This is a genomic window from Anthropogastromicrobium aceti, from assembly GCF_020687335.1.
GTDB lineage: Bacteria > Bacillota > Clostridia > Lachnospirales > Lachnospiraceae > Anthropogastromicrobium > Anthropogastromicrobium aceti.
Genome location: NZ_JAJEQN010000012.1, coordinates 1 through 54778, shown reverse-complemented (window position 1 = coordinate 54778; position 54778 = coordinate 1). Strand labels below are relative to the sequence as shown.

Sequence of the window (54778 nt, the reverse complement as noted above, 5' to 3'; positions counted from 1 at the left end):
TTGATTGTTCTGAAAAATCTGTAACTGGTCTTGGGCTGTCAGTAGAATGTGACTTTTCTGCATGTTGCCTGTTGGAGTTCTCCTGGAATACCAGCAGAAGATGATTTTCTTCATAAAGAGTTCCGAGATTTCTTCCGGTGATGTATTTTTGACGATTAGGATGCAGATAGCTGTATCTGCCACGACTGACTTTAAATGTAATATTATATTTTTCAGACAGTAATCTGGAAAATTCTTCCTGTGATGTCGCCTGTGAAGCAACCGTATCAATCGCGTCACGAAGATACTGCTTCTCCGTTTGAAATGTTGTCTGTCTTGGAGTAAGTCCTTTCTTTTTCAGTTCTGCATTGTGTTCATCGAGCTTTTTTTGACCTCTGCGTTTTGTCCAGTATTCTTTTTCGGATATTTTCTTTTCTGCGGGTGTCAGAAGATCTATCTGGCTTAGTCCATTGGAACGGCACATATCCATAACTTTTTGCTTTAAGTAGATTCTGTATCTGTCAGAAAGATGATGTTTATAGCCGGCTTTTGAATCCCGGTCAAATTCCATATAGGGCTGTGGCTCTGTATCATATTTTCGCACACTGTTGATTACAATATGCACATGAATATTTCCACTGCCATTATGACCATCAGTGTGGGTGCAGACAAGAGCCTGGTGTCCGGGAAAATTTTCTCTGGCATATTCCACGCCAAGTTTCTGTGCCTGTTCCCCTGTCAATCCATGTTCATCCTGGTCCTTTGGATCGAAGCTGATGATATAATGATGCGATTTGATTTCATTGAAAGACTGGTTCTTATGGAAATAAGCATTTGTTTCCTGACATTCCGCTGCAAAGGTAAACGGATCGCAGTTTACACCATCAAGATAGTATTCTTCACGAATGATCATATGACCATTTTCATCAAGGACCGGTTTCTGCGTATATTCATCATGTTGAAAAATTAAGTAGCGTTCAGCTTCTCCATAGTCTGAATTTTTACTTGCGATATGTTTCAGTATTGCCACGAAAATCACCTGCCATTTTCATTACTTTATATTTCATTTCATATAAATCCCGAAGTCGTTTATTTATTTCACCACGCATTTCCTGTGAAAGAACCCCACCCTGATTAAAATAGTTTGCAATCTGATTGAGGTTGCTGCCTATCTTTCCGAATTCTGCAAGCAGTTCCTTTATTTCAGGAACATCAGCAACAATTTCGATTTTGGTGTGTACCTGTCCTTTTAAAACTTGTGTTCTCACATAAGCGGCCAGAGACATATTGGCTTGTCTGGCTGCAGTTTCAATAATTGAATATTCGAGATCTGTGAATCGAATAGTAATACGATGATTACGATACTTTTCAGTTTCTTTTTTGGGTCTTGCCATCTATTTTTATCCTTTCCGCTAATATCGTTGGATTCCTTATAAATTTCACAGTTCATAGTGAAAGCCAAGTAATAAAAGCTTATTACGCTGTGACCATGCGAATGGGAACCAATAGAACAATTTTTGATTGTGTTGAGGGTATGGGGAGCAAAATCCCCATCAAGTTGCCTGTTGACAAAATCCGGGAACCGGGTTTCTGGCAGCCAAGGCGAAACTTGCTCTGAAAGAGAAAACCTCTTAATATATAGCCGATTTAGAATAGTAACTAGGAAAGAACATTAAACATTAAACAAAAAAGGCGACCGATTTTTGATATCCCTAGTGAGAGAAATCAGAAATAATAGAAAGTAACGAATTTCAAAATTTATTTGATAAATCAAAAAAATTGATTGACAGTGCCAGAAGTAATATGGGACAAATACCTCATTCATCAACTCCTTTACTTCATCTATGTCCTCTTGATAAATGTTTCCGGTGCTGTTTACCCTCTTTGCAATCTGGTTTAAATTGGAGCTGATACGTCCCAACTCCGTATTATAATTTCGCAGGTAACTGTAATCAACATCATACACATATCCATATAAGATCAGCTTGCACAGGAACGCAGACATACTCTTCATGCCGGATGCTTTGAATTTGGTATTGAGGATGTACTGCTCATCATCGCTGAGATAAAATTACACTGGATTAGTGCGGTTTCACTTTGCCATTTCTGCCACTTCCTTTCTGATTTAGGGTACAAAAAAACTGCTGTAAAATGTTCGATTTTTACAACAGTTCGTTTCAGGTTTTATTCAGTTTTGGGTATAACTATCCACAACAAATTGTAGCAAAAGCGGCAGGAAAGGTCAAGGTATTCCACGGGAAAATCGAAGAAAAAATAAAAGAGGGTTAGGGATACTTCCCTATGGAAATTGATCCGAACAGACGATAAGAGAGTGTGGGGAATTTCGCCTGTGTCATGACACAGGCAATGCTTGCTAAGGTTGTTTTTGGCACACCCTCCGGGAGTGCCGGATGTTTAAAATGTATAAAACTATAGAATTGAGATACATTTACATAGTAGCCCTAACTCACAATTCATATCTTGCTATTGTTCGGTTATCCGAGTATAATCATGCTGAAACCATATTTAGAAGGGATAGATGAAGCTATGGAATATATGTCTGCACCGCAGGCAGCGGAAAAATGGGGTATTTCAGAAAGGCGAGTACAGATACTTTGTAAAGAAAACCGAATACCGGGTGCATCTAAACTTGGGTATATGTGGTTGATACCAAAGGACGCTGAAAAGCCTGTTGATGGACGGCTAAAAAGAACATAAGGAAAATCTTAATAATTTCTCATGCAATCCATTGTGAATATAGTGGTTATATTTGTTATACTTAATCGGATATGAGAAAAAGGAGTTAAAAATATGTCTGAAAAGATACTGATTATAGATGATGAACAGGATATTGCAGACTTGTTGGAAGTCTACTTAAAAAACGAAAACTATATCGTGTATAAGTTTTACTGCGCAACGGATGCCATGTCGTGTATTGAAAGCGGCGACATTGATCTTGCCATTCTGGATATTATGCTCCCGGATATGAACGGTTTTTCACTTTGCCAGCTTATCCGAAAGAAATACACTTATCCAATCATAATGCTAACGGCTAAAATTGAGGAAACGGATAAAATAACGGGGCTGACATTGGGAGCGGACGATTATGTGACAAAACCTTTTCGCCCACTTGAAGTAGTTGCCAGAGTGAAAGCACAGTTAAGACGTTACAAGAAATATTCGCCCGGTATCATCACAGAAAAAGTTCCATCGGAACTTTCCTATAACAAATTGTGCCTGAATGTGCAGACCCATGAATGTCTGTTAGACGGTGAGCCGGTTTCTCTGACACCGACAGAATTTTCTATCCTCCAGGTCCTTTTGGAAAGTGCCGGGAATGTTGTAAGTATTGAGGAACTGTTTCATGCGGTTTGGAAAGATGAATACTACTCTAAAAACAGCAGCACAATTACTGTGCATATCCGGCACCTGCGCGAGAAACTGAACGATACTTCCGATACTCCGCAGTATATTAAAACGATTTGGGGTGTTGGCTACAAAATTTAATCGAAAGGAGAACGCTATGAAGAGAAAATCAAATTGTTTGGCAACTATTTTATTCTTAATTTATCTGGCACTTCTGGTTTGGATCATACTGTTCAAACTACAGTTTTCAATCAGTGATCTGGATAAAGTAAGAAGTATAAACCTTATTCCTTTTCACTATGACAAAGAAGTTGGCGCAGCATTTCACTTAACAGAGGTACTCGAAAACTTCTTGATTTTTGTTCCTATGGGCATTTATCTTCAAATGCTTCTGCCAAGAACAAAATTATATGTGAAGTTCATGCTGATTGCTGGAACAAGTTTTTTATTGGAAACTATGCAGTATATCTTAGCAGTCGGACGTTCTGATATTACTGATGTACTCACAAATACGGCAGGTGGTCTTTTGGGGCTTGCTGTATATTCGATGGCAGCCCGGTTAATCGGAAATAGAATAAAAGCAAACAGACTGTTTTCCATTCTGGCAGGCATAGTAAGTGTTGTCGTGATTGGCCTACTTGGCCTTCTTCTGTTTGCTAATCGGTAGGAGGTGTATTCTCATGTCGAAGAAAGAAATGACAACAGAAAAGCGCCTTAAAGTGCGCTTATACTTATCATTGCTGGTTTATACCGTTGTTGGATATGGTTTGACCCTTATCTTGGACTACATCTTTTCAAAATTTGACAACGATATTTTTGCATGGATCTACTGGAGGCTTGGTCCGCTGTTTATTCTGTATCTGGTGATAGGCTTTGTATGTATCTTCAATTACTATTGGAAAAAGCCGTGGGACTATCTGGATGAAGTAATTGACGCAACCCAAACGGTCTATGAGCAGAACAGTCATACAGTATCGTTGTCTGATCCTCTGAAAGAACTGGAGGAACAGCTCAATCAGATCAAAATGTCTGTTCTGTTAAGCAAGCAGGCTGCAAAGCAGGCTGAAGAAAAGAAAAATGAAATTGTCATGTATCTGGCACATGATATACGCACACCTTTAACAACAGTGATCGGTTATTTGAGCCTACTCCATGAAGCCTCTGATATGCCTGAGCAGCAAAAGGAAAAGTATGTCAAGATCGCGTTAGACAAAGCAGAGCGCCTTGAAAGACTTATCAATGAGCTTTTTGAAATTACCAAGTACAATGCACATACGGTCATTATCAAAAAAGAAAATGTAGATTTGCATTGTCTGATTGCGCAGGTAATAGATGAAATATACCCGACACTCTCTGCAAATGGCAACACGGCGGTATTTACTGCGGAGGACAACTTATCTGTGAACGCTGATCCCGAAAAGCTGGCGAGAGTTTTCAGTAACCTTTTACGAAATGCCGCGTCATATAGTTACCCGCAGACAGAAATCACTATATCCGCCAAACGGTTAGAGCATGATATTCAGATTACTTTTGAAAATCGTGGGGAAACAATCCCGGAGGAACAGCTTAACAGTATATTTGAGAAATTCAATCGCTTGGATGATGCCCGGCTTTCTAATACAGGTGGTGCGGGACTTGGTCTTTCTATTGCGGAAGAAATTATACATTTACATGGTGGAAAGATTACTGCATCCAGTCAAAACGAAACTATAGACTTTGTGATTACATTACCCCTTTCCGCTTAGGAAAATAAGACTGTGATCTTAGGAATTACTTAGGAATTTAAGCGTGTGATTTTTGAGATTGAAAAGCCTTTGTTCGGTACAATGATTATCGAACAAAGGCTTTTTATTGTTCAGCCGAAGCAAAAGAAAGGAGTGTAAGCATGGAACTGAAAATAGAGCATTTAAGCAAGCAGTTCAAAGACAAAACAGCAGTAAATGATGTCAATCTGACATTGACTCCCGGCGTTTGGGGACTTTTGGGGGCGAATGGTGCAGGGAAAACCACGCTCATGCGCATGATTGCTGATATTATGACACCAACCAGCGGAGCAGTTTACTATGACGGAAAAAACATTCGAGAGTTAGGTGAAGTCTACCGAAGCAAGTTTGGCTTTCTGCCGCAGGATTTTGGGTATCACCGGGATTTTACGGTCAAAGATTATTTGGAGTATATAGCTGCGCTGAAAGATATTCCCACAAGGGCAACTACCAAAAAGATCAATCATTTGTTGGACATTCTTTCGCTCTCCGATGTGAAAAAGAAAAAAATCTCCAATCTGTCAGGTGGCATGAAGCGTCGTGTTGGTATTGCGCAGGCTATGTTGAACGACCCGGAGATACTTGTCATGGACGAACCGACAGCAGGACTCGATCCCGGAGAGCGCGTGCGTCTGCGGAATTTCATTTCCGAGTTTTCGCATGATCGAATCGTGTTGATTTCCACCCATATCGTATCTGACATAGAATATATTTCTACGCGCAACGCAATTATGAAAGCCGGAGAAATTGTTGATGTCGGAACTACCGCAGAACTTGTCAAGCAGATTGAGGGCAAGGTTTGGAATTGCACAATTCCGGCCTCAAAGCTGCCGGAATGTGAAATGCGGCTGCACATTATCAATCAGCGAGGCGAAGATCACAATCAGGTTTCTATTCGTTATCTGTCCGAACACTCGGAAATTGATGGATCTGTTACAACGGAACCACGATTGGAAGACCTGTATCTGTGGTTGTTTCCGCAGACAGACTTGGAAAAGGAGGACAGATAATATGCGACTCTTTAGACTTGAAATAAAACGTATTTTGAAGTCACGGCGCACCCTGATTTTACTTGCAATCGCACTTTTGCTTTCCGTAGCCATGGCATACCTGCCTATTTCATTTGAGGGTATTAACCGTCCAAACAAAGATGGCACGGTTACAGAATTAAACGGCTTGGCAGCGATCAAGTACAAACAAGATTTATATAAAACATCCGCTGGTGAAGTGACCCCGGATAGGATCAAATCGGCTTTGGAAACTTATCAAAGCTGCGTTCGAGAATATGGGCCAGTCGAGGAAGAGGGCTTTCCTCTGGCTGTATATATTGAAAAAATCGTCCCGTTCCGTCACTTGCTGATGGGTCTGTCCGAAGCGTTTGCTGATCCATTAACAGGCATTGGTGCTGATTTAATGGATATTGACCCGAATGACATTGACGGAGCATATTATGAAAAGTGCGCAGAACATTTACAGGATGTCATGCGGAATGAACAAAGAGAAAACGAAACCGCACAACAGAAAGCTCTTGAAAAATATTCAGAACTTGATACGCCATTTTATCTTCATTCTGGAATTTCTAAAGATGCATTTGATTATATTGAGCTTTATATTTTGCTCCTTGCTATTTTGTGTGTGGCAATCGCAGCTCCTACTTTTGCCGGAGAATATCAAACGGGCGGTGACAGCATCCTGCGAACCACCAAATACGGGCGTAAACAATTAGCAATTACCAAAATTCTGGCGGCATTTACACTTTTCGTTGTTACTTTCCTTGTCGGGATCACGGTACACATTCTGATTTTAGATGCAGCGTTCGGGACGGATTGCTTAAAAACATCGTTTCAGATGCGATACTCTATCATTAACCTGCCAAACATCAATCTGGGGCAGTTGCAGATAATTCTCGCAGCAACGGGCTTGCTTTCTGTATTAGCAACGGTTAGCTGTACGTTGTTCCTGTCTGCAAAATGTAAAGACACATTGACAGTTTTGCTGATCTCTATTGTAGTTCTTCTCATGCCGCTTTTTGCTTATGTGGCGATGGGAGCAACATGGCTCTCTACCATATTTCCATCTGCCGGAATTGGTATGCAGAACAATTTCCTTTATCAGCTTGCAGATTTCAATTATCTGAATATCGGTGGAATGAGTTTCTGGACACCGCATGTTATTTTGCTTTCGGCAGGAATTGAATTATTTGTGTTTACATTCTTGGCGATTCATTCCTATTGCAGACATCAGGTAGCATAAAAGAAGTTCAAAATAGAATGAATTGGTTATCTGCCGCGCGACGGCAAAAGAAAAAAAGCCGTCGTACAGCAGACATATTTTAATTTGTCTATAAAACGAACGATTAGATATTCTTTAAGGGGTATCGTTTACTTTGATTGATAAGATTGCAATATTGCTGATTATAGCCGGTATAGGACAATTGGTTATTAGAAAAAATGCAAAACAGAGGGGTTGTATAAAAAATAAGAACCTTATAGATGGAAAGTAATTTGCAATAGTTCCAAGCATAATGGGAGGTGATTTTTTGGGAAGATGCTGATTTTATCATTTAGGGATGATGAGGAACATATTATTAATCACATTTTATCCTATATAAATAGAGAAACAGAGATTTTGCATCAGGGAGATGTTCTAAACGGGCAGCTTTATTTTGAAGGACTTTATATTGATGAACAGAAAAGGATTGTGGTTCGTGAAAATAATGAGATTGAACTGACCTATACAGAGTTTGAAATACTACTTTTATTGGCACAAAATATTGGTAAAGTATTCAGCAAACAACAAATATATGATAGTGTTTGGAAAGAACCTTATTTTGGCAATCATAACATTGTCATGAGCCATATTCGTAACCTACGTGAGAAAATAGAAGATGATCCAAGTAAACCAATGTACATACAGACAGTGTGGGGAGTTGGGTATCGCTTTAATAAAAATTTAAGCAGTGGTCTGTGAAAATAATCCAGATTACTGTTTATTTTTTGCTTTTTCCGCAGGAGATATTCTCAAGATACATGAAAAATTTAACTTCATAGAAAATCAGAGGAAAAAGGTATTGAGAAGTAGTGGTATAGTTGAGGCTGGTGACTCAGACAGTTATAATAATAAAATATGCTTGAGGTTGAGTGCATAATTTATAAAATTTTTATTTGGACTATCTTTTTGCATATCTCAATCGTTATGCCTTATAGAACGGAATAAATATTTTGAACTTCTAATAATGAGAAAGGAGGATTTTGTGTATAATGATTTTCTACTAATTAGAAAAATGAAGCAAGGTGATGATAATGCTTTTGATTTGTTTGTCCACAAGTATTATCAAGAAATTTTAAGCTACTGTTATCATCATTGTTTTGATCAAACATATGCGGAGGATTTCACGCAGGAAACCTTTATACGTTTTTTTTCAAAATTACCCGACTATCATTATAAAGGGAAAACACTGAATTATTTATATACGATAGCAGGTAACCTATGCAAAGATTATTTGAAGAAAACAAAGGAAATGCTTCTGGAAGAAATTGAGCTTGTGGAAGAAAACCAAACAGAACAAATTTTGAATAGAGTTTTGATCGAACAGGTTTTAGAACAACTTCCAGATGAATCAAGAGAAGTACTTACTCTTTATTATTTTCAAGAACTAAAATTAACAGAAATTTCTGATACATTGCAAATTGGACTTCCACTGGTAAAGTATCGTTTGCAAAAAGCAAGGAAACAGTTGAGGGAACTTCTCGGGAAGGAGGAATTCGATGAATCAAAAAGAAAAGATAAAAAAATATAGGGAAAGCATACAAGTGGAAGCTAGCGAAGAAAAAATACAGGAAACAATTTGTAAATCTAAAAATGCCTTTTTTATGGCAGAGCAAGAACGAATGCTTTCTTATCATGACTTTTTGTGGACACAGCTTCGTGTGATACAAAAAAGGTGGTGGGTTCTTCAATTTATGATTTTAGTGGCATTATGGATTGCTTTAAGTTCTATTCATGATGAAATATATCTAAAAAGAAGTATGGGTGTTGTAGCCACGCTATTTGTAATCCTTATTATTCCGGAACTGTGGAAAAACAGGTCATGTGAATGTATGGAAATAGAAGCTGCTTCCTATTATTCATTAAAACAGGTATATGCTACACGTATGCTGTTATTTGGTATTACAGATATTTTTTTCATAACTGTATTTTTAGGAGTCGCTTCAGCAGGTTTGCATTATGAATTATCAGAATTAGTTGTCCAATTTCTTTTTCCGCTTTGTGTAACGGCCTGTATCTGTTTTGGAATTTTATGCAGTAAACACGCTTTCAGTGAAACAGTTGCGATTGTTCTGTGTGTGATATGGAGTGCAGTATGGCTTTTTATTGTTTTAAATGAAAATGTATATATCATGGTTACTGTTCCCATCTGGTCAGCACTGCTGGGTGTAACAATACTTTTTATTGCTTTTGCGATATATCGTATTTTAAAGAATTGTAATCAATATTTGGAGGTGTCATTTGATGAAATTAGAGCTTGATGGTTTAACAAAAGAATTTGGAGATTTTACAGCAGTCAATCATATAAATCTTACTATGACAAATGGGGTATATGGTCTTTTAGGTGTAAATGGAGCAGGTAAAACAACTCTAATGAGAATGTTGTGTACCCTTTTAAAGCCAACAAGCGGAACGATATGCTGTAATGGAAAAGATATTTTCAGCATGGACAGTGAATATCGCAAGCTGTTGGGGTATTTACCACAGGATTTTGGATTTTATCCTGAATTTACGGTAGAGGATTATTTACTTTATATTGCTGCATTGAAAGGAATCCGTCCTGTTGTCGTAAAAAAACGTGTGAAAGAGTTGATTGCTAAGGTTGGTCTTTCAAAAGTAGCTCATAAAAAAATGAAAAAATTATCTGGTGGTATGAAGCGTAGAGCCGGAATTGCACAGGCTATGTTGAATAATCCTAAGATTTTAATACTTGATGAACCAACAGCAGGACTTGATCCAAATGAAAGAATCCGATTTCGCAATCTGATTAGCGAACTTTCAGAAGACAGACTGGTATTATTATCGACACATATCGTTTCAGATATCGAGTATATTGCGAATGAAATTTGGTTGATGAAAGACGGGGAAATTCTGCATAAAGGAAGTATTGACGAACTGATAAATTCTATGACAGAAACAGTATGGGAATGTCTTGTGCCGAAAAACAGGGTATCTGATTTTATGGAAAAATATAAAATTTCCAATATGAAATCAGAAATAAATCAGGTTATGCTGCGAATTATTTCTCACGAAAAACCGGTTGAGAATGCAATGCGTGTAGAAGCGTCACTGGAAGATGTATTTTTATATTATTTTGGAGAAAAAGCAGGTGATGAAAATGCTGCGTTATGAAATTAAAAAAGTGTTTTCTAAATCAAAAAATAGAATTGCTGTCATAGTGTTATTCGTAATACTTGCGATAACCAGTATATTAACGATTAACAGAGTGGAGTATGTTGATGAAAATGGAAATTCTTCTGTTGGAATTTCGGCTGCAAGAGATTTAAGAGAAGCCAAAAACCAATGGGCAGGTTATTTAACAGCAGATACATTAAGCAAGGTATTGGAAGAGAACAGGACAATTAACAGTTCGAAAGAGGCATTGTCGGATGACATTACAGAACAAAATAAGGCATATGCAAAAAAGCAAGGCATAGCAGGTATTATGGATGTCATTATTTATGCTTTCAGCGATTACAGAGATTATAATTATTATGTAACGGATCAGATTTCTGATGATGAAGTTGGAACAATCTATGAAAGAAGAATTTCTACTTTAAAAAATTGGCTTGAATCTGGAGAAGAAAGATTTACACAGGCAGAAAAAGATTTTATGATTCAGAAATATAAAGAACTGAAAACTCCATTTTACTATGAATATATGGACGGTTGGGCTGCATTACTACAAAATATATCAACCTTTATTCTGATGCTGGCATTAGTGATCGGTTTTCTTGTATCCGGGATATTTTCAGATGAATTTCAGACAAAAGCAGATTCCATTTTTTTCTCTGCACGATTTGGAAGAAGCAAGGGGATTTCCGCAAAGGTAGGAGCAGGTTTTTGTATTGCTACGGGATTTTATCTGATGTTTGTATTTCTATATACGTTTATTGTACTTTTTATATTAGGTGCAGACGGTGCAAACTGTCCAATCCAGTTGGATTTGTGGAGAAGTGTTTATAATATTACTTTTTTACAGGCATATCTGTTTATTGTTCTGGGTGGATATATAGGAACGATATTTGCAGCTACACTCGGAATGTTGGCATCAGCGTTTACACACTCTACGCCAACTGCCGTTATTGTACCATTCATTGTGCTATGTGCATTTCCATTTTTAAGCAGAATTATTACATTGCCTGGATTATGCTCTTTCTTTCCAGACCAGTTATTAGAAATTTATTTGGATATCAAAGAAGCTGGACTTATAACATTGGGAAGTAAAGTAACCACAATAGCAACTGTTATTGTTCCTGTATATGCAGTGGTATGCTTGATTTTTCAGCCGATACTGTACAGGGTATACCAAAAGGTGGAGATAAAATAATTGAAACGATATGCAAGACGAAAAAAATTTAAAGTAAAAAAACTTTTTATCCTGTTATTTACAGTAATGTTATGTGTGATGGCAGGAAAGGTTCTTCATTCATCTTTAACAACGCCTTTTCTTGGAAATATAACACACCATATGGCCAGTGAAGATCATGGCTGGAATCTGATTCTTGTAAATCGTGAGAATTATATTCCTGCTGATTATGAAGTACAGCTTACAGAATTATCAAATGGAAAAAAGGTTGATTCCAGAATTTACCCGGAGTTGCAGGAAATGTTTAATGCTGCAAGGACGCAGGGATATGGTTTGTTTGTTAGAGAGGGATATAGGACACAGGAAGAACAGCAGCAACTAATGAACGAAAAAATAGAAGCATATGAAAATGAGGGAAAATCGAAGTCCGAAGCGAAAAAACTTGCAGAGCAATGGGTGGCAATTCCTGGAACAAGTGAACATCAGCTTGGTATTGCAGTCGATATAAACGCAGATACTACAAAAAGTTCAAGAGATGATGTTTATAACTGGCTTGAGGAAAATGCTCATACATATGGTTTTATAAAGCGTTATCCTTCAAATAAGACGGATATAACAGGTGTTATAAATGAACCTTGGCATTACAGATACGTCGGGAAAGAAGCTGCGTCGGCAATATACTCTCAAGGAATTTGTTTGGAAGAATATATAGAAACGCTGGAATAGAATTTCTTATATGGAATGGGTATATTGACCTATTTCCAAAAATAAAATCCAAACTAAAAAACGAAAAGATGGACGGGGGAATATACATAGAAGAATATTATAAGTAATTGACGAAGGAGGGCAGATTATAGCTAAGTTATTATTACTTTCTCTTGAGGAAAATGAGGACGAACTATTAAATGCAGTTATTTCAGTTTTAGATGGTTTTGAAAATAAAACGCAGATGATAAAAGAAAATTTTTGCACAAAATTAGTTTTTGAAGGAATGGAAATAGATGTTTCAAGACGAATACTATATCGAGGAAAAAAAGAAGTTAAAGTTACGAGTGTAGAGTTTCAAATTCTGCATTTATTAGCAAGAAATCCGGGCAGAGTATTTAGTAAGGAACAGATATATGACATTGTGTGGAAAGAGCCTTATTCCGGCGATCACAATATTGTTATGAGCCACATTAGAAATATTAGAAAAAAGATTGAAGATGATCCAAGTAAACCAATGTACATACAGACAGTGTGGGGAGTTGGGTATCGCTTTAATAAAAATTTAAGCAGTGGTCTGTGAAAATATTCCAGATCACTGCTTATTTTTCCTTTTTAACACCCAAGAGATATTCACAAGATACATGAAAAAATTTAACTAATGATACAGACGGCGTGAAAAGTCAAGATATTCTAGCGGAAAATTGAAGAAAATCAGAAGAATGCAGGAAGACTTTCCTATGGAAATTTAATCGTACAGATGTTAGGAAAGTGTGGGAAATTTCGTCTGTGTCATGACATAGGAAGTGTTTGCTAAGTATCCTTTCATGCACTCCCGAAGGATGTGCCAATGTAGAAGGCATATGATTGTATTATTCGAAAGAACGAATTATAATAATATTCGGAGGAATTGATATGGATTATATGATATTAAAAGAAGCTAGTGCAAAATGGGGAGTAACACCTCGTTGGATAAATTATTTTTGCTCTGGTGGACGTATTCCAGGACCTGTAAAGATGGGAATGGTTTGGCTGATACCAAAATCAGCATAAAAACCTGTGGATGGTCGGACAAAACAAGGGAGAGAATTGTACCATGAATAGAATTTTGATTATAGATGATGACAGAGAACTGTGTGCCTTAATTAAGCGCAGCGTACAAACGGAAAATATAGCAGCCGATTTTTGTAATACCGGAAAAGAGGGCTTGCAGAAATTAAAAGAGCAGGAATATCAGCTTGTAATACTGGATGTGATGATGCCCGGTATGGATGGGTTTGAAACACTGGAAGAAATCCGCAAAGAGCATAGTTTGCCAATTTTAATGTTCACATCCAAAAATGACAGCATTTCTAAGGTGCGGGGGTTACGGGCCGGAGCGGACGATTATCTGACAAAGCCGTTTGATATGGATGAGCTGATTGCCCGTATTGTGTCCCTCATTCGCCGTTACACTCGCTTTAATCAGCAAGCCGGAACGGTGCAAAAGCTGAATTTTGATGGATTACAAATTGACCTTGAAAATCGTTCCGTTACTACGGGAAACGGCACTTTTGAACTTCCACCAAAGGAATTTGATTTGCTGCTCTATTGTGTAAAAAATCAAGGAAGAATTTTAACAAAGCAGCAGATTTATGAAGAAGTATGGGGTGAAGAATATTTCTATGATGACAGTAACATTATGGCGATTATCAGTCGGCTTCGTAAAAAATTAGAAGTCAACCCCTCCAATCCAAAGTACATCCAAACTGTCAAAGGGATCGGTTATCGCTTTAACAAGGAGGTGTAGTCAGCATGGAAATCATCGTATTCTTGTCCATTGTGATTGCTGTTGTGGCTGTATTGACTTCCATCGTTCTCGTTCGGCGTATAAAAAAACAAATAGCAGAAATGACCGATGCATTGGTTGATGTGAAAAATGGAAATGGCAATCGGCGTATTTTGTCTGCAACAAATGAACTAACAGCCCCTCTTGCCTATGAAATCAATGAGATCGTTGTGGCTTATGAAAGCAGGCTTTCTGCTGTGCGACAGACGGAAGAAACCAACCGCCAGCTTATGACGAGCCTTTCTCACGATGTTCGGACGCCTCTTACCACTCTGATCGGGTATCTTGATGCTGCACACAAAGGTATTGTCACGGGAAAAGACCGGGATGATTATATTGAAACTGCTCGCCGGAAAGCCCACGATCTGAAAGAATATATTGATGTGCTTTTTGACTGGTTCAAGTTAAATTCCAACGAGTTTGCTTTGGAAATCCAGAGCATTGAGGCCGCAGAGTTTACAAGGAATATCCTGATTGACTGGATACCGATTTTTGAGGATAAACAGGTTGATTATGACATTGATATTTCCGAACAGCCTGTCCGGGTAAGATTGGATATAGACAGCTATATGAGAATCATCAATAATCTCATTCAAAATGTCATCGCTCATAGCCATGCGGACAAAATTAAAATCTCCCTATCGAAGAAGGAAAACAGCATGGAGTTGCTGCTGGCAGATAATGGAGTTGGAATTGAGAAAGAAGATTTGAAACACATTTTTGAACGGCTTTATAAGTGCGATAAAGGTCGGTCTGAGAAAGGTAGCGGTCTTGGTCTTTCCATTGTCCATCAACTTGTAGAAAAAATGGGCGGAAGCATAGCTGTTGAAAGTATACCGGGAAAAGGAACTGAATTTTCTTTGCGTTTTCCCTTGGAGATTTAAGCGGGTTCCCGTCCTTGTGACGGGAACTTTTGTTTATTTTGTCGGATTTCAAATTGCAAGGTTAATGCAAGGTTGTGGCAAGGTTAATGCAAGGTTGGCGTGATAGAATACCTTACAGAACAGGAGGTTTTGAATATGGATTCAAATTATATTATTGAAACAAAAAATCTGACAAAGCAATACGGCTCACAAAAGAGTGTGGCGGACTTAAATATCCATGTCAAGCGTGGGAGAATTTATGGTCTGTTGGGTAGAAACGGAGCCGGAAAAACCACAACCATGAAAATGCTGTTGGGGCTAACGAAGCCGACTTCCGGTGAGGTCAAAATCTGGGGAAAGTCTTTGCAGGGAAATGAAAAGAAATTGCTGCCCCGCATTGGAAGTTTGATTGAGTCCCCTGGTTTTTATCCCAATCTGACCGGTACGGAGAATCTGCGTATCTTTGCTACCCTGCGTGGAGTACCAAACAACCATGCCATCAAAGACGCTCTGGATTTAGTCGGACTTCCTTACAAGGATAAAAAGCTGTTTTCGCAATACTCTCTTGGTATGAAGCAGCGGTTGGCGATTGCCCTTGCAGTCATGCACGATCCGGAACTTTTAATTTTGGACGAGCCTATCAACGGGCTTGACCCTATCGGTATTGCAGAAGTACGCTCTTTTATCCGTGAGCTTTGTGACGCAAGAGGAAAAACCATTTTAATCTCCAGTCACATTCTTTCGGAGATTTCCTTGCTGGCTGACGATATTGGAATTATTGACCACGGTGCACTGCTGGAAGAAGAAAGCCTTGCTGAGTTGGAGCAAAAAAGCAGTAAACATATCCGGTTTACGATCTCTGATACTGCACAGGCGGCAAGAATTTTGGAACGCAATTTCCATGAAACCCATTTTTCCATACAAGACGACCACAATCTGCGTCTACACAATATGGAGCTGCCTGTGGGGAAAATTGTAACTGCTTTTGTAGAAAACGGATTGGAGGTATCAGAAGCACATACCTGTGAAGAAAGTCTTGAAGATTACTTCAAGCGTGTGACAGGGGGCGAAGGAATTGCTTAAACTAATCAAATGCGAATTTTTGAAATTGAAACGGAAGAAATTTATTCCGCTGATTATTCTGGCTGCGTTCCTGTTTCCAATCCCGCTGACTTATCTGATGATAACGCCCTCTATGATGGAGCGATATACGGATCGGGCAGATGCTTTCGATGGACTATTTAACATGGTGTTGGGATATGGTATCCAGTTTTTACTGCCCTGCATTATCGGAGTGATTGCCGCCATCCTGTTTTTTATGGAACGCGACAACGATACATTCAAAAATTTGCGTACAATTCCAGTAACCAGCACGCAAATGGTACTTGCAAAGATCATTGTCCTTTTTATCTTTGGAATTGTTTTTTGCGTGGCTTCTACTATTGCAACAATTCTTTGCGGAATTGGAACATTAGAAGTTTATGGAATTGGTTATAAGCTGTTTTTGGCGGTTGAAACGGGGATCTTCATTACAGCAGGAACACTCCCGTTGATTGTCCTTGTTGTCTTTTTCAGTAAGACCTATGTTTTTTCCATTTTGCTGTGTGTCTTTTACAGCGTTCTGAACATGAGTGCTACGGCATTGTTTGACACACTGCCTAAAACCATGTTATGGCTTCTGCCCACGCCACTGACTACATTTTGGAGTGCGGGAGATATGGCGGCTCATGGAATAAAAATGGACTTGGAGCAAATGACAGGGCTAATTCCTTCAACATTTCAAGTTGTATTCATTCTTGGAATCATGGCATTCGTTTCGTTCTTACTGATTGACAGATTATATAAGCAGAGGGGGGAATAAACATGGTTCGCATTGTAAAAACAGAATTTTATAAATTGAAAAGGTATCATATCCTTTGGGCGGGCGTTGCACTCATGCTCCTATCCGTCCTGCTGACCTTGTTTACCTCTATGGCGAATGATGGTTCCGTTTGGGATTTCGCCTATCTTACAGAACAGGTCATCAAAAACAATATGTCCATGATTTTTCCGATGTGTATCAGCCTAATTGCTGGATATATGATTTCTCGTGAGCAGACGGATGACACACTGAAAAATATTCTGACTGTGCCGATTTCTTTTAAGAAGCTGCTGACCGGAAAATTGATTGTGTGCGGCGTATTGTCTATTACTTTCGGGCTGATATGCAGCTTGTTTACAATCATAGCGGAAATGATTGTGGGATTTCCAGGCTTTGAGATTTCCTTAGCTCTAAAAGCAGCCTTGCAGATTACTGCGGTTAATTTCTTTTTATATCTTGCGGTTCTGCCGATTATCGCTCTTACTTGTCGGAGGACAGGTAGCTTTTTAGTCGGTGTAATCATTGCTTTTGTCTATGGATATGGAGGGATGTTTGCCGCAGGAAATATGACATTAGCAAACCTTTATCCGATTACCGCAAGTCTTGGAATGGTAGGCTACCGCAGCTATGATACCGCAGTCAACTGGAATATCGGAAGCTGTTCTTGCAGTCTTGTGCTTGCTGTCGTTATTTCTGCCATCTTGATTTTGTGCATGAAAGAGCGAGAAGCAACCCAAACAAAGAAAAAGGCCAAAAAGGTAGCACCAAAGAAAGGCTGGTGATGATTTTATTAAGAAAATAGTTTTAGCATTGGCATTTGTCCTTTTGGGAAGTTTTATGATTTCTGGCTGTTCAAAAGATGAAATTCTCAATCATTATAATAATATCGTTCAGTCGGCTGGAGTCATAGAGCTTACAGGAAAGTTATCTTTGGAAGGAACAAAAGAAAAAGGGATTGATGATTATACGGGAACTTATACGGCTGATTATGAGAATTTTTCAGATTCAGAGTATTTGTTTGGAGGAACTTCTATAAAGCGAGAAGCTGGTAAGGATTTGTCTATTGATTGCACTTTGGAGGTTGCGGAGGGAACTGCAAAAGTATTTTGGATTTCTGGAGCTGATGAAGTAGTCACTTTGCTTGAAACAACCGGAACTTATAGTGACACAATTACACTTCCTGATGGTGGAAATTATGTCGGCATTGAGTGTGAGGAATTTACTGGAAACATTGAATTGAATATTGAATAATCTTTAGCTGTGTGATGGTAAAAGAAAAATGTCACAGTACGGCAGATTTGTTTTAGTTAAAAGTTTATGCATAAAAAATAAAGTAGGTGATTACATGGGAAAATGTTAATACTGACATTTGAAGATAGTGAGGAAGAAATCCTGAATCATATAATATCCTGTGTCAATACGGGAGCAAGAGCATTTCAAGTAATTGAAAATGCAAAAACAAATTTGAGTTTTAATGGATTAGAAATAGATAATATAAATCGTTTGGTAAGAAAGCAGAAACAGGAAATAGATTTGACATTTACAGAATTTGAAATCCTCTATCTGTTAGCCAACAATCTAGGTAGAGTGTTTAGCAAGGAGCAGATTTATGATATTGTCTGGAAGGAATCCTATTCCGGCGATTATAACATCGTCATGAGCCATATCCGTAATCTACGTGAGAAAATAGAAGATAACCCAAGTAAACCGATTTACATACAAACAGTATGGGGAGTTGGGTATCGCTTTAACAAAAATTTAAGCAGTGGTCTGTGAAAATATTCCAGATCACTGCTTATTTTTCCTTTTTAACACCCAAGAGATATTCACAAGATACATGAAAAAATTCTGCAAGAGCAACGACTTCATAATCCGGTACAAAACGTGTTCCTTGTTCGATACGAAGTACGGTAAGGTCACTGAATTCATATCCGGCCAGTTGTAGTTGTTCGGCTAATGCTTTTTGCGACATATGTTTTTCGATTCGTAGGGCTTTTACACGTTGTCCGATAAGGTTCTTGGAATTACTTTCCTGATTCCAGTAAATCTTCATTCAAACACCAACTTTCTAAAGATGAAGTGTTACATGATTGATTTTACGGAATATTATTGATAATATACTTCTAAAGATGAAGTATAAGAGAATAAAGTTGTTGAAAATAATGCAAGGACTGATAATACTGCCTGCAAAATGCAATACTTATATGGAAAGGTGGATACAAAAATGAACGAAGTATTTGAAATGGTGGCAGAGGTATTGGAGGAGCTTCGTAGCGAAGCAGGAGAGCGTGAGTATTCCGTTTGTACGAAAGAAGCGAAAAATGCAGCTAAAGAATTAAAAAAGGCAAATCAGGAATATGAGAAGTTGCTGGCAGAGATTTCAGGAGAACAGAGGGAGCTTTTGGAAAAATATATGGATATTGTGGATCATGCCCATTTTCAAGAAGAACAAAGAGCGTATTATCAGGGAATGATAGATACGATACAGATATTTGAAGGATTGGGAATTTTGAAAAAAAGAAATAAAGTAAAAGAACTGCTTATGCATACTGAAAAATAGTTCAAACGGGGTGGAAGGCTTACAGACAAGCTGACCACCCTGTTTTATCCAGAATTATTCAGAAATAATCCAGAAAAAATAGAAATCTTTCTGCTATTCTGTTTCATGGGTTTTATATGTACGAAGATAGGCTTCCACAAGTGCAAGGATGGTGGTTATCTGATCGGGAGTACATTCTGAAAGATAGATCAACAGCCTTTGGTAATCCAGATTATCGTTCAGAGCCGCTGGATAAAAAAATGGATCGGCAGAGATGTGTAAAGCACGAATGAGCTGTCCGAGTTTTTCAAGACTTGGAACATTGCCATGATTTTCAATCTCTTTAATATATCTTGATGAAACACCGGATTTTTCGGATAGCTCATCATAAGTCAGCTTTTGGTCTAATCTGGCTTTCTTCAGGCGAAAACCCATGTCTTTATCAATTTTCTTAGATTTAGCCATATCATACACCTCCATGTATAGTGTATATTTCACTTTAGAGAAAGAAAATGCACTAATAAATCACTATATTAGAGGGGTATCATGCACTTTTAGAAAAGGTAAGAAACTTTGGATATTGCATATAAAAAAACGCAATGTTCAAAGGCTTTTTTTCGTGTTTTTATCCTTTGAACATGTTTGGGAGGGCTATGTATTCTGAACTGTTGAAAGGATTTTTTGGTGCTAATCAAAGCCAATCCTGCGTAATGCGTGGAAAGGCAGATAAATAAGTTGCATTTTAAGCAATGTAAATAGTTATGCAGTTGAGAGTGCATTATACCCACTCGAGACATGTGGGGAAAATTTAATATCAGATATAAACAACGTCCTATGGGTATCGGCCTGTAAGGGCGTTTTTTATATAAAAAAATATTTTTTAAAAACAGTGTCGGGTGTTCGACGCTGGATATATATCCATTCGTGCTATGGAGTGAAAGGGAGATATTTCACTCTGCTTCAGGTGGTTACGGAAGGAGGTGATCTCTTATGAAGAAATCTTCTTCCGAACAGCAGTCAAGAATAAGGAAACAGTTTGACAGTTTCTGCAAAACCCTGTTGAAGAATGAAATGATAGATTATGAGAGAGAAAGAAATTATCGTTTAAAATATGAAATTTCTTTTTCGGAATTAACGCAGAAGGAACTACGACAACTGGAAATCATGGATGATTACATAGTTGAATCAGAAATGTTCCATGTCTTTGATTATGACATAGAAGTAAAAGATGAGTTGATTGGTGAAGCATTAAAGTCTTTGCCGGAAAAGAAGCGAAATGTAATTTTATTATCTTTTTTTCTGGATATGACAGATACAGAAATTGCAAAATATATGAATCTTGTAAGAAGTACCATTCATCATCATCGTACAAGTTCCCTTATAGCTTTAAAAAAGATTATGGAGGAGATCAGGACTGGAAAAAAGAAATAATACAAAGTTACTACCGTATCATATTATTGTGTCGGCAGCGTCCGGAGATGTGGAAGCAATTAACAGGATTTTGAAACATTATGAAGGTTATATTGCAGTGTTATCAACCAGAAAATTATATGATGAATACGGAAATTTACATTATTGTGTGGATGAAACATTGAGACGCAGACTTGAAACAAAATTGATTACTAAAATACTGAAATTTAAGATTGCATAATTTTTATCTGAACGACTCCCTTTCGTAAATTGATATAAAAAGAGCAATCATTGTACCTTGAAAATTTCATATTTATCCTGCAGGACGAATGAAACAGAGGAGCTATACAGTAGATACGCCAGGACTGTCTGCATTATTGCTTTGCGACATCGTGACGCAAAGTGGAAATGGTATCAAAATGATATGGAAGCAAAGGCATGAGCGATAAATATTTGACTGTGATCAGAAAGTGGGATTTTTGTAGCGAAGATACTGTTTTTGTTAATGATACTTCCGGGAAAGCTGCCCGGTCTGAGAAGATGGTGAAATACCAATGAGGCTGTTACCCGACAGCTACTGCAGGATTTTTGAATAAAAGTAGATGAGAAAGAATAGAGAGGGAAAATGAATAGTGCAAAATTGTTGAGATACAGTATGCAGCTGTCAATGTTGAAACAATTACGCTCGTTAAAACTTATAAGTGAAGCAGAGTATCAGCTGGTAGAGAAAAAGTTAAAAAAAGATTATGGTGTTATTTCTAATATTACCGCTTGACTATCGGAGTGTTGCGTTGTAAGATTATATCAACACTACGGTAGGAACACAAAAAGAAAGGGGCGGTGAAATGGAAGTTGAAATCATTAAGGCGAAGGGTGCTGGTGAGGATACTTCTACGGGAAGAAAGATTGATAGATTAAGAGTTGCCGCATATTGTCGTGTTAGTACTGATGATGAAGATCAGATTAAAAGTTATAATTCAATGGTCAGATATTACACGGACTTGATAAAGAGTAATAAGCAATGGGTTTTTGCAGGAGTTTTTGCTGATAAAGCAATTACAGGCACGAAAACAGATAAAAGAGAAGAATTCCAATTACTGATTCAGGAATGCCTTTCTGGTAATATTGATTTAGTGATTGCCAAAAGTATTCCTAGATTTGCACGAAATACATTAGATACATTAAAATATGTAAGAATGTTAAGAGAGAGGAATATAGCGGTATATTTTGAAGTCGAAAAAATTAATACGTTAAAAGATGGAGAATTTTTACTGACTATTTTAAGTTCTGTTGCACAGCAGGAAGTGGAAAATACATCTGCATATGTAAAAAAAGGTTTGAAAATGAAGATGAAACGTGGAGAACTTGTTGGTTTTCAGGGCTGCCTTGGATATGATTACGATGTAGTAACAAAGTCGCTGTCTATTAACGAAGAAGGTGCGGAAACGGTCAGATACATATTTGACAGATATGTTGCAGGTGCTGGAAGTACGATGATTGCAAGGGAACTGAATGAACAGGGGATTTCAACTATTAAAGGGAATCTGTGGACTTCTTCCAGTGTAATGGGAATTATTAATAATGAAAAATACAAAGGTGATATTTTATTAGGAAAAACCTTTACAGTAGATCCGATATCAAAAAGAAGGCTGGAAAATCTTGGAGAAGAAGATCGGTTTTATATCAAAAATCATCATGAACCGATTATATCAGAAGAAAAATTTGCAAGAGCTCAGGAGATACGGGAACGCCGTAATGGAGGACGCAAAAAGGGAGTAGCACCTGGAAAACGAGAAAAATTCAGTAGACAATATGCTTTTAGTTGTATGCTTGAATGTGGATTTTGCGGTGCGAGCTTGTCAAGACGAAGATGGCATAGTAGTTCAAAGTATAAAAAAACTATTTGGCAGTGTGTCAAATCTACGAAACATGGAAAACGGTTTTGCCCGGATAGTAAAGGAATTCCAGAACAGGTTATTGAGGATGCTTTTATTGAATCCTATCGAATGCTATGTACAGATCATAAGGATGTACTAGAGGAATTTATTAAGAGAGTTGAAAAAACTTTATCTGAAGATTCAATAGAAGATAAAATTGAAAAACTCAATAAAAATGCTTATAATATCCAATATAAAAGAAAGAAATTATTGGAGAGTTATTTAGAGGGCGTTGTGGCTAAGGACATTTACGAAGAAACAGATATGGGATATGAAAAGAAATTATCTGAAGTAAATGCTCAGCTGGGTATGCTCGAACAACAATATGACAATGAAAGCAGCTTGCAAAGAAGACTGGTAGATTTTAGAAAAGCATTGTCAAAAAACCAGATTTTAGAAGAATTTGACAGAGGAATATTTGAAAGTATCATCGAAAAAGTTATTGTCGGTGGTTACGATGAAAATGGAGAGAAAGATCCCTATAAAATCATTTTCATATATAAAACAGGATTCAAAAATGAAATTGGAAACGCAAAAGAACGATTTGGGAAGAAATCAAAAGCAGTAGAAAAAGCGAAAGAAATGTGTTCCCATATCGCAGACGAGGTAAAAGATGTGTGTTCCTATGTTAGTGACAATACATGTGGAGACGGTAGTTCTTTTATCCCACAAAAAAGCCGACAGTTATATCCACATTGATGTGGAGTTTGGAGAGGGCGAGGGCAAGATTCCGGTAGATAGTATTGCTAAAAGAGCCGAAGCGTACAAGCCCAAAGAAAAAGTGACCTACAAAATGATTAAGGAGTACATAGAAGCGAAATACGGCTTCAAAGTACATACCGCATATATCGCAGAGGTAAAGAGAGATTTAGGCTTGCCAATGTATGATGCTCCTAATGCGGTAGAAGAATTGAAACAGCCGAGGAAGCATCCGACACCAGAAAAGGTAGAAGCAATCAAAGATGCACTTCGGTATTTTGCAGTGATATAAAACTTTACTTACAATCGAATATTTCTTACATAGCCGTTTATTCATTTATTTGAGTAAGCGGCTTTTTTCATCCCTATTTTTCGGAATAGGGATATTTTTTGTAGAAGGAGGAGGTTTATTTGAATACACAAATCATTGCCATTGCCAACCAGAAAGGCGGCGTTGGCAAAACAACAACCTGTGCCAATTTGGGAATAGGTCTGGCACAGGCCGGAAAGAAAGTGCTTTTGATCGACGGGGACCCACAAGGAAGCCTGACAATCAGCTTGGGAAATCCGCAACCGGACAAACTGCCATTTACACTGTCGGATGCAATGGGCAAAATTCTGATGGATCAGCCTATACGCCCCGGAGAAGGTATTCTGCATCATGCAGAAGGCGTTGACCTGATGCCTGCGGATATTCAGCTTTCCGGTATGGAGGTTTCTCTGGTAAACGCCATGAGCCGTGAGACTATCTTGCGGCAATATCTGGACACGCTGAAGGGGCAATACTCCCATATCCTCATCGACTGTCAGCCCTCCCTGGGGATGCTCACGGTCAATGCGCTGGCCGCTGCGAACAGGATCATTATTCCCGTTCAGGCGGAGTATCTGCCCGCCAAAGGGCTGGAACAGCTGCTCTCCACGGTAAACAAGGTAAAGCGGCAGATCAACCCCAAGCTCCAGATAGACGGTATCCTGCTGACGATGGTGGACAGCCGAACCAACTTTGCCAAAGAGATCTCCGCGCTCCTGCGGGAGACTTATGGCGGCAAAATCAAAGTATTCGGCACAGAGATCCCCCATTCTGTCCGGGCTAAGGAAATCAGCGCCGAGGGAAAAAGCATTTTTGCCCATGATCCCAGCGGCAAGGTGGCTGAGGGCTACAAAAATCTGACGAAGGAGGTGTTGAAACTTGAAAAGCAGCGCGAAAAAAATAGAGCTGGCCTCGGTAGATGATCTGTTTTCCACCGAAGAAGGCCGCCAGGATGCAAAGCTGGAAAAGATTCAGGAAATTCCGCTGTCTGAACTGCATCCCTTTAGGAACCATCCATTCAAAGTCAAGGATGACGAAGCCATGATGGAGACTGCTGACAGTATCAAGCAGTATGGCGTTCTGGTTCCGGCGATTGCCCGACCAGACCCTGAGGGCGGCTATGAGCTGGTAGCCGGACACAGGCGGCGCAGAGCCAGTGAGCTGGCAGAAAAAGAGACCATGCCTGTCATTATTCGGGATTTGGATGATGATGCCGCCACGATCATTATGGTTGACAGCAACTTGCAGCGAGAAAGCCTTCTTCCAAGCGAAAGGGCTTTTGCCTACAAAATGAAGCTGGAGGCTGTCAAACATCAGGGCGCACGAACCGATTTAACTTCTCGCCAAGTTGGCGAGAAGTCGCAGACCTCTATTCAAAAGGTTGCAGATCAAGCTGGCGAAAGCCAACGGCAGGTACAGCGTTATATCCGTCTGACAGAGCTGATTCCTGAATTGATGGATATGGTGGATGAAAAGAAGATTGCCCTGAACCCTGCCTATGAGCTGTCCTTTCTCAAAAAGGAGGAACAGGTAGACCTGCTGGACGCGATGGACAGCGAACAGGCTACCCCTTCCCTTTCCCAAGCCCAGCGGCTCAAGAAATATAGCCAGGAGGGGCATCTGACCCTCGATATGATGCGTGTCATCATGGGTGAGGAAAAGAAAAGTGATCTGGACCGGGTGACATTTACCTCTGACACTTTGCGGAAGTATTTCCCTAAAAGCTATACGCCCCAGCGGATGCAGGAAACCATCATCAAGCTGCTGGAGGCATGGCAGAAAAAGCGTCAGAGAGACCAGGAACGATGAAAGGAGCCGCCTATGAGGGATATTTCAGCCCGTGAGCTGAAAGGACACAACATTCTCGCCGTAGAGAGGTTTTGGGATAACACCCGCTGGATGATCGAGTTTTCCGTCCTGCGTCCCAGCACTGCTTACGGAAGCCCCGGAGATGAAATGCGGCTGTTTTTGACTGAGGACGGTTATCAGGCCGCCCTGCAAAGCCAGCAGCGCCGGGAGATCAAAATCAAAAGGTACGCCCGTGTAATTGAGGGTCATGTCTTGGATGTAAAGAAAAAACGGAGAAAATAAGATGTTTAGAGAAAAAGAAATTTGCAATGCCATCAGGACGGCGTATCTTTATCTTTTCCCCGACAAAAAGGAGCGGAAAAGGGCGCTCTCCAGATTGAACATGGAACTTGTGGCGCAGTCTGTCCGCTATCGTGGGGAAAGTGTCCTTGCTTACCAGACCGCGGGAAACCATGAGTGTTCCTTGAACTACTATGGGCCAGAGTTGTTTCCACAGCGGGGATTTTGCATTTACCAAAAAACTATCCAGAGTCATTCTACGCAGGTGGATGCTTCTTGCATCCGGGAACTATGGCTCTTGGAGGACGGGCGGTTTGTGGATGTCTCCTGCGTGAATACGAAATACCGTTCGGCGTATGAAAGGTTTTCTACCTGTTACCGTACTATCCATCATATCGTCAGGGAGCGGGACTGGCAGGACTATCCAGCGGAGGAGGTTGCCGACGCCTTTGAGGACATCAGCCGCTATCCCTTTGATGGGAGACCAGGAGTTTTCTATGAAGTTTGAGCCGCGTCTTTACTGACAGCGGCTTTTGTTATTTTCTGACCACAGGAAGGAGTGAAGTGAATGGCAGTCTACCGCGTACAACGGACACGCGATTACACCGTTATGTCAAATTATCATCTGAAGGATAAGGGGCTGACCTTAAAGTCTAAGGGTCTGCTCTCCATGATCCTGTCGCTCCCAGAGGAGTGGAATTACACTACAAGAGGGCTTGCTTCCATCTGTAAGGAGGGTGTGGACGCCATTGGCTCTGCGCTCAAAGAGTTGGAAACAGCTGGCTATATTGTCCGCAGGCAGCTTCGCGGTGCGAATGGCCGTATTACTGATACCGAGTACATCATTTATGAGCAGCCACAGCCAAAGAAGCTGGATATGCTGCCGTCAGATGTGGTTTCACCAGATACGGAAAACCCGGATATGGTAAAACCGGATACGGAAAAGCCCGCAGAATTAAATATAGAGAAATCAAATACAGAAAAATCAATTACTTATGGATCAAGTACCGATTCCATTCCCTTCCGGGAAACAGCGGCGGCAAGACCGCCGGAACGGAAAGGAAGAGATGCGATGTCTGTCACAGAGATAGAAAATTATCGGGAATTGATTTTGGAGAATATCGAGTATGACTGTCTGAAGCAGCGTTATCCTCTCTACCTGGATGACCTGAATGAGATCGTAGAGCTGTTGGTAGAAACGGTCTGTGCCAGACGAAAGACCACCCGGATCTCTGGGGCAGACTTTCCTCACGAGATCGTGCGTTCCCGTTTTTTGAAACTGGACAGCTCCCACATCGAGTTTGTCATGGACTGTCTGCAAAAGAACACCACCCAGGTACGCAACATGAAGCAGTACCTGCTTGCGGTGCTGTTCAATGCGCCTACCACCATGAATAATCACTTCACTTCATTGGTCAACCACGATATGCACGCAGGCGGCTGGTAAAGGCCGCCTTTTATCATGCCAAAGGAGGCACGACATGAACCAGATGGAAATTTTCAAAAACCCGGAGTTTGGCAGTATCCGGGTCATCGAAGAAAACGGCAAATACCTGTTCTGCGGAACGGATGTGGCCGCTGCGCTGGGGTACAGCAATTCCCGCGATGCAATTATCCGCCATTGTAGGTATGTCGTGAAACGCGACGCACCTCACCCACAAAGCCCCGACCGCAAAATCAGTATGACTTTTATCCCCGAAGGAGATTTGTACCGCCTGATTGTTCACAGCAAATTGCCATCGGCAGAACAGTTTGAACAGTGGGTATTCGATGAGGTTCTGCCTACCATTCGCAAGCACGGGGCCTATCTCACAAGAGAGAAGCTTTGGGAGGTAGCTACTTCCCCGGAGGCTCTGATGAAGCTCTGCTCAGACTTGTTGGCTGAGCGTGAAGCAAATATTTCTCTGCGTAAGGAAAATGCACAGCTGGAGGGCAAAGCCGCTTTCTATGACCTGTTCATCGACTTAAAGCACAGCACCAATCTCAGGACAACCGCCAAAGAGTTGGATGTCCCGGAGCGCCGGTTTGTTCGGTTTCTGATAGAACGACGGTTTGTGTACCGCACAGCATCCGGCAATGTGCTGCCCTATGCCAATGTGAAAAATACGGGGCTGTTCTGTGTGAAAGACTACTGCAATCACGGGCATACCGGCTCCTACACGCTGGTTACGCCAAAGGGAAAGCTCTACTTTGCTCAGCTGCGGGAGATGATCTTGCTGGTCTCATAAGAACGGAAAGGAAGTGGGTTTTATGCAGGAAGGCAAAACAATCGGGCAGCTGATGGAGGAAATGCGCCAGAAAGCCGGGGCGCAGAACTATCACGGTCATGACTACATGGATCTCCAGCGATTTGCGGAGAACACCCGGCACATGATTATTTTTGATGTACTGACGCATGACTCCCCGGTTGGCTGGAAAGGAGAACGCACCCGCCTGTTTTTGTCAGATATAGGCTATGAAAAAGCTCTGGACAGTCAGGCAAATGGGCAGATCAAGATTCTCAGCCATGCAAAGGTCAGAAATGGAGATTTGTTTTATGACCACAAAGAACAGATACGATAGGAGGAATCCGATATGAATGAGGAAAAGAAAGTACCCTTTAAGTGGGAATATGGGGAAGAAACCATATCGCTGCAACTTGGAATGTATGCGAATAATCAGCGGCTTTATATCGGCATGATTACCCATACAGAAGATGGAGCAGAGGCGTTTGCAGATATGACGGTGAACCTACCAGGATATTCCCTGGACCCCGGAGAGGCGTTTATTTCCGGTGACATCAGCAAGGACCTGCTGCGATTCATCAAAGAGAACAAGTTGGGGAAGGTGCTTCCCTATCAGGTGCAGTCCGGTTATGGAAAATATTCTGCCGTTGCCTTTGATCTGGAGAAGTTGAAGGCATTTGACCCCAAAGGTGTGGCAGAGTTTCGGGAAGAGTGGAATCTGCCGGATAAGAAGCCGGTAAAGAAAAAGAACCGCGGGATGGAGCGATGAAGAAATATTTTCTCCGGCGGCTGGTGGTCCCGCCTTAGAAAGAAGTGCACCACCCCTGCACATTTTGTGGAAAGGAGGCGATGAAAATGCAGGAAGAAGTGGAAAACAGGACTTTAACACTGGTTGTCAGTGGAACAAAGTTCACCGGCAGGCTGCTCAAAGCCGCCATCAGCAAGTACATGGCCCACTGCAAGGAAAAGAAGCTGCAAAAGCAGAGAAGCCGTGACGCTCCTGTGACACCCCACGGCAAACAGACCGTCAAGCAGATCATTGGTCAGAATCAGGGGATCTCCAATATTGAGATCACAGACCCATCTATCAAGGAGTTTGAGAAGATCGCCCGGAAATATGGTGTGGATTATGCGGTGAAAAAGGACCGCAGCAGTTCTCCGCCAAAGTACCTGATTTTTTTCAAAGGCCGTGATGCAGATGCTCTGACAGCAGCTTTTACAGAGTACACCAACAAAAAGGTCAAAAAGGCAACGAAAACAGAGCGCCCGTCCGTACTGGCAAAACTTAACCAGTTCAAAGAGATGGTTAAAAATGCTGTGGTGGATCGCACCAAGCGAAAGGAGCTGGAACGATGAAAAAGACATTGGACATCAAAAAGCTCATTTTGCTGAATATGCCGTATATCCTGCTGGGGCTGTTTGCTACCAATTTTGGAGAGGCATGGCGAATGGCACAAGGTGCGGATGCCTCAGAAAAGTTTCTTTCGCTGGTTACGGCTCTGCCTGGGGCGTTGCAAAGTTTCTGGCCAAGCCTGCATCCATTGGACTTGTTGGTAGGGCTGTGCTGCGGTGTTGGTCTGAGGCTGGCGGTGTATCTTAAAAGCAAGAACGCCAAGAAATATCGACATGGTTTGGAATATGGTTCGGCTCGCTGGGGAACCCGTGAGGATATTGCACCTTATGTTGATCCTGTATTTCAGAACAATGTGATTCTGACGAAAACGGAGAGCCTGACCATGAACAGTCGCCCCAAGGACCCCAAGACTGCCAGAAACAAAAATGTACTGGTGATTGGCGGCTCCGGTTCCGGTAAGACCCGATTCTGGCTGAAACCCAACCTAATGCAGATGCACAGCTCCTATGTTGTGACGGACCCGAAGGGAACAATTCTGGTGGAGTGCGGAAAAATGCTCCAAAGGGGTGCGCCCAAGCTGGGGAAGGACGGAAAGCCCATGAAGGATAAGCACGGCAAGGTCATTTATGAGCCGTACCGAATCAAGGTCCTAAATACCATCAACTTCAAGAAGTCCATGCACTATAACCCCTTTGCATACATCCACTCGGAAAAGGATATTTTGAAGCTGGTGACAACGCTGATCGCTAATACCAAAGGCGAGGGCAAGGCCGGAGACGATTTCTGGGTCAAGGCGGAAACATTGCTGTATTGCGCATTGATTGGATATATCCACTATGAAGCTCCGGTGGAGGAGCAAAACTTCTCCACCCTCATCGAGTTCATCAACGCCATGGAAGTCCGGGAGGATGACGAGGAGTTCAAAAATCCTGTAGACCTGATGTTTGATGCACTGGAATCGGAAAAACCAAACCACTTCGCAGTGCGGCAGTATAAGAAATATAAGCTGGCAGCCGGCAAAACCGCTAAGTCGATTTTGATTTCCTGCGGTGCGCGTCTTGCCGTATTTGATATTGCGGAGCTGCGCGAGGTTACATCCTACGATGAGTTGGAACTGGATACGCTGGGAGACAGAAAAACGGCTCTGTTCCTCATTATGAGTGATACGGATGACAGTTTTAACTTTCTCATTTCCATGTGCTACACCCAGTTATTCAACCTGCTTTGTGAAAAGGCCGACGATGTGTATGGCGGCAGGCTTCCGGTTCATGTGCGCTGTCTGATTGATGAGTGTGCCAACATCGGGCAGATTCCGAAGCTGGAAAAGCTGGTGGCCACCATCCGAAGCCGTGAAATCTCTGCCTGTCTGGTGTTGCAGGCACAGAGCCAGCTCAAGGCAATTTACAAAGATAATGCCGATACCATCATCGGCAATATGGATACTTCCATCTTCCTGGGTGGCAAAGAGCCAACAACGCTGAAAGAGCTGGCGGCTGTTCTGGGAAAGGAGACCATAGACACTTACAACACCGGAGAGAGCCGGGGACGGGAGACCTCCCACTCGCTCAACTATCAGAAATTGGGAAAAGATATGCCATACTTGTTCGTGAAGAGTTCAGTTGCCTTGAATTTATCATGAACAGGGACACGATCAACTGGATTCTGAAATAACTGAATACAGGAGGTCGAACATGGAGCATTTACCAAAGAAAATCCATCAAAACGGAATCAGCTACACGCTGGTGGGAGACTACTACATCCCCGATCTGGAGCTACCGGAGGAAAGCCGCCCCATTGGGCGGTGGGGCCGGATGCACAAAGCGTTTCTGCAAGAACACCGGCCCGGCCAGTACAATGCCCTGCTTCTGTCGGGAAAACTCTGGACATATCTTGCTGACCTGAACGAACAGGCCGCTGACCGGCTGGCGTGTATCGTCTCGCAGATGCAGGAGGCGGAGGGTGTCACCGAGGAACTGAAAGCCCGTGACCAGCTTGCGTGGGTCGGGGGCATGAACAGCATTCGCAGCCGAGCAGAGGAAATCATCCTCTCTGAGATGATTTTTGTTTAAGGAGGTGCCTGTCTATGAGATACCGTATCGAATACGCCGATGGGCGTTATTGTAACTTTGCCAACGGCAGGGCTGAGCTGCTGAAATGGCTGAAACTGCTGAAGCAAGAGGAAATCTCCGACATCCGCAAAGTATATAAAAGCGGTGTGTCAGATTCCGTCCTGGAAACATACCGGAATTATATCCGCCCAGCATAAGGAGGGGCGCTTATGGGTACAGATATAGAAAAATTGGTTGATTTGATGATTCAGGAGCGGATGCAGAGCCAGTTTGCTAAGTGGCGGGAGGCAGAAACCGGCACGGAGAAAAAAGAGGACTGCCTTCGCTTGGAAAACGAGTATGAAAAAGCAATCAGCGCATTGTCTGAGGAACAGAAGGACGCTGTAAGACACTACTGTGATTCTATTTTCGATTCTGGTGCAGAAAGCGAGTGCTTCTTTTACCGGCTGGGCCTCAAAGATGGCATCCGTCTCTGGAAGTTTATGAAAAAGCTGATGAAAACGGTCAGCTAACGGATGTATAACCACATATTTTATTCCGCCCACAAACGGGTCGAAAGCCGTCCAACGGTACAGATTGGGCGGCTTTCCTGTTATCTGCGTTTCTTCCGCTTGGGCGCATAGTACGGCTGCGGCTTGGCCTTTCCTCTCATGTTGTTGGGATTTTTGAGCATTTTGGACAGGCTCAGTATCCGCAAAAATGCAGAGAAGTCCTCTGAGGAAATCTTCTCGAAGGGTATCTGCATTCTGTCGCAAAATTCGTGGATTACCACTTCCTCTTGGCTGCCCTGTTCGAGCGCCTGTTCAAACTTTTCCTTGACGTCATCCAGCGTGGGCTGCGGGTCGGCGGTGGTCTTGTCCTTGCGGTGTGCTTCCCGGATGTCCCGGACGATGCTGTCCAGATCATCGTGCATGACATGGCTGTAAAAATCGCTTTCCTGCACCTGCCCCAGTTCCAGCGTCCGCATATAGAGGTCATCTTCTCCGGGCGCATACTTGCTCATGACGGTCTGCCGGGTGGCCTCCAACACCAGATTCATCTGCTCCACCCGCATATTGGCGATCTGGTCGATGCAGATTTCCATATCTATCATCAGCCGCCGGAAATTCGGGTGGGCAGCCAGTTCGCAGAGAAGCCGGTTGTTGATTTTGCCGCTGCTCAAAAGTTCCACCATATCATCACTCAGATGCAGAGATTGAAGTTCTGTGTTTGGGTGATTTTTATTTTCCGTCAGCCCCATCAGATAGTCGGTGGACACGCCGTAAAAGTCCGCCAGCGTTGCAATCGCAAACGGGCTGATGTCCTTGTAGTCATCGGTTTCGTATTTTCCCAGCGCGGATTTAGACAGGCCGGTCTGCTCCGCCAGTTGTTCCAGCGTCAGGTGCTTGTCCACCACCCGCAGGTCTTTGAGCCGCTCCGGGATTGTCAGCTTTGCGTACATCCAAAGCCCCCTCTCTCGTTATCTTTTTCAGTGATTACACCCATTATAGCACGATTCCATAAGCGTGGAAATATGCGGATTTCGAGCGTTTTTCCGACGTTTTGGATATACGGGAAAGGGCCTCTTTTTTCGGTAAACTGGTTCTTGCAGACAGGCACAGAACCTTGAAAATCGAATGACCGGCTGCAAGGGGTATGGCCTCCGGGGAAGTGACGCCAGGACAGAAATCGAGCACACCAAAGAGGCCGATACGCCGGGAGAAATTCCGGGCAGGAGCGGCTTGCAGGCAGACCGGCGGACAGGAAACAAGTTTATCATGCGGGGCGCATGGCTCCGCAGCAAAGAAATGGAGGAAATCATTATGACACTGAGTATGAAAGAAAAGAAGATTCTCTACGCTTACGGCTGTCTCAGCCACCACAATACGGTGACACGGCTGAAATGGCTGACGGCTCTGACGGTTGACCCGGAGGCCAAACGCCGGATGCTGGGGCTGGCCCGGAAGGTGGAGACGGAGATGAACGAAAGCTGGTACGAGGATTTTTATCACCATCTGCGCATGGAGATGGACGAGTACCGCCGTCTCAAGCGCAACCTGCGTGTGCTGAAATCTTACACCGATTATGAGGAGGATCTGTATGAAGAAGCTGTCTAAGTATGAGAAAGAAACCATCATCAACTGGAACGAGGCGGAGAACCTTGCCAGCGTCTACACCTTCAACGCCAGCTTGAAGCGCAGGCTGGCTGATTTCAGCCGGAAGTACCCACTGTTGTGCCGGTTGGAGCGCAGCACGCCGGAGGGCAGCGTGACCTATGTGCTGGACAAGTCCCGGCTGTCGATCCGGCTGGTGCCTCCGTACAGCGAAGAACGGAAAGCCGCCGCAAGGGAGTACGCAAAGGAGCATGGCTTTCAGGTGGTGGTAACGGAAGAAAAAATCGCCTAAAATCGGGGTGTTTACGGGAAAAATGACGGGTCTGCACCCGATGTTTTGACCGGCAATCCCCGCAGGCGTATTCCGTATCCACTCCCCGCCTATGGGCGCAAATGTGTGGATACGGAGCCGGTGAAACTGGCAAACACCGTTCCTGCGGTGGAAGCCAGCTTCGCCGGTGCGGAAGTACAGAGGGCGGCCAGCCCTTTGTGGCGGGGTGCAGGGGCGGCAGCGCACTGCTGGGGTCAAGGGGCAACGCCCATTGGCAGGTTAAGGGCGGCAGCCATTATCGGGTCAAGGACGAAGTGCCTTGGCAGGTTGAGGGCAGCCGCCCCATCGGGTCAAGGGTGAAACGCCTTGCCCAGGGAAAGTTGATGCCTGCGTCAACTTGTATTGGGTATTACCTGACGCAAAATTCGCAGGATTTGCGGCTTCGCCGCCCCTTCCCCGGCCCCAGAACATCTTCGCAGGAAGGAGGAAATCTGTTTGAAACTGACACGACACAATGGACGCTCCGGCAAGCATGGCACCTATAATCCCCGCCACAATGACCGCCGGTTCGATGTGGAGAACAGCGAACACATTGACGCAGAACGGGCAAGGCAAAATGTCTACTGGGACTGCTACCGGGGCTTTACCACCCATGAGTTCCGGGAGAACCCGGAGCAGCCGGATTTCAGCTTTGAGGAAATCGAGCGGATGTATTACTACGAGCATTACGGCGGCTATGTGGAAGCTCAGAACGCCCGGAATGAGAAAACCCGGCACACCGAGCGCAACCGCACTGTGGAGGACTTGCTGAAAAACAACAAGACCTGCCCGGAGGAAAGTATCTACCAGATCGGCACGATGGGAGAATCCGTCTCGCCGGATACGCTCTTTTCCATCGTCAATGAGTTTTATCAGGAATTTGAGCGCCGCTTCGGTTCCCATATCCACATCCTGGACTGGGCGCTCCATCTGGACGAGGGGACGCCCCACATCCATGAGCGGCACGTCTTTGACTGTGAGAACCACTATGGGGAACTGTGCCCCCAGCAGGAAAAGGCGCTGGAAGAACTTGGCATCCCTCTCCCCAACCCGGAGAAGCCCAAAGGCCGGAACAACAACCGCAAGCAGACCTTTGATGCGGTCTGCCGGACGATCCTGTTTGACATCGCCAGACGGCATGGGCTGCATCTGGATCAGGAGCCGTCCTACGGCGGGCGGGACTATCTGGAAAAACAGGATTATATCCTGATGAAGCAGAAGGAGCAGCTTGCGGCGCAGGAGCAGAAGCTGGAAGAACTGACGCTCAAAATCGAGGACGTGGAGACGCTGTTAGATGATGTTTCCGATGCGGCCTATGACAAGGCGGTGGAGGTGGTGACCGATACCGTCCGGCAGGAGACACACAAGGAAGATATTCGTCTGGTGGAAGAATCGAAAAAATGGGTGCTTTCGCCGGAGCGCAAGGCCCCGAAGAAGGAGCGTGACTACGCTGCCGCCCGTCTGGATGGAGTGATTACCAAAATCAAACGGGTCATGCAGAACGCCCTGGCAAAAATCCAGAAAACTCTCATGCAGCCGGAGGTCAAGAAGGCCGGTAAGGAGCAGATTAAGGAGAAGGCCAGAGAATCCATCCGGGAGAAGCTGGCGAAAGGCAGGCTGAACGCTGACCGAGATAACCGGGAACGCTGGGAACGTGAGGGGCGGATTGCTCCGAAAAAGAAACACGATATGGAGTTATGAGGCACCTGATTTTCTGCGGAAACGGGTGCTTTTTTCTCTGCCTGGAGGTGAGAAAATCGAATATATTTGAAGCGGTGAAGGAGTCTGTCACCACAAGGCAGGCTGCGGAATATTACGGGGTGCAGGTTGGCAGGAATGGCATGGCCTGCTGTCCCTTCCATGATGACAAACATCCCAGTATGAAGATTGACCATCGGTTCCACTGCTTTGGCTGTCAGGCAGATGGGGATGTGATTGATTTTACCGCCCGTCTGTTTAGTCTGAGCAGTAAGGAGGCGGCGCTGAAGCTGGCGGAGGATTTCTCTGTCCACTATGACGCCAAAGGCCATGACCCGCCCCGCAGGAGGCCGGTCAAGCGAAAAATCAGCGAGGAACTGCGTTACCGGCAGGCGGAGCAGAAATGTTTCCGGGTGCTGTGCAATTACCTGCATCTGCTGGAACGCTGGGAGAAGGAATACGCCCCGCAGACGCCGGATGAAGCGTGGAATCCGCTGTTCGTGGAGGCCCTGCAAAAGAAACCGTACACGGAATATCTGCTGGATATTCTCTTGTCCGGCAGCATGGAGGAACGTGCTTCCGTGGTCGCTGAGTATGGAAAAGAGGTGAGGAAGATTGAGCAGCGAATATCAGAGTTTACCGCTAGCCACCCGGCAGGCCGCCATGAGCGCAGCCGAAGCCTTAGCGCCGGAGCGGAGCGTTGATGAGGTGCGGGAAAGCCTGTCCGTCACCGAGAAGGGCCAGCCCGCCAACACCATCGGCAACTGCCGGACGGTGTTCTGCCATGACCCTCTCCTGCGTGGGGCGATCCGCCTGAACCTTTTGACTGACCGGGTGGACATTGTACAGGATTTAGGCTGGCGCAGGAATACCAGTGCCCTGACGGATACGGACGTGAAATATCTGCTTCTCTATTTTGAGCAGACCTATGGCCTGACCAGTGAGAAAAAGATGACGGCGGCGCTCTCCATCGTGGCGAATGAGAACTGCTACCATCCCATACAGGACGTGCTAAACGGCCTTGTCTGGGACGGGACGCCCCGCATCCGCTCCTGTCTCCATCATTTCTTAGGTGCGGACGAGAGCGACTATGTGGAGGAAATGCTGAAACACTTTTTGCTGGGGGCTATCCGGCGGGTATTCCGCCCCGGCTCCAAATATGAGGAAATGCTCTGTCTGGTGGGCGGTCAGGGGGCTGGCAAGTCCAGCTTCTTCCGCTTGCTGGCGATCCGGGACGAGTGGTTCAGTGACGACCTGAAAAAACTGGACGATGACAGGGTGTATCTGAAGCTGCAAGGACACTGGATTATCGAAATGTCGGAGATGCTGGCTACCAGCAGCGCCAAAAGCATTGAAGAAATCCGCTCCTTTATCAGCCGCCAGAAGGAAACCTACCGGACGCCCTACGAGGCCCAGCCCAAAGACCGGCTGCGGCAGTGTGTGTTCGGCGGTTCGTCCAACACACTGGACTTCCTGCCCCTTGACCGGGCCGGAAATCGGCGCTTTTTGCCGATCATGATTTACCCGGAGAATGCAGAGGTTCACATTTTGGAGGACGAGGACGCCTCCAGAGCCTATCTTTTACAGGTCTGGGCGGAGGCCATGACGATTTACCGCAGCGGCCACTACTCTATGAAGTTCAGCAAGTCCATCCAGCGCCAGCTGGTGGAGGTGCAGAAGGATTTCATGCCGGAGGACACCGAGGCCGGACAGATACAGGGCTTTCTGGAACACTACACCGGCAGCATGGTCTGCTCCAAACAGCTGTTCAAGGAGGCGCTGGGCCACACCTACGATGAGCCGAAGCGGTGGCAGCTGCACAATATCAACGAGATCATGAACACGGTGGTGACGGGCTGGAAACCATTCTCCAATCCCCGGATGTTCACCGGATATGGCAGGCAGAGGGGCTGGGAACGGGACGTTTCCGGCAACGAACTGCCCGGCAACGAAGATGGATTTGTGGAGCTGACCGAGGAAGAATGCTGCCAGCTGGAACTGCCGAAGGAGTGGATCGCATAAAATTAGCGGTCTGTTGCCGGGATGGTTGCCACTTGGTTGCCGGGTTTGTTGCCGGGGATTCTCCGGTCTGGATACGGAAAAAGCCTGTAAATAAGGTATTTTCTAATATCTATCTCTATCTCCGGCAACGAAAACAACGAGATTTTTCAAGAAAATTGATAAAGTAAGATTTGCAGGTCAGACGGTAGTTTACAGGTTTTCAGAGGTTCGTTGCCGGACTTCGTTGCCAGTGCTGCCGTCTGGCCTGCTACTCTATGGAGGTAGCCTATGGAAAAAAGCAAACAGCAGAAAAATAAAGTCCGTTTTGTGGTGGTGCGGGAGTTCTCCGGGGAGAAGTCCATGCGGGAAGCCTTTGAGCAGCTGATTGAGCGTCAGACCTGCGAACACTTCGAGGAATGGCGTCAGCAGCGGGAAATGGCCGAAAACGCTGCGTAAAAACGGTTGATTCAGGGGCAGGGACATGGTACTATAATGGTATCGTGTCCCTGTTCATAGAAGGAGAACGCTATGAGCAGGAAAAAACAAGTCTATGAGAAAATCACCGCTCTCTACTGCCGCATCTCTCTGGATGACGGCGGCGACAACGAGAGTATGAGCATCAGCAACCAGAAAATCATGCTTCGGGACTTTGCTGAAAAGCATGGAATGTTCCAGTATGAATATTATGTGGATGACGGCTATACGGGCCGCAATTTCAACCGCCCTGCCTTCCAGCGCATGATCGCTGACATTGAGGCGGGGAAGATCGGCTGCGTCATCACCAAAGACCTATCCAGGCTTGGTAGGAACTATATTGAAGCTGGCAGCTATATCGAAATCTTTTTCCCCAAACACAATGTACGCTATATCGCCATCACGGACGGCGTGGACAGCCTGACCCGTCAGGAGATGGACATTACGCCCTTTAAGAATATCCTGAACGATATGTACAGCCGGGATATTTCTAAAAAGGTGCTGGCAGGCATCACCACCCGCTCCCGGCAGGGGAAGTTCTGCGGAGGGACGCCGCCCTTCGGCCTGATGCGTGACCCGGAGGACAAGGGGCATCTCATCATTGACCCTGAGACAGCGCCAATCATCCGCAAAATCTATGACTATGCCCTTGACGGGCTGGGCTGCATGAGGATTTCCAAACGTCTGATGGAAGAAAAAATCCCAATCACCCATGTCAAAGCCAACACGGAGTTTGACGCCAACTATTATTTCTGGGGCGGAGCCAGAATCAGTCACATCCTGAGAAATCCATTCTATAAGGGCGCACATTTGGTCTTTCGGACGCATCAGAAAGGCATCCGCTCCAACACCTATGACATTATTCCCCGTGACCAGTGGGAAGTGATCGAGGGCTGCCATGAGGCCATTGTGACGCCGGAGGAATGGGAACAGGTGCAGGAACTCATTGACCGCAGGCCGACCATTCAGGGGAATTCCTGCCCCTTTTATAATCTGTTCCACGGTCTGGTCTACTGCGCCACCTGCGGGAAGTCCATGCAGGTGCGGTATGAGAAAGTGGGCCGAACCGGGAAGAACCGCTTCACCGGCGAAATGCGGGAGCCGATTGACAAGGCGTACTATATCTGCCAGACCTACAACCGCATGGGCTGCAAGGTCTGTTCCAGCCACAAGATCGAGGCCAGGGATTTATACAATCTGGTGCTGAAAGACATTCAGGAACTGGCGGCGCAGGCTATGAAGGATGCCGATGCGTTCTACCAGCGGCTCAGCCGCCGGATGGAGCACCGGTATCTGGTGGACGCCTCCCAGACAGAAAAGGAACGCCTGCGGCTGGAAGCCCGAAATCAGGAAATTGACGGGATGTTCCTGAGCCTGTACACCGATAAGGCCAAAGGCATCCTGACCGAGCAGCGGTTTGTGAAGCTGACGGCGGCGCTGGAACAGGAGCAGGAATCCAACCAGAAACGCCTGCATGACCTGGCAATGATGCAAGGTCGTGCCGATGCGCAAGAAAGCGAAGTCCGCACTTTTATCAAGGAAATCCGGCGCTATGCCGCCATCGAGGAACTGGACGAGGCGGTGCTGAACCGGCTCATTAGCCGGATTCTGATTGGAGAAATCAAGAAGATTGATGGTCAGAGGACACAGGAGGTTAAGATTATTTACAATTTTGTTGGGGAAATGTCAAGGTAGAATTTAGACGCTAAATACTTTTAATTTATATCAAAAGTGATACAACAATTTTCTTTTAATGCTATCAGGCAATAAAGTTATTCCTTTGGCCAGAGTAAAAGGGATAACTTTATTTTGCTAAAGCATACTAAAAAGGGCGCGTTGCAGAAAATTATCCGCAACACGCCCTCTTCTATAAGTCCTTATGTCAAAATCAAATTATTGGTAATCTTGAATATTGGGATAAGCGGCACCGTTATTATGCGCGTAAGCTGCTTCAAAGTAGTCGAGGCTTTCAAAAGTAATGCCCTGATAGTTTCCGACATTCAACACATCAAAAGTTAGATTCAGAACATCACCAGCGGAATATTGGTCAAGAAGATTTCCTGCAAATTTCCATCCTATGTTTTCCTCATAAGTATCCTCGGTAAAATAAAATGTAGTCGCATCCTCAGTCGCATCATAACTAATGTCAATAATTATATCAGAGAAATGAACTTGATCTCCAGCATTAAAGTCTTTGAGATAATCTACAGTTTTTCCATCAGCAGGATTAATAAATTGAGCATTAAGTTGTGTCATATCAACAACCTCTGGAGGAAGAGAATTAAGTCTGTAAGATTCTGCAACAGAGAATTGATAAACTCTGTTATTATCCCCAAAGTAAAATCCATCTTCCGTCATAGGAACACTTGAACGAGCATTGGCATTGTAATAATGGGCATAATACAACTGCCATTTGTATGTCTCAGTTGAAACAAACTGTGCTTTCCATGTACCAGAACTGTCTCCTGCTTTCTTTGTATAAAACATATACTGATTTGTACCAGTAGTTGCTTGACTTACCGTATCACCAGAGGCATCTGACAAGATGAGTGCAATCTGTGTAAAAATATCGACAAAGATAATCCTATGTCCATGCATACGGATAGAACCAACGCTGTTATCTACTTCTGGACGAAAATAAACCTCAGGCCCCATATCACCCGTGTTATATTCTATGCTAGGTGAAACAAGATAGGCCCAACTACTATCCTTTTCACTCTGTCCATCGAGATCGATAAGCTTTTCCACATAATCTGAAAGGATAATCCAGCCAATCTTTCACCAATTCACTTTGCTTGCTTCAGCAGAAGAACTGATATTCTCGTTGTCGGCATAAGCAAAAGTAGTGTTAGAAAAACTTATGCACATAACCAAGGAAAGAGTAAGTGCAACAATCTTACGTGTTAGCTTTTTCATTAAAAGCCCCCCTTCTCTTATAAAACCAAAACAATAATGCAAATGATGGATGCAATAAAAAAGAATACTCCAGCAACCCGCATCAAACCAAGATATAAATCTGTAGGTTCACCGCCTTTTACAGAAAAGAAGTGTTCAATTTTCCATAAAAGTTCCGGCTTAAAAATCATAAAAAAACTTAATAGAAGCAAAAGGATAAGCCATATGTTATCTATGTATAACACTTCCTTTCTGCTAATACTGAAAATTCAAATAAAAAAGCGCATAAGTAGACAAATAATCATGCCTAACTTATGCGCAAATAGAAACAATTTTAATTCTAAGCCTCCAAAGCTGGCAGCGTCGGTAAAAATGCTCCATTATTAAGTTAGGCAACTTAACCTTAAAACAAATCATCGGTCTTACCTCCCAACAATATAAATTTCGACTTTTCACTTTTATTTTATCACCTAAAGCAGAACTTGTCAATGAATTTGTCTAAAATAAGTCGATTTTCTTTTTTGATTATGTGCATTTTTAACTAATAGAAAGAAAGTTGTATTGAGGGCGATTGGTGTTCCTTATTCCATATGTCGGAACTGTATGAAGTGAAAATAGTTTATCCGTTGAAGAGTCACTCCACAGGTTATGCTTGATTCTTTCAAAGTTATGTTTCTATAATATGCATCCGTACTGTCATATTATAATTCACATTATTGGATAATATAAATTGACAAGTATAAGATAAACAGACAAGGAGTCGCTGCCACCCGTAAAACGGGTGGCTCGGGACGCAGGCTTTAAGCCCACTCTACTTGGCCGCGCCTCAAGGCGCTAGCTTTCTCTTTTAGGCTATACTAAAGTTTTTATTTCCCTGGTACAACCGGGGATTTTTTTGCTTCAAGCCGCCAATTAGAACGGCAGCCACAAAGATTTTTCTTTGCGGCTGCCGTTTTCTTGAATTCATCACTTGACAATGTGGCAAAGAGCTGATGAGCCAGGACGAGCTGGCAGTTATGGATGGCGGCAAGTGCATCTTGCAGTTGCGCGGTGTGCGTCCGTTTCTTTCAGACAAGTATGACATTACCAGACACCCTAATTTCAAATACACAGCTGATGCGGACAAGCGAAATACCTTTGATATTGAAGCATTTTTGTCTGCCAGACTAAAACTCAAGCCTGATGAGGTCTGCGATGTATATGAAGTAGACACGGAGGGCGTGTAATACGGTTCCGCTGAGAAAGGAGTGATCTTATCTATTTGCCGCACCTGCCCTCTATGGGCCATTGGCGTACAAAGCGGACAATCGCAAGAAAAATAATGAAAAAGGAGGACAGCCGGAATCAGGCTCTCATAGATCGAGGGCAGATTGTTCCGGCTTTTGTGCGCTTATGAAACAAACCTAACTAATTATTCAAATGATTCCGGCTAATATTATTTATGGCATTTTTTGAACAGGCAATCACCGTTCTTCAGACCCTCGTTATCGCGCTCGGTGCCGGTCTTGGTATCTGGGGCGTCATCAACCTGCTGGAAGGTTACGGAAACGACAACCCTGGTGCAAATGCTCATGTACGGTAGAGAAGCACAAAGCAAAACAAGGATAGCCAGCCCTGCCACTATTCCGAAGTCAGGGGAACGCAATAGAAAAATTCATAGCTGTATGCTATACTTAATTAGCATTTGAACATATCAAGCTGACACAGCAATCTCTTTACTTGCCGTTAATGCACGTCTACCAATAGTCCGCACAAAGCAAGAGTAGCGTAAAGGTATAAAAATTTCAAAGTTTTTTGTAACGAAATTCCGATTTCTCCGTCTAACCTATGAAGCTGAAGGAGGTGATGACAAGTATGGACTATGAAAAGCTCTATAAAGCCTACTATTTACAGGTATACTCGTATACTATTTCTCTTGCCAAAAATCGTGAGATAGCAGAGGAAATCACGCAGAACACATTCTATAAGGCTGTTTCTACAACATCAAAATTCAAAGGTAAGTCAGATGAATTGACATGGCTCTGCTCCATAGCAAAAAATCTTTACCATGATGAAATGCGAAGCCGTCAGCGAGTAGCTGATGTGAGTGAAATCAATGACTTGCCATCAAATGAAAATGTTGAGAACTCAGTTGCAGATTCTGACATGGCATTCCGCATACACCTCGTTCTTCACCGTTTGGAAGAACCATACAAAGAAGTCTTTCAGCTTCGCGTATTCGGGGAACTATCTTTTTCACAAATCGCTGCAATTTTTGGAAAAACAGAATCATGGGCGAGAGTTACTTATCATCGTGCAAAGCTAAAAATTCAAGAAAGGATGGACGAAAATCATGAGTAAACAATGCGATATTGTTCGAGATATTCTTCCGCTGTATGTTGACGGTGCTTGCAGCGAAGCAAGCGCAGAGATGGTAAAAGAGCATTTGAACGTCTGTGCTGACTGTAACGCAATTTATCAGAAATTGCTTTCTCACACGAACGAAGATGTTCTTCACGAAGAAAGCGAAAGCGTTATTATGCGCCATGAGGCAAAAGAAAAGCAGAGAGGCAGAAAAAAGATAACGATTGCTGTTCTCGTTTCCATCGCTCTTTGTATCATTGCAATTTTTACAGCTCTCTTTCTGTTACCTATAAACATTGCTTATGAGCCTGTCAAAATCGACTTCCCATTTGAGGTTGAAGATGTCGAAAGCGTTGAAATGTACCACTATGACGGAGTGCCTGCATCAGCAGAAAAGAAAGTAGTTGTTGCTGAAAATGATATAAAGGCCCTGTATGATAAGTTCAAGGGCTTATCCTTAAAAGACAAAACAACTGAGGAAACTGCCGGAGCAGATGTGACCAGCTTTAGATTTAACCTCTCAGATGGAACAAGCTACGATTTGATTTACGCCTGCTATGGAGTTAAAAACGGCGAATTGAAGTCAGAAGCAGGCGGTTTTAAGTATTTCACAAGTGCGGATATTGGCTCTTATTGGAACAATTTGAATACGGAACTTGAAGCAATTCCTATCAATGAGAGTGAATTGCCGTGAGCAGATAGCAAACCCAGCCGAGCCTGTCAACGGTCAAGATGAACGGCGCAAATGCGCCGCCGTTGACAGCCCCGCCCGTCTTTGCTGTTCGGTAATCAAGAGGGCGACAGCACAAAATGCTGCCGCCCTCTGCCATTATTCAGAAAGGGGGATTTCCATGACCGAACACGAAAAGTATCAAGAACATATCCGACATACACACGATGCCTTTTGCAAGACCGTCATTCGCCACGCTGCCATAGACGCAGCCCGGAGCATACGGAGCCGCCGCAAGCGGGAAATCTCGCTTGAATATCTGATAGAAGAAAAACACTATTCATTCAGTACCACAGATAAATACTTTGCGGAGCAATCCGGCATGACCAGCTATCCGCTTTTCGTCTGTGGTCAGATGGTGCTTTTGGAAAGTCCAGAGCTTGCCGCAGCCCTGTCCGCACTATCACAGATGGAACAGGAAATCATTTTCCTGTACTACTTCCAACGATTAACGCATAGGGAGATTGGACGGAGATATGGACGGGCTGGCAACACAACCGGGCGGCGTATTCAGATGATTTTACGGCGGCTACGGGCAGAGTTGGAGGGTTTGTCCTATGAACCAGCTACTTTCCTATGAAACAATCGTTAAGGCAAGCGAGGGCGACCCGGAAGCTGTTGCCGCCGTTCTATCTCATTATGCCGGGTATATTCGCTCTTGTGCGAAAATGGATGGACAGATCAACACAGATATGCAGGAGCATATCGTCAGGCGGCTGATAGAAAGTCTGTTGAAGTTCCGCTTTGACCGCTGATAAAAATAGTGTATAATGAGATAAACCAGCAGTATTTATGGAGATTATTATGGATAGAACATTTCAGAAGTTTTTGCAGAGTAAAATCGACCTTTCCTCCGTGGGCGTAGAGTTCCGTGAAGATAATGCACCATACTTTTGTACGCCTAAAGGAGCATCTATATTTGGTTGGGCAGGTGTGGACGGTATCCATTTCTGCTTTATTCGGGGCTTTGGGAGTATGGTTTTTGCCATTAGCCCTATGAACTCTGCACCCGATTTTGTTCACCCGCTGGCGAGGAATTTTGCAGACTTTTTAAGATTGCTCCTTGCTTGCAGCGATGAAGCAGCTTTGGAGCAAGCGTGGATGTGGGACGAAGCGCAATTTGAAGCCTTTTTGCAGGACAATCCTCCAACGCAGGAACAGCAAAGGACACTTTCGGAGCTTGCCGAGAAAATGAAATTGAAGCCTATGGAGCAGCCGTGGACATATATCAAAGAACTGCAAACATCTTTTGATTATAGCAAAATCAAGTATACCGAGGATTATTATGATACTGATATGAACCCGGATGCAGAACCGACGATCCCGGAGTGGAAAGTCTACTTTGAGGGGAACTTTTGGGGACATTCGGGAAAAGACCGTGCCGGGACAGAAATACGAGTAGATCAGCAATTTGAATGGGCTGGTCATCATTGGACGATTCCTGCGGCGTATTCTTGCAGCAAGGGACTTGTCTTGGATCTCTGTATGTGTACCCCCGCAGAGGACATTCGCAAGTTTATGAAAAAGTGGGATTTACACCCCGAAAATGATTCCTGCGAATACTTCACGCAGGAGCAGCAAATGCAAATAGATTTAGACAATCCGCTTTGCCTTGACTTTATTCCTCGTCTGGAATTGAACGGGAAAATAATACAGACTTCTCATGGTTGCTCTGTGGTCTTTAATCCATGTTTGCCAGATGGAATGATCAATGAAACGGAAGCAAAGTGGGCGTTGGAACACTATGACTTGGATATATCCTATGGATGGATGATTTTTAGGGCAGCTTTTCCATGGACAAGCAAACGCCGCCCTGAGATAAAATCACTCGCCCTCACGATGGAGCAGCAGTCACGCCGTGTCCCAGGACCACATTTCAAGGCACACGCTCCCGGCGATTCGTTTTCTTTCTCCCATCCAGCCAGCGGAACAAAATACACATTGACCGTACGGGAATTGGAGCAGCAGACAATTTCTCAAAAGTGCGTTGGCTCTGACCGTTGGTTTTATCCGACGCATTTTACTGCCATGAGCTACACGCTTTCGCCTAAACCAGACGATGATATTTTAATCCGTGATTGTGCCAATGGCGATAAGCCTTTAGAAATCGCTCCTATAACAAATCACTTTGCGCCGGAAGCTCAAAACGATATTGTTTGTGTCGGCATTATCGGCGGTGCGGATGGGCCAACGGCAATCCTGTGTGGTGCCAGCAAGCAAGAAAATCTCCATGTTGCTTGCTCTGCCCTACACTTTGAGCCAATATCGGACGATATTGAATGGCGGGTTGAGTTTAATATTCTCCAGCCTTTGAAAAAAACATTTTTGCTCATATAACGTACATTCAGTTAATTCTACGTTAGGTAAAATGGACAAACAAATCGACACAGATATGCAGGAACATTGATGTTGTTATACACTTCTTTAATTGCAAGTATGAATGTGGAAAATACAACAGAGTGGAATACTGAATGGGGGAGATATTGGCAAACAGTATCTGATATGGGGTTATTCCCTGTGCTGATAATAGGAATTATTTTATTGGTAACAGGTATTACATTTTCTTTATGGGGTGTTTTTTCAAAGGAAGATAAATAAACGCAATTCCAGTTTGACGAACTGGCTGACAATTTAATACCATCGCCCATCACAGCGGCATATAAGCAGTAAATCTTGAAAAAGGTTTGCTGCTTTTTTGCCCCCATTTTCAAAAATCTTTGGCAAACCACACCGCCGGATTGTTGTAGGGAGCAGACAGGAAAAATAAAAAAATTTCCGCTGTGTTTGCCAAAACGAACCCTTTTCACCGTTGTAGTGGTGAAAAGCGGGCAGAACACGCCGCCGCAATCGCTATATTGGTGAAGCAAGCCAGTATATCCGCAGACCAGAGCCGCCGAGAAAAGCGGCAGTTTTTTAGAGCAAGATTCTACCGCAGTACCAAAATTCGCTTTTCGCTCATTTTGCCCCTGCGGGAATCTTGTTGGGGAGTGCCTTCCCCAAACCCTGCTTATGCGGCTTGCGCCGCTTAAAAATCCCTCAAAATATTTTTTCGGATTTTTCAAAAACAGTTCCGCTTTACCCCCTGTTTTTCTCCTATTAGTGAGAGGACACCACGCACAGAAAGGAGGTTTTACCATGCGAAAACGATACAACACACCGCACCGCAGCCGGGTAGTCAAGACACGCATGACCGAGGAAGAATACGCCGAGTTTGCGGAAAGGCTTTCTGCCTGCAACATGAGCCAAGCCGAGTTTATCCGGCAAGCCATAACCGGGGCAGCCATACGCCCCATCATAACCGTTTCCCCCGTCAATGACGAGCTGCTTGCCGCTGTCGGGAAGCTGACCGCCGAATACGGCAGGATCGGCGGCAACTTAAACCAGATAGCCCGGACGCTGAACGAGTGGCACAGTCCCTATCCGCAGCTTGCCGGGGAGGTACGGGCGGCAGTTTCCGACCTTGCTGCCCTAAAGTTTGAAGTCTTGCAGAAAGTGGGTGACGCTGTTGGCAACATTCAAACATATCAGCTCTAAAAATGCTGACTATGGCGCAGCGGAAGCCTACCTCACATTTGAGCATGACGAGTTTACCATGAAGCCCACCCTTGATGAAAACGGGCGGCTGATATCGAGGGAGGATTACCGCATTTCTTCCCTTAACTGCGGGGGCGAGGATTTCGCTGTTGCCTGTATGCGAGCCAATCTCCGCTATGAGAAAAACCAAAAACGGGAAGATGTGAAAAGCCACCACTATATCATTTCCTTTGACCCACGGGACGCAGCGGACAACGGCTTGACCGTAGACCGGGCGCAAGCATTGGGCGAGGAATTTTGTGCCGAGCATTTCCCCGGACACCAAGCCATTGTCTGCACCCACCCGGACGGACACAACCACAGCGGCAATATCCATGTTCATATCGTTATCAATTCTCTGCGTATTGAGGAAGTACCCTTGCTGCCCTACATGGACAGACCGGCAGATACCCGTGCCGGGTGCAAACATCGCTGCACGGACGCTGCTATGGAATACTTCAAAGCCGAGGTCATGGAGATGTGCCACCGGGAAAATCTCTATCAAATCGACCTTTTGCATGGCAGCAAAAACCGCATTACCGAGCGTGAGTATTGGGCGCAGCGGAAAGGGCAGGCAAAGCTGGACAAGGAAGCTGCCGCCTTGCCAGCCGAGGAGCAACCAGCCAAGCCCACGAAGTTTGAAACAGACAAGGAAAAATTGCGGCAGGCCATACGCACCGCGCTGTCCTCTACCGCAAGCTATGGCGAGTTCGCCGCCGTTCTCTTGCAACAGGGCGTGACCGTCAAGGAGAGCCGGGGGCGGCTTTCTTACCTCACGCCGGACAGGACAAAGCCTATCACAGCCCGGAAGCTGGGGGACGATTTTGACAAGGCTGCTGTCCTTGCCCTGCTCACGCAGAACGCCCACAGAGCCGCCGAACAAAGCAAAGCCATACCGGAATACCCCCACACCCAAAAGGGACGCTTGCGGGAGGAAAAAGCCACAAAAACCACCCCGGCAGACAACACCTTGCAGCGCATGGTTGACCGGGAAGCAAAGCGAGCCGAGGGAAAGGGCGTGGGCTATGACCGCTGGGCGGCAAAGCACAACCTAAAGCAAATGGCAGCTACCGTTACCGCCTATCAGCAGTATGGATTTTCTTCCCCGGAGGAACTGGACGAAGCCTGTTCTGCCGCTTATACCGCCATGCAGGAAAGCCTTGCAGAGCTAAAGCAGGTGGAAAAGACGCTAAACGGGAAAAAGGAGCTGCAACGGCAGGTGCTTGCCTATTCCAAGACCCGCCCTGTCCGGGACGGGCTGAAACAGCAGAAAAACGCCAAAGCAAAAGCAGCCTACCGTCAGAAGCACGAAAGCGACTTTATCATAGCAGACGCAGCCGCCCGTTATTTCAGAGAGAACGGCATTTCCAAGCTGCCGAGCTATAAAGCCCTGCAAGCAGAGATTGAAAGCCTTATCAAAGAGAAAAACAGCGGCTACAACGATTACCGGGCAAAACGGGAGGAATACCGCCGCTTACAGACTGTCAAGGGCAATATCGACCAGATTTTACGCCGGGAGCGCAAGCCTGTGAAAAGGCAGGAACAGGAGCGATAAAAACCGCCCCCAAAATGTACCCGAACCCATACAGAACAAGGGGGCTGCCCCGTACCCTATCCCCAATACCAAAGGATTTTTTAACGGGCTTACAGGGCAGAAAAACCCCGAAAATGATACCGAGATGATACAGAATTACCGCCGATACCGCCACACCAGCGGAAACGGCAGAAAGGAGCGCACCCATGCCAAGAATGAGCAAGAAACGGCGGCTGGAATGGTCTTTTTTCCTGCGGCAAGTGAAAGTCGGGAATACCACCTGCGACCGTATCACATACAACGACCTCTGCCGGGGCTGTACCCATAGCTGTAAGCAGAGCTTCCGGGCGGTTGTCATACTCTGCCCCCGCTACTACTCCAAACGCCGGAAAAAGGAGGACGGGGACAATGGCAGATAACCGCAAGTATTACTACCTCAAGTTGAAAGAGAACTTTTTTGACAGCGACTCCATTGTGCTGCTGGAAGATATGAAAGACGGGATTTTATACTCCAATATCCTCTTGAAGCTGTACTTAAAATCGCTGAAAAACGGCGGGAAATTGCAGCTTGACGAGCATATCCCCTACACAGCGCAGATGATAGCGACACTGACCCGCCACCAGATAGGAACGGTTGAGAGGGCTTTGGAGATTTTCCGGCAGTTGGGGCTTGTGGAGCAGCTTGACAGCGGGGCTTTCTATATGACCGACATTGAGTTGATGATAGGACAGTCCTCTACCGAAGCCGAGCGAAAACGGGCTGCAAGGCTGGAAAACAAGGCACTTTTACCGCCCCGGACAAAAGGCGGACATTTGTCCGACATTCGTCCACCAGAGAAAGAGATAGAGTTAGAGAAAGAGATAGAGATAGAAAAAGAGAGAGAGGGAGAAACGGGACACCCCGCCCCCGCCGCTTATGGCAGATACAACAATGTGATACTGACCGATACAGAGCTTTCCGGGCTGAAAACAGAGCTGCCCGACAAGTGGGAGTATTATATTGACCGGCTTTCCTGCCATATCGCTTCCACTGGGAAGCAGTACCACAGCCATGCAGCCACCATTTACAAGTGGGCGCAGGAAGACGCTGCCAAAGGCAAGGCTACCCCGAAACAGGGCATACCCGATTATTCATGCAAGGAGGGCGAGAGCTTATGAAAAACGAGATTGAAGCTATGATTACGGACATTACAGCCACTACCGCCGAAGCGGAGGACTACACAGGCGAGGACGGGCTTTTATACTGCGGCAAGTGCCATACGCCCAAAGAAGCCTACTTTGCAGAGGGAAAGACCTGTTTCGGGCGTGACCGCCACCCAACAGACTGCGACTGCCAGCGAGCAGCCCGTGAAAAGCAGCAAGCCGCCGAAAGCCGACAGAAGCACCTTGAAAAAGTGGAGGACTTGAAACGCCGGGGCTTTACCGACCCTGCTATGCGGAACTGGACATTTGAGCATGACAACGGCAGAAACCCACAGACCGAAACCGCCCGCTTTTATGTGGAGAGCTGGGAAACCATGCAGGCTGAAAATATCGGCTACCTGTTTTGGGGCGGCGTGGGGACAGGAAAAAGCTACCTTGCCGCCTGTATCGCCAACGCCCTTATGGAGAAAGAGGTTGCCGTCTGTATGACAAACTTTGCAACCATACTCAATGACCTTGCTGCCAGCTTTGATGGCAGGAACGAATATATTTCCCGCCTTTGCAGCTACCCCCTGCTGATACTTGATGATTTCGGTATGGAGCGAGGGACAGAATACGGGCTGGAACAGGTTTACAGCGTGATTGACAGCCGTTACCGATGCGGCAAGCCGCTGATCGCCACGACCAACCTCACGCTGGAGGAATTGCAGCACCCGCAGGACACGCCCCACGCCCGTATCTATGACAGGCTGACTTCCATGTGCGCCCCCGTCCGCTTCACGGGCAGCAACTTCCGAAAGGAAACCGCACAGGAAAAGCTGGAACGCTTAAAGCAACTGATGAAGCAGCGAAAGGAGAGCCTATGACAGAAACGAAACAGACAAGCACCACCAAAACAGACCGCCGCCCGGACTGTGTGACGGAAATCCGCATGGGCAACTCCGTCCTTACCATTTCCGGCTTCTTCAAGCAGGGCGCAACCAACACCGCAGCCGACAAGATGATGAAAGTGCTGGAAGCGGAAGCTGCTGCCGGACATACGCCACCGTTCAGCGCATAAGTGATGACATGGAAAAGCGGTCACGCCGGGGAGCATGACCGCTGGAATATCAGTAACAACTTTATTTTTTCCGAAGTTTCAACTCAATGCCTTTTGGAGCAGCTATATCCTGCAACAGTTTTGCGATAACAGAAGCCTGTTCTTTCTTTCCCATACTTTGAAAATCCTTATCGGATTTAACTGTCTGCAAGATATTTTCAATTTCTTTAATCGTTAAGAGATTGACTGCAACACAGAATAGATTTTTTCTGCGCCCGTCATTATAGTGTGACAAGAGGAAATCCAATAATTTGCGCTTTTCTTCCTGTTCAGCATTATAGGCGGGAATCCCTATCTGGCTGGCTTTTTCCATGTCATTCATTTGATTGTGATGAGTTATAAAAGAATCAAAATCATCTATATGAGCGTATTTGTCACAAGGGAAGCTGGTACACTGAAAGCAATATTCGATTTTCCCATGTTCAATACTGCACTTTGCGATTTTACAACTTTGATTATCAACGCCGCAACCGGAACAATGCCCTGCCAAATTCATAGGACATAATTTACAATTTAGACCACAAAGAGAAAGGTACTGATTGTTACGGACAAACCCTTTCATTGTCACACCCCCTTGTATTGATTAGCCCCATTTTACCATAAGAACAAGAGTTTTTCTACTATGCAATCCCAGTCATCTGCTACACAAAAAATAGCAATTTGACCGACCATAAAGAAGCAGATTTGACGCTTTTGCCGCTATACAGACAGCCGCCCCATGTGGTACAATCAAGGTACGGAATAGTGGGGCTGGCTGTCGGAAACGGAGGATTTTATGTTAAGACAGACCAACCAACAACCAATTACCGCCCTTTACCCAAGACTTTCCCATGAGGACGAGCTGCAAGGCGAGAGCAATTCCATTTCCAACCAGAAGCGTATCCTTGAAACCTATGCAAAGCAGAACGGCTTTTCCAATCTGCGCTGGTACACGGACGACGGTTATTCTGGTGCGAACTTTCAAAGACCCGGTTTCCAAGCCATGCTTGCGGACATTGAAGCCGGAAAAGTCGGGACAGTTATCGTAAAGGATATGTCGAGGTTAGGGCGAAACTACCTGCAAGTGGGAATGTACACGGAAATGATTTTCCCACAGAAAGGTGTCCGCTTCATCGCTATCAATGACGGAGTGGACAGCGCACAGGGCGACAATGACTTTGCCCCGCTGCGGAATATCTTTAACGAATGGCTGGTGAGAGATACGAGCAAGAAAATACGGGCGGTAAAACGCTCAAAAGGCATGAGTGGCAAGCCTATCACAAGCAAGCCTGTGTATGGCTACCTCATGGACGAGGACGAAAATTTCATTATTGACGAGGAAGCCGCACCCGTAGTCAAGCAGATATACAACCTCTGCCTTGCCGGGAATGGTCCGACCAAGATAGCCCGTATGCTCACAGAGCAGCAAATCCCCACGCCGGGGACGCTGGAATACCGCAGGACGGGCAGCACCCGCCGCTACCACCCCGGATATGAGTGCAAGTGGGCGACCAATACCGTTGTGCATATCCTTGAAAACCGGGAATACACAGGCTGTCTGGTAAACTTCAAGACGGAAAAACTCTCTTACAAAGTCAAGCACAGTGTAGAAAATCCCCCGGAAAAGCAAGTGATTTTCGAGAACCACCACGAGCCTATCGTAGACACCCAAACATGGGAACGGGTGCAGGAGCTACGCAAGCAGCGTAAACGCCCCAACCGCTATGATGAAGTGGGCTTGTTCTCCGGCATACTGTTCTGTGCGGACTGCGGCAGTGTGATGTATCAGCAGCGATACCAGACGGACAAGCGCAAGCAGGACTGTTATATCTGCGGCAACTACAAGAAACGCACCCATGACTGTACGGCGCACTTTATCCGTACCGACCTCTTGACCGCTGGTGTACTCTCCAATCTGCGGAAAGTGACAAGCTATGCGGCAAAGCATGAAGCCCGGTTTATGAAGCTCTTGATTGAGCAGAACGAGGACGGGGGCAAACGCAGGAACGCCGCCAAGAAAAAGGAACTGGAAGCCGCCGAGAAACGCATAGCCGAGTTATCCGCTATCTTCAAGCGGCTGTATGAGGACAGCGTGACCGGGCGCATATCAGACGAGCGTTTCACAGAGCTGTCGGCAGACTATGAAGCAGAACAACGGGAGCTGAAAGAAAGAGCCGCTGCTATCCAAGCGGAGCTTTCCAAAGCACAGGAAGCCACCGTGAACGCAGAAAAGTTTATGAATGTTGTCCGGCGGCATACCAGCTTTGAAGAACTTACCCCTACTCTGCTGCGGGAGTTTGTAGAGAAAATCGTTGTGCATGAGTGCAGCTATGACGAGAACAAGACCCGTAGGCAGGACATTGAGATTTATTATTCTTTTGTTGGCAAGGTGGACTTGCCCGAATAACCGCCCGACCTGTCCGACACAATGCGCAAGTGCCGGATAGGAACGGCAAAATTTTTTACACTTCTATTACTTCTTTATCACACATAAGTAAAATCACAGGGCATGAAGCAGCTCATGGCCGGTGCTGGTGTAGCCGTTGTTGGTATGGTTCTTGTACCTCTGCTCTCCGGGCTGTTCTCTGTCTAAGCGTTCCTACATGAAATCCTTGCCGCTCCCGCAGCTCTGCGGGGGCGGCGGAAAGGAGGTTGACACCGTATGGATTTCTTACTTGAAGCCCTGACGAATTGGCTGAAAGAAATGCTGGTGGGCGGTATTATGAGCAACCTTTCGGGGATGTTTGACAGCGTAAACCAACAGGTCGCGGATATATCCGTACAGGTAGGACAGACCCCACAGGGATGGAATGGCAGTATTTTCAATATGATTGAGAATCTGTCCAACTCCATCATGGTACCGATTGCAGGTGTGATCCTGGCTATCGTGATGACCGTAGACCTGATCCAGATGATTGCAGACAAGAACAACCTGCATGATGTGGATACCTGGATGATTTTCAAGTGGGTGTTCAAATCAGCTGCCGCCATCCTCATTGTCACAAACACATGGAATATCGTGATGGGCGTCTTTGATATGGCGCAGAGCGTGGTGGCACAGGCGGCAGGGATTATCAATTCGGATGCGTCCATTGACATTTCCTCAGTTATGACCGATCTGGAGCCGAGGCTGATGGAAATGGATTTGGGACCGCTGTTCGGACTGTGGTTCCAATCCCTCTTTATTGGCATTACCATGTGGGCGTTGTATATCTGTATCTTTATCGTTATTTATGGCCGTATGATCGAGATCTACCGCGCGTCCAGAAGCGCCGCTTTTCATCCAAAGGCGGTGTGCGGGCATTTTGGGAACCCGGCTTTAGCAAGCCGGTA

General features: G+C 44.5%; 69 protein-coding genes and 5 pseudogenes (1 of these 74 cut by a window edge). 63 read left to right on the top strand and 11 right to left on the bottom strand.

The genetic code is table 11. The features are described from left to right. The 3 genes and pseudogenes from LKD48_RS06530 to LKD48_RS16505 all read right to left on the bottom strand — a co-directional run. Nucleotides 1-1009, bottom strand: partial view of a relaxase/mobilization nuclease domain-containing protein gene (locus LKD48_RS06530; protein ID WP_002594786.1) — the 5' portion only. Its footprint begins 659 nt before the window's first position; only the first 1009 of its 1668 coding nucleotides appear in the window; the start codon lies at nt 1007-1009; the stop codon falls past the left edge of the window. After that, the gene (locus tag LKD48_RS06525; RefSeq protein ID WP_308731541.1) at nt 981-1373 is read right to left on the bottom strand and encodes a plasmid mobilization protein; all 393 of its coding nucleotides are present in this window, start codon (nt 1371-1373) and stop codon (nt 981-983) included. The genes LKD48_RS06530 and LKD48_RS06525 overlap by 29 nt, the downstream gene beginning before the upstream one ends. 416 nt (nt 1374-1789) lie before the next feature. Next, nucleotides 1790-2050, bottom strand: a pseudogene (locus LKD48_RS16505) (MobC family plasmid mobilization relaxosome protein); the annotation flags it as partial. A 476-nt stretch (nt 2051-2526) separates the two neighbouring features. On the opposite strand from LKD48_RS16505, the gene LKD48_RS06515 reads away from it, so the two are divergent. The 21 genes from LKD48_RS06515 to LKD48_RS06415 all read left to right on the top strand — a co-directional run bounded on the left by LKD48_RS06515 (nt 2527) and on the right by LKD48_RS06415 (nt 18718). Further along, nucleotides 2527-2697 carry a helix-turn-helix domain-containing protein gene (locus tag LKD48_RS06515; RefSeq protein ID WP_080633536.1) on the top strand — a complete coding sequence of 57 codons (171 nt, stop codon included), beginning with the start codon at nt 2527-2529 and terminating at the stop codon, nt 2695-2697. A gap of 93 nt (nt 2698-2790) precedes the next feature. Next, a complete protein-coding gene (gene vanR, locus LKD48_RS06510) occupies nt 2791-3486 on the top strand; it encodes a VanR-ABDEGLN family response regulator transcription factor (protein WP_002594782.1) in 696 nt (231 codons plus the stop codon). Nucleotides 3487-3502: 16 nt separating this feature from the next. Continuing rightward, nucleotides 3503-4012 (top strand): VanZ family protein, encoded by a 510-nt coding sequence (locus LKD48_RS06505; RefSeq protein ID WP_002594781.1) that lies wholly within the window; start codon nt 3503-3505, stop codon nt 4010-4012. Nucleotides 4013-4025: 13 nt separating this feature from the next. After that, nucleotides 4026-5090, top strand: a complete 1065-nt coding sequence (locus tag LKD48_RS06500; RefSeq protein ID WP_308731540.1) for a sensor histidine kinase — start codon at nt 4026-4028, stop codon at nt 5088-5090. A 140-nt stretch (nt 5091-5230) separates the two neighbouring features. Then, nucleotides 5231-6118 (top strand): ABC transporter ATP-binding protein, encoded by an 888-nt coding sequence (locus LKD48_RS06495; protein ID WP_308731539.1) that lies wholly within the window; start codon nt 5231-5233, stop codon nt 6116-6118. 1 nt (nt 6119) lies between these two features. Further along, a complete protein-coding gene (locus LKD48_RS06490; RefSeq protein WP_002594778.1) occupies nt 6120-7361 on the top strand; it encodes an ABC transporter permease in 1242 nt (413 codons plus the stop codon). A gap of 294 nt (nt 7362-7655) precedes the next feature. Continuing rightward, a complete protein-coding gene (locus LKD48_RS06485; RefSeq protein WP_002594777.1) occupies nt 7656-8078 on the top strand; it encodes a winged helix-turn-helix domain-containing protein in 423 nt (140 codons plus the stop codon). A 283-nt stretch (nt 8079-8361) separates the two neighbouring features. Beyond that, nucleotides 8362-8907, top strand: coding sequence for an RNA polymerase sigma factor (locus LKD48_RS06480; protein ID WP_002594776.1), 546 nt, complete (start codon nt 8362-8364; stop codon nt 8905-8907). Beyond that, nucleotides 8876-9637, top strand: a complete 762-nt coding sequence (locus LKD48_RS06475) for a hypothetical protein (RefSeq protein ID WP_002594775.1) — start codon at nt 8876-8878, stop codon at nt 9635-9637. The genes LKD48_RS06480 and LKD48_RS06475 overlap by 32 nt, the downstream gene beginning before the upstream one ends. Beyond that, nucleotides 9621-10508, top strand: a complete 888-nt coding sequence (locus LKD48_RS06470) for an ABC transporter ATP-binding protein (protein WP_002594774.1) — start codon at nt 9621-9623, stop codon at nt 10506-10508. The genes LKD48_RS06475 and LKD48_RS06470 overlap by 17 nt, the downstream gene beginning before the upstream one ends. Next, nucleotides 10495-11706 carry an ABC transporter permease gene (locus LKD48_RS06465; protein ID WP_002594773.1) on the top strand — a complete coding sequence of 404 codons (1212 nt, stop codon included), beginning with the start codon at nt 10495-10497 and terminating at the stop codon, nt 11704-11706. The genes LKD48_RS06470 and LKD48_RS06465 overlap by 14 nt, the downstream gene beginning before the upstream one ends. Next, nucleotides 11707-12411: a M15 family metallopeptidase gene (locus LKD48_RS06460; protein ID WP_308731538.1), complete on the top strand. Its 705-nt coding sequence runs from the start codon at nt 11707-11709 to the stop codon at nt 12409-12411. It abuts the gene before it with no gap. Between the two features lie 223 nt (nt 12412-12634). After that, complete coding sequence (locus LKD48_RS06455; RefSeq protein ID WP_308731537.1) at nt 12635-12973, top strand: winged helix-turn-helix domain-containing protein; 339 nt, start codon at nt 12635-12637, stop codon at nt 12971-12973. Nucleotides 12974-13305: 332 nt separating this feature from the next. Beyond that, nucleotides 13306-13443 carry a helix-turn-helix domain-containing protein gene (locus LKD48_RS06450; RefSeq protein WP_080633534.1) on the top strand — a complete coding sequence of 46 codons (138 nt, stop codon included), beginning with the start codon at nt 13306-13308 and terminating at the stop codon, nt 13441-13443. 43 nt (nt 13444-13486) lie between these two features. Then, entirely contained in the window at nt 13487-14179 is a 693-nt protein-coding gene (locus LKD48_RS06445; protein ID WP_002594771.1) for a response regulator transcription factor, read from the top strand. Nucleotides 14180-14184: 5 nt separating this feature from the next. Beyond that, complete coding sequence (locus LKD48_RS06440; RefSeq protein ID WP_002594770.1) at nt 14185-15102, top strand: sensor histidine kinase; 918 nt, start codon at nt 14185-14187, stop codon at nt 15100-15102. Between the two features lie 135 nt (nt 15103-15237). Next, on the top strand, nt 15238-16164 hold the full coding sequence (locus tag LKD48_RS06435) for an ABC transporter ATP-binding protein (protein WP_015524607.1): 927 nt from the start codon (nt 15238-15240) through the stop codon (nt 16162-16164). Next, nucleotides 16157-16942, top strand: coding sequence for an ABC transporter permease (locus LKD48_RS06430; RefSeq protein ID WP_117844631.1), 786 nt, complete (start codon nt 16157-16159; stop codon nt 16940-16942). Before LKD48_RS06435 ends, LKD48_RS06430 begins: the two co-directional genes overlap by 8 nt. A 2-nt stretch (nt 16943-16944) precedes the next feature. After that, on the top strand, nt 16945-17724 hold the full coding sequence (locus LKD48_RS06425) for an ABC transporter permease (RefSeq protein ID WP_117844629.1): 780 nt from the start codon (nt 16945-16947) through the stop codon (nt 17722-17724). 7 nt (nt 17725-17731) lie between these two features. Continuing rightward, on the top strand, nt 17732-18193 hold the full coding sequence (locus LKD48_RS06420; RefSeq protein ID WP_110102444.1) for a hypothetical protein: 462 nt from the start codon (nt 17732-17734) through the stop codon (nt 18191-18193). A gap of 102 nt (nt 18194-18295) precedes the next feature. Next, on the top strand, nt 18296-18718 hold the full coding sequence (locus LKD48_RS06415) for a winged helix-turn-helix domain-containing protein (RefSeq protein WP_002594765.1): 423 nt from the start codon (nt 18296-18298) through the stop codon (nt 18716-18718). Between the two features lie 19 nt (nt 18719-18737). Here LKD48_RS06415 and LKD48_RS06410 read toward each other — a convergent pair whose 3' ends face one another. Further along, nucleotides 18738-18995, bottom strand: a complete 258-nt coding sequence (locus tag LKD48_RS06410) for a helix-turn-helix domain-containing protein (RefSeq protein ID WP_038292687.1) — start codon at nt 18993-18995, stop codon at nt 18738-18740. Between the two features lie 171 nt (nt 18996-19166). On the opposite strand from LKD48_RS06410, the gene LKD48_RS06405 reads away from it, so the two are divergent. After that, nucleotides 19167-19502 carry a hypothetical protein gene (locus tag LKD48_RS06405; RefSeq protein ID WP_002594764.1) on the top strand — a complete coding sequence of 112 codons (336 nt, stop codon included), beginning with the start codon at nt 19167-19169 and terminating at the stop codon, nt 19500-19502. A gap of 93 nt (nt 19503-19595) precedes the next feature. On the opposite strand, the gene LKD48_RS06400 is transcribed toward LKD48_RS06405, so the two are convergent. Beyond that, on the bottom strand, nt 19596-19946 hold the full coding sequence (locus LKD48_RS06400) for a helix-turn-helix domain-containing protein (protein ID WP_002594763.1): 351 nt from the start codon (nt 19944-19946) through the stop codon (nt 19596-19598). Between the two features lie 525 nt (nt 19947-20471). Between LKD48_RS06400 and LKD48_RS06395 the strand changes: the two genes are divergently transcribed. The 18 genes and pseudogenes from LKD48_RS06395 to LKD48_RS06310 all read left to right on the top strand — a co-directional run bounded on the left by LKD48_RS06395 (nt 20472) and on the right by LKD48_RS06310 (nt 32085). After that, nucleotides 20472-20912 carry a sigma factor-like helix-turn-helix DNA-binding protein gene (locus LKD48_RS06395; protein ID WP_002594762.1) on the top strand — a complete coding sequence of 147 codons (441 nt, stop codon included), beginning with the start codon at nt 20472-20474 and terminating at the stop codon, nt 20910-20912. Continuing rightward, nucleotides 20896-21132 (top strand): helix-turn-helix domain-containing protein, encoded by a 237-nt coding sequence (locus tag LKD48_RS06390; protein ID WP_038292684.1) that lies wholly within the window; start codon nt 20896-20898, stop codon nt 21130-21132. Before LKD48_RS06395 ends, LKD48_RS06390 begins: the two co-directional genes overlap by 17 nt. Nucleotides 21133-21516: 384 nt before the next feature. Beyond that, nucleotides 21517-21666, top strand: coding sequence for an SHOCT domain-containing protein (locus LKD48_RS06385; protein ID WP_004613393.1), 150 nt, complete (start codon nt 21517-21519; stop codon nt 21664-21666). Between the two features lie 70 nt (nt 21667-21736). Next, entirely contained in the window at nt 21737-23527 is a 1791-nt protein-coding gene (locus tag LKD48_RS06380; protein ID WP_308731536.1) for a recombinase family protein, read from the top strand. Then, nucleotides 23463-23819 (top strand): annotated as a pseudogene (locus tag LKD48_RS06375) (23S rRNA (uracil(1939)-C(5))-methyltransferase RlmD); the annotation flags it as partial. The gene LKD48_RS06380 and the pseudogene LKD48_RS06375, both read left to right, overlap by 65 nt. A gap of 119 nt (nt 23820-23938) precedes the next feature. After that, entirely contained in the window at nt 23939-24760 is an 822-nt protein-coding gene (locus tag LKD48_RS06370; RefSeq protein WP_044932634.1) for a ParA family protein, read from the top strand. Then, on the top strand, nt 24717-25646 hold the full coding sequence (locus LKD48_RS06365) for a ParB/RepB/Spo0J family partition protein (RefSeq protein WP_002576246.1): 930 nt from the start codon (nt 24717-24719) through the stop codon (nt 25644-25646). The genes LKD48_RS06370 and LKD48_RS06365 overlap by 44 nt, the downstream gene beginning before the upstream one ends. Nucleotides 25647-25658: 12 nt before the next feature. Continuing rightward, nucleotides 25659-25928, top strand: coding sequence for a DUF5720 family protein (locus LKD48_RS06360; RefSeq protein ID WP_002576245.1), 270 nt, complete (start codon nt 25659-25661; stop codon nt 25926-25928). Between the two features lies 1 nt (nt 25929). Continuing rightward, nucleotides 25930-26433 (top strand): hypothetical protein, encoded by a 504-nt coding sequence (locus LKD48_RS06355; RefSeq protein ID WP_002576244.1) that lies wholly within the window; start codon nt 25930-25932, stop codon nt 26431-26433. 60 nt (nt 26434-26493) lie between these two features. Next, nucleotides 26494-27372 (top strand): DUF6017 domain-containing protein, encoded by an 879-nt coding sequence (locus tag LKD48_RS06350; protein WP_002576243.1) that lies wholly within the window; start codon nt 26494-26496, stop codon nt 27370-27372. A 34-nt stretch (nt 27373-27406) separates the two neighbouring features. Continuing rightward, the gene (locus tag LKD48_RS06345) at nt 27407-28153 is read left to right on the top strand and encodes a BRO family protein (protein WP_009004944.1); all 747 of its coding nucleotides are present in this window, start codon (nt 27407-27409) and stop codon (nt 28151-28153) included. Between the two features lie 22 nt (nt 28154-28175). Beyond that, nucleotides 28176-28487, top strand: a complete 312-nt coding sequence (locus LKD48_RS06340; RefSeq protein WP_025487374.1) for a DUF5720 family protein — start codon at nt 28176-28178, stop codon at nt 28485-28487. Between the two features lie 12 nt (nt 28488-28499). Further along, nucleotides 28500-28919: a DUF4313 domain-containing protein gene (locus LKD48_RS06335; RefSeq protein WP_002576240.1), complete on the top strand. Its 420-nt coding sequence runs from the start codon at nt 28500-28502 to the stop codon at nt 28917-28919. 86 nt (nt 28920-29005) lie between these two features. Beyond that, the gene (locus tag LKD48_RS06330) at nt 29006-29506 is read left to right on the top strand and encodes a PcfB family protein (protein ID WP_015527532.1); all 501 of its coding nucleotides are present in this window, start codon (nt 29006-29008) and stop codon (nt 29504-29506) included. Further along, nucleotides 29503-31098 (top strand): annotated as a pseudogene (locus tag LKD48_RS06325) (VirD4-like conjugal transfer protein, CD1115 family); the annotation flags it as partial. The gene LKD48_RS06330 and the pseudogene LKD48_RS06325, both read left to right, overlap by 4 nt. 97 nt (nt 31099-31195) lie before the next feature. After that, on the top strand, nt 31196-31573 hold the full coding sequence (locus LKD48_RS06320; protein WP_055219871.1) for a TnpV protein: 378 nt from the start codon (nt 31196-31198) through the stop codon (nt 31571-31573). A 14-nt stretch (nt 31574-31587) separates the two neighbouring features. Further along, nucleotides 31588-31770 (top strand): hypothetical protein, encoded by a 183-nt coding sequence (locus LKD48_RS06315; RefSeq protein WP_055219873.1) that lies wholly within the window; start codon nt 31588-31590, stop codon nt 31768-31770. Between the two features lie 12 nt (nt 31771-31782). Further along, a complete protein-coding gene (locus LKD48_RS06310) occupies nt 31783-32085 on the top strand; it encodes a hypothetical protein (RefSeq protein WP_055219875.1) in 303 nt (100 codons plus the stop codon). An 80-nt stretch (nt 32086-32165) separates the two neighbouring features. Here the strand turns inward: LKD48_RS06310 and LKD48_RS06305 are convergent, their stop codons facing one another. After that, complete coding sequence (locus LKD48_RS06305; protein ID WP_055266762.1) at nt 32166-33014, bottom strand: helix-turn-helix domain-containing protein; 849 nt, start codon at nt 33012-33014, stop codon at nt 32166-32168. A gap of 175 nt (nt 33015-33189) precedes the next feature. On the opposite strand from LKD48_RS06305, the gene LKD48_RS16430 reads away from it, so the two are divergent. The 7 genes from LKD48_RS16430 (at nt 33190) to LKD48_RS06270 (ending at nt 39844) form a co-directional block, all read left to right on the top strand. After that, nucleotides 33190-33669 carry a hypothetical protein gene (locus LKD48_RS16430; RefSeq protein ID WP_226906287.1) on the top strand — a complete coding sequence of 160 codons (480 nt, stop codon included), beginning with the start codon at nt 33190-33192 and terminating at the stop codon, nt 33667-33669. Then, complete coding sequence (locus tag LKD48_RS06295) at nt 33653-33958, top strand: hypothetical protein (protein ID WP_055222220.1); 306 nt, start codon at nt 33653-33655, stop codon at nt 33956-33958. Before LKD48_RS16430 ends, LKD48_RS06295 begins: the two co-directional genes overlap by 17 nt. A 474-nt stretch (nt 33959-34432) precedes the next feature. Continuing rightward, on the top strand, nt 34433-35677 hold the full coding sequence (locus LKD48_RS06290; protein WP_118219129.1) for a plasmid recombination protein: 1245 nt from the start codon (nt 34433-34435) through the stop codon (nt 35675-35677). Next, on the top strand, nt 35674-36378 hold the full coding sequence (locus LKD48_RS06285; RefSeq protein ID WP_055266766.1) for a CHC2 zinc finger domain-containing protein: 705 nt from the start codon (nt 35674-35676) through the stop codon (nt 36376-36378). The genes LKD48_RS06290 and LKD48_RS06285 overlap by 4 nt, the downstream gene beginning before the upstream one ends. After that, a complete protein-coding gene (locus tag LKD48_RS06280) occupies nt 36338-37696 on the top strand; it encodes a virulence-associated E family protein (protein WP_055221981.1) in 1359 nt (452 codons plus the stop codon). Before LKD48_RS06285 ends, LKD48_RS06280 begins: the two co-directional genes overlap by 41 nt. Before the next feature lie 267 nt (nt 37697-37963). Then, the gene (locus LKD48_RS06275; protein ID WP_171027916.1) at nt 37964-38131 is read left to right on the top strand and encodes a hypothetical protein; all 168 of its coding nucleotides are present in this window, start codon (nt 37964-37966) and stop codon (nt 38129-38131) included. Nucleotides 38132-38203: 72 nt separating this feature from the next. After that, complete coding sequence (locus tag LKD48_RS06270; RefSeq protein ID WP_055221983.1) at nt 38204-39844, top strand: recombinase family protein; 1641 nt, start codon at nt 38204-38206, stop codon at nt 39842-39844. A 198-nt stretch (nt 39845-40042) separates the two neighbouring features. On the opposite strand, the gene LKD48_RS06265 is transcribed toward LKD48_RS06270, so the two are convergent. Genes LKD48_RS06265 through LKD48_RS16500 form a run of 3 tightly spaced genes read right to left on the bottom strand, consistent with a single transcriptional unit; the run spans nt 40043 to nt 41289 of the window. Then, nucleotides 40043-40897, bottom strand: coding sequence for a hypothetical protein (locus tag LKD48_RS06265; RefSeq protein ID WP_308731535.1), 855 nt, complete (start codon nt 40895-40897; stop codon nt 40043-40045). A 30-nt stretch (nt 40898-40927) separates the two neighbouring features. Next, the gene (locus tag LKD48_RS06260; RefSeq protein WP_308731534.1) at nt 40928-41065 is read right to left on the bottom strand and encodes a hypothetical protein; all 138 of its coding nucleotides are present in this window, start codon (nt 41063-41065) and stop codon (nt 40928-40930) included. 17 nt (nt 41066-41082) lie between these two features. Continuing rightward, nucleotides 41083-41289 (bottom strand): DUF6199 family natural product biosynthesis protein, encoded by a 207-nt coding sequence (locus tag LKD48_RS16500; RefSeq protein ID WP_334291862.1) that lies wholly within the window; start codon nt 41287-41289, stop codon nt 41083-41085. 735 nt (nt 41290-42024) lie between these two features. Here LKD48_RS16500 and LKD48_RS06255 point away from each other — a divergent pair. The 7 genes and pseudogenes from LKD48_RS06255 to LKD48_RS06225 form a co-directional block, all read left to right on the top strand. Next, nucleotides 42025-42270, top strand: a pseudogene (locus tag LKD48_RS06255) (VirD4-like conjugal transfer protein, CD1115 family); the annotation flags it as partial. Between the two features lie 215 nt (nt 42271-42485). Continuing rightward, nucleotides 42486-42626: a Maff2 family mobile element protein gene (locus LKD48_RS06250; RefSeq protein WP_007037419.1), complete on the top strand. Its 141-nt coding sequence runs from the start codon at nt 42486-42488 to the stop codon at nt 42624-42626. 272 nt (nt 42627-42898) lie between these two features. Then, on the top strand, nt 42899-43384 hold the full coding sequence (locus LKD48_RS06245; RefSeq protein ID WP_231837181.1) for an RNA polymerase sigma factor: 486 nt from the start codon (nt 42899-42901) through the stop codon (nt 43382-43384). After that, a complete protein-coding gene (locus tag LKD48_RS06240; RefSeq protein ID WP_055246185.1) occupies nt 43377-44081 on the top strand; it encodes a zf-HC2 domain-containing protein in 705 nt (234 codons plus the stop codon). The genes LKD48_RS06245 and LKD48_RS06240 overlap by 8 nt, the downstream gene beginning before the upstream one ends. A 157-nt stretch (nt 44082-44238) precedes the next feature. Beyond that, complete coding sequence (locus tag LKD48_RS06235) at nt 44239-44697, top strand: RNA polymerase sigma factor (protein ID WP_015512181.1); 459 nt, start codon at nt 44239-44241, stop codon at nt 44695-44697. Beyond that, nucleotides 44675-44872: a helix-turn-helix domain-containing protein gene (locus LKD48_RS06230; protein ID WP_055246186.1), complete on the top strand. Its 198-nt coding sequence runs from the start codon at nt 44675-44677 to the stop codon at nt 44870-44872. The genes LKD48_RS06235 and LKD48_RS06230 overlap by 23 nt, the downstream gene beginning before the upstream one ends. 49 nt (nt 44873-44921) lie before the next feature. Further along, complete coding sequence (locus tag LKD48_RS06225) at nt 44922-46454, top strand: hypothetical protein (RefSeq protein ID WP_055246187.1); 1533 nt, start codon at nt 44922-44924, stop codon at nt 46452-46454. Between the two features lie 17 nt (nt 46455-46471). Here LKD48_RS06225 and LKD48_RS06220 read toward each other — a convergent pair whose 3' ends face one another. Continuing rightward, nucleotides 46472-47179, bottom strand: a complete 708-nt coding sequence (locus LKD48_RS06220; protein WP_172678090.1) for a hypothetical protein — start codon at nt 47177-47179, stop codon at nt 46472-46474. Nucleotides 47180-47252: 73 nt separating this feature from the next. Between LKD48_RS06220 and LKD48_RS06215 the strand changes: the two genes are divergently transcribed. From LKD48_RS06215 to LKD48_RS06190, 6 genes are all read left to right on the top strand, one after another. Then, the gene (locus LKD48_RS06215) at nt 47253-47651 is read left to right on the top strand and encodes a plasmid mobilization protein (protein WP_034479871.1); all 399 of its coding nucleotides are present in this window, start codon (nt 47253-47255) and stop codon (nt 47649-47651) included. Continuing rightward, the gene (locus tag LKD48_RS06210; RefSeq protein ID WP_110439998.1) at nt 47623-49245 is read left to right on the top strand and encodes a relaxase/mobilization nuclease domain-containing protein; all 1623 of its coding nucleotides are present in this window, start codon (nt 47623-47625) and stop codon (nt 49243-49245) included. The genes LKD48_RS06215 and LKD48_RS06210 overlap by 29 nt, the downstream gene beginning before the upstream one ends. Before the next feature lie 185 nt (nt 49246-49430). Next, the gene (locus LKD48_RS06205; RefSeq protein ID WP_082425542.1) at nt 49431-49643 is read left to right on the top strand and encodes a hypothetical protein; all 213 of its coding nucleotides are present in this window, start codon (nt 49431-49433) and stop codon (nt 49641-49643) included. Then, nucleotides 49633-50382 (top strand): phage replisome organizer N-terminal domain-containing protein, encoded by a 750-nt coding sequence (locus LKD48_RS06200; protein WP_055246190.1) that lies wholly within the window; start codon nt 49633-49635, stop codon nt 50380-50382. Before LKD48_RS06205 ends, LKD48_RS06200 begins: the two co-directional genes overlap by 11 nt. Continuing rightward, on the top strand, nt 50379-51233 hold the full coding sequence (locus LKD48_RS06195) for an ATP-binding protein (RefSeq protein ID WP_055246191.1): 855 nt from the start codon (nt 50379-50381) through the stop codon (nt 51231-51233). Before LKD48_RS06200 ends, LKD48_RS06195 begins: the two co-directional genes overlap by 4 nt. Next, complete coding sequence (locus LKD48_RS06190) at nt 51230-51427, top strand: transposon-encoded TnpW family protein (RefSeq protein ID WP_308731533.1); 198 nt, start codon at nt 51230-51232, stop codon at nt 51425-51427. Before LKD48_RS06195 ends, LKD48_RS06190 begins: the two co-directional genes overlap by 4 nt. Before the next feature lie 61 nt (nt 51428-51488). On the opposite strand, the gene LKD48_RS06185 is transcribed toward LKD48_RS06190, so the two are convergent. After that, nucleotides 51489-52028: a DUF3795 domain-containing protein gene (locus LKD48_RS06185; protein ID WP_055246193.1), complete on the bottom strand. Its 540-nt coding sequence runs from the start codon at nt 52026-52028 to the stop codon at nt 51489-51491. A 213-nt stretch (nt 52029-52241) separates the two neighbouring features. On the opposite strand from LKD48_RS06185, the gene LKD48_RS06180 reads away from it, so the two are divergent. The 3 genes and pseudogenes from LKD48_RS06180 to LKD48_RS06170 all read left to right on the top strand — a co-directional run. Continuing rightward, complete coding sequence (locus tag LKD48_RS06180; protein ID WP_110439999.1) at nt 52242-53852, top strand: recombinase family protein; 1611 nt, start codon at nt 52242-52244, stop codon at nt 53850-53852. A gap of 90 nt (nt 53853-53942) precedes the next feature. Then, a pseudogene (locus tag LKD48_RS16425) lies at nt 53943-54038 on the top strand (Maff2 family protein); the annotation flags it as partial. A gap of 69 nt (nt 54039-54107) precedes the next feature. After that, on the top strand, nt 54108-54778 hold a 671-nt coding region (locus tag LKD48_RS06170; RefSeq protein ID WP_308731531.1), incomplete at its 3' end, for a VirB6/TrbL-like conjugal transfer protein, CD1112 family.

What these genes read in the sequence shown, in the direction of transcription:
- LKD48_RS06525 (WP_308731541.1), bottom strand. Translation starts at nt 1,373, where the DNA reads ATGGCAAGACCCAAAAAAGAAACTGAAAAGTATCGTAATCATCGTATT.
- LKD48_RS06515 (WP_080633536.1), top strand. Translation starts at nt 2,527, where the DNA reads ATGGAATATATGTCTGCACCGCAGGCAGCGGAAAAATGGGGTATTTCA.
- vanR (WP_002594782.1), top strand. Translation starts at nt 2,791, where the DNA reads ATGTCTGAAAAGATACTGATTATAGATGATGAACAGGATATTGCAGAC.
- LKD48_RS06505 (WP_002594781.1), top strand. Translation starts at nt 3,503, where the DNA reads ATGAAGAGAAAATCAAATTGTTTGGCAACTATTTTATTCTTAATTTAT.
- LKD48_RS06500 (WP_308731540.1), top strand. Translation starts at nt 4,026, where the DNA reads ATGTCGAAGAAAGAAATGACAACAGAAAAGCGCCTTAAAGTGCGCTTA.
- LKD48_RS06495 (WP_308731539.1), top strand. Translation starts at nt 5,231, where the DNA reads ATGGAACTGAAAATAGAGCATTTAAGCAAGCAGTTCAAAGACAAAACA.
- LKD48_RS06490 (WP_002594778.1), top strand. Translation starts at nt 6,120, where the DNA reads ATGCGACTCTTTAGACTTGAAATAAAACGTATTTTGAAGTCACGGCGC.
- LKD48_RS06485 (WP_002594777.1), top strand. Translation starts at nt 7,656, where the DNA reads ATGCTGATTTTATCATTTAGGGATGATGAGGAACATATTATTAATCAC.
- LKD48_RS06475 (WP_002594775.1), top strand. Translation starts at nt 8,876, where the DNA reads ATGAATCAAAAAGAAAAGATAAAAAAATATAGGGAAAGCATACAAGTG.
- LKD48_RS06470 (WP_002594774.1), top strand. Translation starts at nt 9,621, where the DNA reads ATGAAATTAGAGCTTGATGGTTTAACAAAAGAATTTGGAGATTTTACA.
- LKD48_RS06465 (WP_002594773.1), top strand. Translation starts at nt 10,495, where the DNA reads ATGCTGCGTTATGAAATTAAAAAAGTGTTTTCTAAATCAAAAAATAGA.
- LKD48_RS06455 (WP_308731537.1), top strand. Translation starts at nt 12,635, where the DNA reads ATGATAAAAGAAAATTTTTGCACAAAATTAGTTTTTGAAGGAATGGAA.
- LKD48_RS06450 (WP_080633534.1), top strand. Translation starts at nt 13,306, where the DNA reads ATGGATTATATGATATTAAAAGAAGCTAGTGCAAAATGGGGAGTAACA.
- LKD48_RS06445 (WP_002594771.1), top strand. Translation starts at nt 13,487, where the DNA reads ATGAATAGAATTTTGATTATAGATGATGACAGAGAACTGTGTGCCTTA.
- LKD48_RS06440 (WP_002594770.1), top strand. Translation starts at nt 14,185, where the DNA reads ATGGAAATCATCGTATTCTTGTCCATTGTGATTGCTGTTGTGGCTGTA.
- LKD48_RS06435 (WP_015524607.1), top strand. Translation starts at nt 15,238, where the DNA reads ATGGATTCAAATTATATTATTGAAACAAAAAATCTGACAAAGCAATAC.
- LKD48_RS06425 (WP_117844629.1), top strand. Translation starts at nt 16,945, where the DNA reads ATGGTTCGCATTGTAAAAACAGAATTTTATAAATTGAAAAGGTATCAT.
- LKD48_RS06415 (WP_002594765.1), top strand. Translation starts at nt 18,296, where the DNA reads ATGTTAATACTGACATTTGAAGATAGTGAGGAAGAAATCCTGAATCAT.
- LKD48_RS06410 (WP_038292687.1), bottom strand. Translation starts at nt 18,995, where the DNA reads ATGAAGATTTACTGGAATCAGGAAAGTAATTCCAAGAACCTTATCGGA.
- LKD48_RS06405 (WP_002594764.1), top strand. Translation starts at nt 19,167, where the DNA reads ATGAACGAAGTATTTGAAATGGTGGCAGAGGTATTGGAGGAGCTTCGT.
- LKD48_RS06400 (WP_002594763.1), bottom strand. Translation starts at nt 19,946, where the DNA reads ATGGCTAAATCTAAGAAAATTGATAAAGACATGGGTTTTCGCCTGAAG.
- LKD48_RS06395 (WP_002594762.1), top strand. Translation starts at nt 20,472, where the DNA reads ATGAAGAAATCTTCTTCCGAACAGCAGTCAAGAATAAGGAAACAGTTT.
- LKD48_RS06385 (WP_004613393.1), top strand. Translation starts at nt 21,517, where the DNA reads ATGAATAGTGCAAAATTGTTGAGATACAGTATGCAGCTGTCAATGTTG.
- LKD48_RS06380 (WP_308731536.1), top strand. Translation starts at nt 21,737, where the DNA reads ATGGAAGTTGAAATCATTAAGGCGAAGGGTGCTGGTGAGGATACTTCT.
- LKD48_RS06360 (WP_002576245.1), top strand. Translation starts at nt 25,659, where the DNA reads ATGAGGGATATTTCAGCCCGTGAGCTGAAAGGACACAACATTCTCGCC.
- LKD48_RS06355 (WP_002576244.1), top strand. Translation starts at nt 25,930, where the DNA reads ATGTTTAGAGAAAAAGAAATTTGCAATGCCATCAGGACGGCGTATCTT.
- LKD48_RS06350 (WP_002576243.1), top strand. Translation starts at nt 26,494, where the DNA reads ATGGCAGTCTACCGCGTACAACGGACACGCGATTACACCGTTATGTCA.
- LKD48_RS06345 (WP_009004944.1), top strand. Translation starts at nt 27,407, where the DNA reads ATGAACCAGATGGAAATTTTCAAAAACCCGGAGTTTGGCAGTATCCGG.
- LKD48_RS06340 (WP_025487374.1), top strand. Translation starts at nt 28,176, where the DNA reads ATGCAGGAAGGCAAAACAATCGGGCAGCTGATGGAGGAAATGCGCCAG.
- LKD48_RS06335 (WP_002576240.1), top strand. Translation starts at nt 28,500, where the DNA reads ATGAATGAGGAAAAGAAAGTACCCTTTAAGTGGGAATATGGGGAAGAA.
- LKD48_RS06330 (WP_015527532.1), top strand. Translation starts at nt 29,006, where the DNA reads ATGCAGGAAGAAGTGGAAAACAGGACTTTAACACTGGTTGTCAGTGGA.
- LKD48_RS06320 (WP_055219871.1), top strand. Translation starts at nt 31,196, where the DNA reads ATGGAGCATTTACCAAAGAAAATCCATCAAAACGGAATCAGCTACACG.
- LKD48_RS06315 (WP_055219873.1), top strand. Translation starts at nt 31,588, where the DNA reads ATGAGATACCGTATCGAATACGCCGATGGGCGTTATTGTAACTTTGCC.
- LKD48_RS06310 (WP_055219875.1), top strand. Translation starts at nt 31,783, where the DNA reads ATGGGTACAGATATAGAAAAATTGGTTGATTTGATGATTCAGGAGCGG.
- LKD48_RS06305 (WP_055266762.1), bottom strand. Translation starts at nt 33,014, where the DNA reads ATGTACGCAAAGCTGACAATCCCGGAGCGGCTCAAAGACCTGCGGGTG.
- LKD48_RS16430 (WP_226906287.1), top strand. Translation starts at nt 33,190, where the DNA reads ATGACCGGCTGCAAGGGGTATGGCCTCCGGGGAAGTGACGCCAGGACA.
- LKD48_RS06295 (WP_055222220.1), top strand. Translation starts at nt 33,653, where the DNA reads ATGAAGAAGCTGTCTAAGTATGAGAAAGAAACCATCATCAACTGGAAC.
- LKD48_RS06285 (WP_055266766.1), top strand. Translation starts at nt 35,674, where the DNA reads ATGAGGCACCTGATTTTCTGCGGAAACGGGTGCTTTTTTCTCTGCCTG.
- LKD48_RS06280 (WP_055221981.1), top strand. Translation starts at nt 36,338, where the DNA reads ATGAGCGCAGCCGAAGCCTTAGCGCCGGAGCGGAGCGTTGATGAGGTG.
- LKD48_RS06275 (WP_171027916.1), top strand. Translation starts at nt 37,964, where the DNA reads ATGGAAAAAAGCAAACAGCAGAAAAATAAAGTCCGTTTTGTGGTGGTG.
- LKD48_RS06270 (WP_055221983.1), top strand. Translation starts at nt 38,204, where the DNA reads ATGAGCAGGAAAAAACAAGTCTATGAGAAAATCACCGCTCTCTACTGC.
- LKD48_RS06260 (WP_308731534.1), bottom strand. Translation starts at nt 41,065, where the DNA reads ATGAAAAAGCTAACACGTAAGATTGTTGCACTTACTCTTTCCTTGGTT.
- LKD48_RS06250 (WP_007037419.1), top strand. Translation starts at nt 42,486, where the DNA reads ATGGCATTTTTTGAACAGGCAATCACCGTTCTTCAGACCCTCGTTATC.
- LKD48_RS06245 (WP_231837181.1), top strand. Translation starts at nt 42,899, where the DNA reads ATGGACTATGAAAAGCTCTATAAAGCCTACTATTTACAGGTATACTCG.
- LKD48_RS06240 (WP_055246185.1), top strand. Translation starts at nt 43,377, where the DNA reads ATGAGTAAACAATGCGATATTGTTCGAGATATTCTTCCGCTGTATGTT.
- LKD48_RS06235 (WP_015512181.1), top strand. Translation starts at nt 44,239, where the DNA reads ATGACCGAACACGAAAAGTATCAAGAACATATCCGACATACACACGAT.
- LKD48_RS06230 (WP_055246186.1), top strand. Translation starts at nt 44,675, where the DNA reads ATGAACCAGCTACTTTCCTATGAAACAATCGTTAAGGCAAGCGAGGGC.
- LKD48_RS06225 (WP_055246187.1), top strand. Translation starts at nt 44,922, where the DNA reads ATGGATAGAACATTTCAGAAGTTTTTGCAGAGTAAAATCGACCTTTCC.
- LKD48_RS06215 (WP_034479871.1), top strand. Translation starts at nt 47,253, where the DNA reads ATGCGAAAACGATACAACACACCGCACCGCAGCCGGGTAGTCAAGACA.
- LKD48_RS06205 (WP_082425542.1), top strand. Translation starts at nt 49,431, where the DNA reads ATGCCAAGAATGAGCAAGAAACGGCGGCTGGAATGGTCTTTTTTCCTG.
- LKD48_RS06200 (WP_055246190.1), top strand. Translation starts at nt 49,633, where the DNA reads ATGGCAGATAACCGCAAGTATTACTACCTCAAGTTGAAAGAGAACTTT.
- LKD48_RS06195 (WP_055246191.1), top strand. Translation starts at nt 50,379, where the DNA reads ATGAAAAACGAGATTGAAGCTATGATTACGGACATTACAGCCACTACC.
- LKD48_RS06190 (WP_308731533.1), top strand. Translation starts at nt 51,230, where the DNA reads ATGACAGAAACGAAACAGACAAGCACCACCAAAACAGACCGCCGCCCG.
- LKD48_RS06185 (WP_055246193.1), bottom strand. Translation starts at nt 52,028, where the DNA reads ATGAAAGGGTTTGTCCGTAACAATCAGTACCTTTCTCTTTGTGGTCTA.
- LKD48_RS06180 (WP_110439999.1), top strand. Translation starts at nt 52,242, where the DNA reads ATGTTAAGACAGACCAACCAACAACCAATTACCGCCCTTTACCCAAGA.